This is a genomic window from Haemophilus parainfluenzae T3T1, assembly GCF_000210895.1.
GTDB classification, from domain to species: Bacteria; Pseudomonadota; Gammaproteobacteria; order Enterobacterales; family Pasteurellaceae; genus Haemophilus_D; species Haemophilus_D parainfluenzae_A.
In genome coordinates, this window is sequence record NC_015964.1 from 1 (window position 1) to 57,671 (window position 57,671).

58 protein-coding genes and 3 pseudogenes (1 of these 61 running past the window's edge) are annotated in these 57,671 nt (G+C 39.2%); 22 read left to right on the forward strand and 39 right to left on the reverse strand.

The window, feature by feature from the left end:
- Position 1: 1 nt before the first annotated feature.
- Positions 2–1,021: a type I glyceraldehyde-3-phosphate dehydrogenase gene (gene gap / locus PARA_RS00005; RefSeq protein WP_014063969.1), complete on the forward strand. Its 1,020-nt coding sequence runs from the start codon at positions 2–4 to the stop codon at positions 1,019–1,021.
- A 228-nt stretch (positions 1,022–1,249) separates the two neighbouring features.
- A complete protein-coding gene (locus tag PARA_RS00010) occupies positions 1,250–3,067 on the forward strand; it encodes an AMP-dependent synthetase/ligase (protein ID WP_014063970.1) in 1,818 nt (605 codons plus the stop codon).
- A 47-nt stretch (positions 3,068–3,114) separates the two neighbouring features.
- On the opposite strand, the gene selD is transcribed toward PARA_RS00010, so the two are convergent.
- The 3 genes and pseudogenes from selD to PARA_RS10355 form a co-directional block, all read right to left on the reverse strand.
- On the reverse strand, positions 3,115–4,152 hold the full coding sequence (gene selD / locus PARA_RS00015) for a selenide, water dikinase SelD (protein ID WP_080557626.1): 1,038 nt from the start codon (positions 4,150–4,152) through the stop codon (positions 3,115–3,117).
- Positions 4,153–4,214: 62 nt separating this feature from the next.
- Complete coding sequence (locus PARA_RS00020) at positions 4,215–5,483, reverse strand: HlyC/CorC family transporter (RefSeq protein ID WP_014063972.1); 1,269 nt, start codon at positions 5,481–5,483, stop codon at positions 4,215–4,217.
- Between the two features lie 78 nt (positions 5,484–5,561).
- Positions 5,562–5,648 (reverse strand): annotated as a pseudogene (locus tag PARA_RS10355) (inner membrane protein YpjD); the annotation flags it as partial.
- Here PARA_RS10355 and hisB point away from each other — a divergent pair.
- The 6 genes and pseudogenes from hisB to PARA_RS00050 all read left to right on the forward strand — a co-directional run.
- Positions 5,639–6,343 (forward strand): annotated as a pseudogene (hisB, locus tag PARA_RS00025) (imidazoleglycerol-phosphate dehydratase HisB); the annotation flags it as partial. The pseudogenes PARA_RS10355 and hisB overlap by 10 nt on opposite strands.
- A 69-nt stretch (positions 6,344–6,412) precedes the next feature.
- Positions 6,413–7,534, forward strand: coding sequence for a PIN domain-containing protein (locus tag PARA_RS00030; protein ID WP_014063974.1), 1,122 nt, complete (start codon positions 6,413–6,415; stop codon positions 7,532–7,534).
- 10 nt (positions 7,535–7,544) lie between these two features.
- A complete protein-coding gene (gene hisH / locus PARA_RS00035; RefSeq protein WP_014063975.1) occupies positions 7,545–8,141 on the forward strand; it encodes an imidazole glycerol phosphate synthase subunit HisH in 597 nt (198 codons plus the stop codon).
- A gap of 166 nt (positions 8,142–8,307) precedes the next feature.
- On the forward strand, positions 8,308–9,054 hold the full coding sequence (gene hisA / locus PARA_RS00040; protein ID WP_041918180.1) for a 1-(5-phosphoribosyl)-5-[(5-phosphoribosylamino)methylideneamino]imidazole-4-carboxamide isomerase: 747 nt from the start codon (positions 8,308–8,310) through the stop codon (positions 9,052–9,054).
- A gap of 28 nt (positions 9,055–9,082) precedes the next feature.
- The gene (locus PARA_RS00045) at positions 9,083–9,808 is read left to right on the forward strand and encodes a hypothetical protein (protein ID WP_155106185.1); all 726 of its coding nucleotides are present in this window, start codon (positions 9,083–9,085) and stop codon (positions 9,806–9,808) included.
- A gap of 128 nt (positions 9,809–9,936) precedes the next feature.
- Positions 9,937–10,152: pseudogene (locus tag PARA_RS00050) on the forward strand (HisA/HisF-related TIM barrel protein); the annotation flags it as partial.
- Between the two features lie 139 nt (positions 10,153–10,291).
- Here the strand turns inward: PARA_RS00050 and PARA_RS00055 are convergent.
- Both PARA_RS00055 and PARA_RS00060 read right to left on the reverse strand, forming a co-directional pair.
- Complete coding sequence (locus PARA_RS00055; protein ID WP_014063977.1) at positions 10,292–10,417, reverse strand: helix-turn-helix domain-containing protein; 126 nt, start codon at positions 10,415–10,417, stop codon at positions 10,292–10,294.
- Positions 10,418–10,496: 79 nt separating this feature from the next.
- Positions 10,497–11,282 carry a cytochrome C assembly family protein gene (locus PARA_RS00060; RefSeq protein WP_014063978.1) on the reverse strand — a complete coding sequence of 262 codons (786 nt, stop codon included), beginning with the start codon at positions 11,280–11,282 and terminating at the stop codon, positions 10,497–10,499.
- Between the two features lie 139 nt (positions 11,283–11,421).
- Here PARA_RS00060 and ffh point away from each other — a divergent pair, with 139 nt between their 5' ends.
- The 5 genes from ffh (at position 11,422) to hda (ending at position 18,370) form a co-directional block, all read left to right on the forward strand.
- Positions 11,422–12,813 (forward strand): signal recognition particle protein, encoded by a 1,392-nt coding sequence (gene ffh, locus PARA_RS00065; protein WP_005698426.1) that lies wholly within the window; start codon positions 11,422–11,424, stop codon positions 12,811–12,813.
- A 242-nt stretch (positions 12,814–13,055) separates the two neighbouring features.
- A complete protein-coding gene (locus tag PARA_RS00070; protein ID WP_014063979.1) occupies positions 13,056–15,299 on the forward strand; it encodes a nitric-oxide reductase large subunit in 2,244 nt (747 codons plus the stop codon).
- Between the two features lie 310 nt (positions 15,300–15,609).
- A complete protein-coding gene (gene upp, locus PARA_RS00075; protein WP_014063981.1) occupies positions 15,610–16,236 on the forward strand; it encodes a uracil phosphoribosyltransferase in 627 nt (208 codons plus the stop codon).
- Positions 16,237–16,355: 119 nt separating this feature from the next.
- Positions 16,356–17,603, forward strand: a complete 1,248-nt coding sequence (locus PARA_RS00080) for a nucleobase:cation symporter-2 family protein (RefSeq protein WP_014063982.1) — start codon at positions 16,356–16,358, stop codon at positions 17,601–17,603.
- 71 nt (positions 17,604–17,674) lie between these two features.
- Entirely contained in the window at positions 17,675–18,370 is a 696-nt protein-coding gene (hda, locus tag PARA_RS00085) for a DnaA regulatory inactivator Hda (protein ID WP_014063983.1), read from the forward strand.
- A 56-nt stretch (positions 18,371–18,426) separates the two neighbouring features.
- Here hda and PARA_RS00090 read toward each other — a convergent pair whose 3' ends face one another.
- The 12 genes from PARA_RS00090 to ccmA form a co-directional block, all read right to left on the reverse strand.
- On the reverse strand, positions 18,427–18,729 hold the full coding sequence (locus PARA_RS00090) for a hypothetical protein (protein ID WP_014063984.1): 303 nt from the start codon (positions 18,727–18,729) through the stop codon (positions 18,427–18,429).
- A gap of 4 nt (positions 18,730–18,733) precedes the next feature.
- Positions 18,734–19,315, reverse strand: a complete 582-nt coding sequence (locus PARA_RS00095; RefSeq protein WP_014063985.1) for a hypothetical protein — start codon at positions 19,313–19,315, stop codon at positions 18,734–18,736.
- Between the two features lie 19 nt (positions 19,316–19,334).
- Positions 19,335–19,733 (reverse strand): VOC family protein, encoded by a 399-nt coding sequence (locus PARA_RS00100; protein WP_014063986.1) that lies wholly within the window; start codon positions 19,731–19,733, stop codon positions 19,335–19,337.
- Complete coding sequence (ccmI, locus tag PARA_RS00105) at positions 19,733–20,650, reverse strand: c-type cytochrome biogenesis protein CcmI (protein ID WP_041918182.1); 918 nt, start codon at positions 20,648–20,650, stop codon at positions 19,733–19,735. The genes PARA_RS00100 and ccmI overlap by 1 nt, the downstream gene beginning before the upstream one ends.
- Positions 20,650–21,114 carry a cytochrome c-type biogenesis protein gene (locus PARA_RS00110; RefSeq protein ID WP_041918183.1) on the reverse strand — a complete coding sequence of 155 codons (465 nt, stop codon included), beginning with the start codon at positions 21,112–21,114 and terminating at the stop codon, positions 20,650–20,652. The genes ccmI and PARA_RS00110 overlap by 1 nt, the downstream gene beginning before the upstream one ends.
- Positions 21,114–21,659, reverse strand: coding sequence for a DsbE family thiol:disulfide interchange protein (locus PARA_RS00115; protein ID WP_014063987.1), 546 nt, complete (start codon positions 21,657–21,659; stop codon positions 21,114–21,116). Before PARA_RS00115 ends, PARA_RS00110 begins: the two co-directional genes overlap by 1 nt.
- A 55-nt stretch (positions 21,660–21,714) precedes the next feature.
- Positions 21,715–23,664 (reverse strand): heme lyase CcmF/NrfE family subunit, encoded by a 1,950-nt coding sequence (locus tag PARA_RS00120; protein WP_014063988.1) that lies wholly within the window; start codon positions 23,662–23,664, stop codon positions 21,715–21,717.
- Positions 23,664–24,194 carry a cytochrome c maturation protein CcmE gene (gene ccmE, locus PARA_RS00125; RefSeq protein ID WP_014063989.1) on the reverse strand — a complete coding sequence of 177 codons (531 nt, stop codon included), beginning with the start codon at positions 24,192–24,194 and terminating at the stop codon, positions 23,664–23,666. Before ccmE ends, PARA_RS00120 begins: the two co-directional genes overlap by 1 nt.
- The gene (ccmD, locus tag PARA_RS00130; RefSeq protein ID WP_014063990.1) at positions 24,191–24,394 is read right to left on the reverse strand and encodes a heme exporter protein CcmD; all 204 of its coding nucleotides are present in this window, start codon (positions 24,392–24,394) and stop codon (positions 24,191–24,193) included. Before ccmD ends, ccmE begins: the two co-directional genes overlap by 4 nt.
- A gap of 29 nt (positions 24,395–24,423) precedes the next feature.
- A complete protein-coding gene (locus PARA_RS00135) occupies positions 24,424–25,164 on the reverse strand; it encodes a heme ABC transporter permease (protein WP_014063991.1) in 741 nt (246 codons plus the stop codon).
- A gap of 68 nt (positions 25,165–25,232) precedes the next feature.
- Positions 25,233–25,898: a heme exporter protein CcmB gene (ccmB, locus tag PARA_RS00140; protein ID WP_014063992.1), complete on the reverse strand. Its 666-nt coding sequence runs from the start codon at positions 25,896–25,898 to the stop codon at positions 25,233–25,235.
- A gap of 6 nt (positions 25,899–25,904) precedes the next feature.
- Entirely contained in the window at positions 25,905–26,546 is a 642-nt protein-coding gene (gene ccmA, locus PARA_RS00145) for a cytochrome c biogenesis heme-transporting ATPase CcmA (protein ID WP_014063993.1), read from the reverse strand.
- A 283-nt stretch (positions 26,547–26,829) separates the two neighbouring features.
- On the opposite strand from ccmA, the gene sodA reads away from it, so the two are divergent.
- On the forward strand, positions 26,830–27,477 hold the full coding sequence (gene sodA, locus PARA_RS00150) for a superoxide dismutase [Mn] (RefSeq protein WP_014063994.1): 648 nt from the start codon (positions 26,830–26,832) through the stop codon (positions 27,475–27,477).
- A 54-nt stretch (positions 27,478–27,531) separates the two neighbouring features.
- On the opposite strand, the gene PARA_RS00155 is transcribed toward sodA, so the two are convergent.
- From PARA_RS00155 to PARA_RS00185, 7 genes are all read right to left on the reverse strand, one after another.
- Complete coding sequence (locus tag PARA_RS00155; RefSeq protein WP_014063995.1) at positions 27,532–27,975, reverse strand: methyltransferase family protein; 444 nt, start codon at positions 27,973–27,975, stop codon at positions 27,532–27,534.
- Positions 27,976–28,026: 51 nt separating this feature from the next.
- A complete protein-coding gene (locus tag PARA_RS00160) occupies positions 28,027–28,641 on the reverse strand; it encodes a YfgM family protein (RefSeq protein WP_014063996.1) in 615 nt (204 codons plus the stop codon).
- Positions 28,642–28,659: 18 nt separating this feature from the next.
- Positions 28,660–29,931 (reverse strand): histidine--tRNA ligase, encoded by a 1,272-nt coding sequence (gene hisS / locus PARA_RS00165; RefSeq protein ID WP_014063997.1) that lies wholly within the window; start codon positions 29,929–29,931, stop codon positions 28,660–28,662.
- A gap of 9 nt (positions 29,932–29,940) precedes the next feature.
- Positions 29,941–31,047, reverse strand: a complete 1,107-nt coding sequence (ispG, locus tag PARA_RS00170; protein WP_005695590.1) for a flavodoxin-dependent (E)-4-hydroxy-3-methylbut-2-enyl-diphosphate synthase — start codon at positions 31,045–31,047, stop codon at positions 29,941–29,943.
- Positions 31,048–31,065: 18 nt separating this feature from the next.
- Positions 31,066–32,097, reverse strand: coding sequence for a RodZ domain-containing protein (locus PARA_RS00175; protein WP_014063998.1), 1,032 nt, complete (start codon positions 32,095–32,097; stop codon positions 31,066–31,068).
- 75 nt (positions 32,098–32,172) lie between these two features.
- Positions 32,173–32,715, reverse strand: coding sequence for a type IV pilus biogenesis/stability protein PilW (gene pilW, locus PARA_RS00180; RefSeq protein ID WP_014063999.1), 543 nt, complete (start codon positions 32,713–32,715; stop codon positions 32,173–32,175).
- Positions 32,716–32,784: 69 nt separating this feature from the next.
- Positions 32,785–33,933 carry a bifunctional tRNA (adenosine(37)-C2)-methyltransferase TrmG/ribosomal RNA large subunit methyltransferase RlmN gene (locus tag PARA_RS00185; protein WP_005698372.1) on the reverse strand — a complete coding sequence of 383 codons (1,149 nt, stop codon included), beginning with the start codon at positions 33,931–33,933 and terminating at the stop codon, positions 32,785–32,787.
- A gap of 301 nt (positions 33,934–34,234) precedes the next feature.
- Here PARA_RS00185 and PARA_RS00190 point away from each other — a divergent pair, with 301 nt between their 5' ends.
- The 5 genes from PARA_RS00190 (at position 34,235) to PARA_RS00210 (ending at position 38,723) form a co-directional block, all read left to right on the forward strand.
- Positions 34,235–35,110, forward strand: coding sequence for a D-alanyl-D-alanine carboxypeptidase family protein (locus PARA_RS00190; protein WP_014064000.1), 876 nt, complete (start codon positions 34,235–34,237; stop codon positions 35,108–35,110).
- Positions 35,111–35,264: 154 nt separating this feature from the next.
- The gene (locus PARA_RS00195) at positions 35,265–36,146 is read left to right on the forward strand and encodes a metal ABC transporter substrate-binding protein (protein ID WP_014064001.1); all 882 of its coding nucleotides are present in this window, start codon (positions 35,265–35,267) and stop codon (positions 36,144–36,146) included.
- The gene (locus PARA_RS00200; protein ID WP_014064002.1) at positions 36,146–37,042 is read left to right on the forward strand and encodes a manganese/iron ABC transporter ATP-binding protein; all 897 of its coding nucleotides are present in this window, start codon (positions 36,146–36,148) and stop codon (positions 37,040–37,042) included. The genes PARA_RS00195 and PARA_RS00200 overlap by 1 nt, the downstream gene beginning before the upstream one ends.
- A gap of 3 nt (positions 37,043–37,045) precedes the next feature.
- Positions 37,046–37,897, forward strand: a complete 852-nt coding sequence (locus PARA_RS00205) for a metal ABC transporter permease (RefSeq protein ID WP_014064003.1) — start codon at positions 37,046–37,048, stop codon at positions 37,895–37,897.
- A 1-nt stretch (position 37,898) separates the two neighbouring features.
- Entirely contained in the window at positions 37,899–38,723 is an 825-nt protein-coding gene (locus PARA_RS00210) for a metal ABC transporter permease (RefSeq protein WP_080557649.1), read from the forward strand.
- Between the two features lie 105 nt (positions 38,724–38,828).
- Here PARA_RS00210 and PARA_RS00215 read toward each other — a convergent pair whose 3' ends face one another.
- The 14 genes from PARA_RS00215 to rpmH all read right to left on the reverse strand — a co-directional run bounded on the left by PARA_RS00215 (position 38,829) and on the right by rpmH (position 52,833).
- On the reverse strand, positions 38,829–41,027 hold the full coding sequence (locus PARA_RS00215) for a DUF262 domain-containing protein (RefSeq protein WP_014064005.1): 2,199 nt from the start codon (positions 41,025–41,027) through the stop codon (positions 38,829–38,831).
- A 1-nt stretch (position 41,028) separates the two neighbouring features.
- Positions 41,029–42,750, reverse strand: coding sequence for a DUF262 domain-containing protein (locus tag PARA_RS00220; RefSeq protein WP_014064006.1), 1,722 nt, complete (start codon positions 42,748–42,750; stop codon positions 41,029–41,031).
- A 160-nt stretch (positions 42,751–42,910) separates the two neighbouring features.
- Positions 42,911–44,086, reverse strand: a complete 1,176-nt coding sequence (rlmC, locus tag PARA_RS00225) for a 23S rRNA (uracil(747)-C(5))-methyltransferase RlmC (protein ID WP_014064007.1) — start codon at positions 44,084–44,086, stop codon at positions 42,911–42,913.
- The gene (gene nagZ / locus PARA_RS00230; RefSeq protein WP_014064008.1) at positions 44,083–45,126 is read right to left on the reverse strand and encodes a beta-N-acetylhexosaminidase; all 1,044 of its coding nucleotides are present in this window, start codon (positions 45,124–45,126) and stop codon (positions 44,083–44,085) included. Before nagZ ends, rlmC begins: the two co-directional genes overlap by 4 nt.
- A 3-nt stretch (positions 45,127–45,129) precedes the next feature.
- Positions 45,130–45,477: a hypothetical protein gene (locus tag PARA_RS00235; RefSeq protein ID WP_014064009.1), complete on the reverse strand. Its 348-nt coding sequence runs from the start codon at positions 45,475–45,477 to the stop codon at positions 45,130–45,132.
- Entirely contained in the window at positions 45,477–45,827 is a 351-nt protein-coding gene (hinT, locus tag PARA_RS00240; RefSeq protein ID WP_014064010.1) for a purine nucleoside phosphoramidase, read from the reverse strand. The genes PARA_RS00235 and hinT overlap by 1 nt, the downstream gene beginning before the upstream one ends.
- A gap of 100 nt (positions 45,828–45,927) precedes the next feature.
- A complete protein-coding gene (gene ppiD, locus PARA_RS00245) occupies positions 45,928–47,805 on the reverse strand; it encodes a peptidylprolyl isomerase (RefSeq protein WP_014064011.1) in 1,878 nt (625 codons plus the stop codon).
- A 67-nt stretch (positions 47,806–47,872) separates the two neighbouring features.
- Positions 47,873–48,430 carry a manganese efflux pump MntP family protein gene (locus tag PARA_RS00250; protein ID WP_041918184.1) on the reverse strand — a complete coding sequence of 186 codons (558 nt, stop codon included), beginning with the start codon at positions 48,428–48,430 and terminating at the stop codon, positions 47,873–47,875.
- Between the two features lie 10 nt (positions 48,431–48,440).
- Positions 48,441–49,799 (reverse strand): tRNA uridine-5-carboxymethylaminomethyl(34) synthesis GTPase MnmE, encoded by a 1,359-nt coding sequence (gene mnmE, locus PARA_RS00255; RefSeq protein ID WP_014064013.1) that lies wholly within the window; start codon positions 49,797–49,799, stop codon positions 48,441–48,443.
- Between the two features lie 53 nt (positions 49,800–49,852).
- Positions 49,853–50,431 carry a hypothetical protein gene (locus PARA_RS00260; protein WP_014064014.1) on the reverse strand — a complete coding sequence of 193 codons (579 nt, stop codon included), beginning with the start codon at positions 50,429–50,431 and terminating at the stop codon, positions 49,853–49,855.
- Between the two features lie 40 nt (positions 50,432–50,471).
- Positions 50,472–52,100, reverse strand: a complete 1,629-nt coding sequence (gene yidC, locus PARA_RS00265) for a membrane protein insertase YidC (RefSeq protein WP_014064015.1) — start codon at positions 52,098–52,100, stop codon at positions 50,472–50,474.
- The gene (gene yidD / locus PARA_RS00270; protein WP_005695569.1) at positions 52,100–52,363 is read right to left on the reverse strand and encodes a membrane protein insertion efficiency factor YidD; all 264 of its coding nucleotides are present in this window, start codon (positions 52,361–52,363) and stop codon (positions 52,100–52,102) included. The genes yidC and yidD overlap by 1 nt, the downstream gene beginning before the upstream one ends.
- Entirely contained in the window at positions 52,318–52,686 is a 369-nt protein-coding gene (rnpA, locus tag PARA_RS00275) for a ribonuclease P protein component (protein ID WP_014064016.1), read from the reverse strand. The genes yidD and rnpA overlap by 46 nt, the downstream gene beginning before the upstream one ends.
- 12 nt (positions 52,687–52,698) lie before the next feature.
- Entirely contained in the window at positions 52,699–52,833 is a 135-nt protein-coding gene (gene rpmH / locus PARA_RS00280) for a 50S ribosomal protein L34 (protein ID WP_005539760.1), read from the reverse strand.
- Between the two features lie 317 nt (positions 52,834–53,150).
- Here rpmH and dnaA point away from each other — a divergent pair, with 317 nt between their 5' ends.
- From dnaA to recF, 3 genes are read left to right on the forward strand one after another with little or no spacing between them, the layout of a single operon-like run.
- Positions 53,151–54,518, forward strand: coding sequence for a chromosomal replication initiator protein DnaA (dnaA, locus tag PARA_RS00285; RefSeq protein WP_014064017.1), 1,368 nt, complete (start codon positions 53,151–53,153; stop codon positions 54,516–54,518).
- A 10-nt stretch (positions 54,519–54,528) separates the two neighbouring features.
- Positions 54,529–55,629, forward strand: coding sequence for a DNA polymerase III subunit beta (gene dnaN / locus PARA_RS00290; protein WP_014064018.1), 1,101 nt, complete (start codon positions 54,529–54,531; stop codon positions 55,627–55,629).
- Between the two features lie 5 nt (positions 55,630–55,634).
- Positions 55,635–56,717 carry a DNA replication/repair protein RecF gene (recF, locus tag PARA_RS00295; protein ID WP_014064019.1) on the forward strand — a complete coding sequence of 361 codons (1,083 nt, stop codon included), beginning with the start codon at positions 55,635–55,637 and terminating at the stop codon, positions 56,715–56,717.
- A gap of 63 nt (positions 56,718–56,780) precedes the next feature.
- Here the strand turns inward: recF and nagA are convergent, their stop codons facing one another.
- Positions 56,781–57,671, reverse strand: the 3' portion of a protein-coding gene (nagA, locus tag PARA_RS00300; RefSeq protein ID WP_014064020.1) for an N-acetylglucosamine-6-phosphate deacetylase. It continues 255 nt past the right edge of the window; the window shows 891 of its 1,146 coding nt (coding positions 256–1,146); its start codon lies off the right edge, out of view; its stop codon occupies positions 56,781–56,783.

Sequence of the window (57,671 nt, forward strand, 5' to 3'; positions counted from 1 at the left end):
TATGGCTATTAAAATTGGTATCAACGGTTTCGGCCGTATCGGTCGTATCGTATTCCGTGCAGCACAACATCGCGATGACATCGAAGTTGTAGGTATCAACGACTTAATCGACGTTGAATACATGGCTTACATGTTGAAATACGATTCAACTCACGGTCGTTTTGACGGTACTGTTGAAGTTAAAGACGGTAACTTAGTCGTAAACGGTAAAACTATCCGTGTTACTTCTGAACGTGATCCTGCAAACCTTAACTGGGGTGCGATCGGCGTTGATGTTGCAGTTGAAGCAACAGGTTTATTCTTAACTGATGAAACAGCACGCAAACACATCACTGCTGGTGCGAAAAAAGTCGTATTGACTGGTCCTTCTAAAGATAGCACACCAATGTTCGTACGTGGTGTAAACTTCGGTGCATACGCAGGCCAAGACATCGTGTCTAACGCTTCTTGTACTACAAACTGTTTAGCACCTTTAGCACGTGTTGTTCACGAAACTTTCGGTATCAAAGATGGTTTAATGACTACAGTTCACGCAACCACAGCGACTCAAAAAACTGTTGATGGTCCATCAGCTAAAGACTGGCGTGGTGGTCGTGGTGCGGCACAAAACATCATCCCTTCATCTACCGGTGCAGCGAAAGCTGTGGGTAAAGTATTACCAGCATTAAACGGTAAATTAACTGGTATGGCGTTCCGTGTTCCTACTCCAAACGTATCTGTAGTTGACTTAACTGTAAACTTAGAAAAACCAGCAACTTACGAACAAATCAAACAAGCAATCAAAGATGCAGCTGAAGGTAAAACTTTCAACGGCGAATTAAAAGGCGTTTTAGGTTACACCGAAGATGCAGTAGTTTCTACAGACTTCAATGGTTGTGCTTTAACTTCTGTATTTGATGCTGATGCGGGTATCGCATTAACTGACTCTTTCGTTAAATTAGTATCTTGGTACGATAACGAAACTGGTTACTCAAACAAAGTATTAGACTTAGTTGCACACGTATACAACTACAAAGGCTAATCAAAATAGCTAAAAAATTAACCGCTCTTTTTAGAGCGGTTTTTTTATTTCTAATCAATTTAAATTTTCTCAATACTTTATATATTCTTTATTTCCCATTTCAATATAAAAATAGAAAAATAATATGTCTATTATTTATTCTATATTCACAAAATAATAACATTTTACTAGATTTTAAATTTATTTCGTTTATATTAGCGTACAGTTGTTCGCTCAAATAAGGCTTATATGAATTTAGAACGTCATTTCGTCAATCGAATTCGCCAGCAGGCAAAAACTCGTCAAAATGCAACCGCACTTCGCCATAAAATTAATGGCTTGTGGAAAGATATTTCGTGGAACGCATTTCAACAACAGCTTGATCAACTTTCATTAGCTTTTCTTGCTTGCAATATTCAAGTACAAGATAAAATTGCAATTTTTGCGCACAATATGTCACGTTGGACAATCGCTGATATTGCAGCGCTTCAAGTTCGTGCCATTACTGTTCCAATTTATGCAACCAATACTGCACAACAAGCTGAATTTATTTTAAATCATGCCGATGTCAAAATTCTGTTTGTTGGCGATCAAGAACAATATGAGCAAGCGTTAGAAATTGCACATCAGTGTCCACAATTACAAAAAATTGTGGCCATGAAAGAACAGATTCAACTGACAGAAACTACCCTTTCCTGCTATTGGGACGAGTTAATTCAATTAGGTGCAGCTGAATTTCAGGCTGAATTTGAAACTCGCTTAGCAAATAAAACGATGGATGATTTATTCACGATCATCTACACCTCTGGCACAACAGGTGAACCGAAAGGCGTAATGCTCGATTACAATAACTTGGCTCATCAACTTGAAGCCCATGATATTGCATTAGATGTTAATCAAGATGAGGTTTCACTTTCTTTTTTACCATTTAGCCATATTTTTGAGCGAGCTTGGGTTGCCTATGTGTTACATCGCGGAGCAATCCTTTGTTATCTCGAAGATACCAATCAAGTACGTGAAACATTAACAGAAGTGCGTCCAACCTTTATGTGTGCAGTACCGCGTTTCTATGAAAAAATTTATTCTGCCGTGCTTGATAAAGTACAAAAAGCACCTTTTATTCGTCAGATGATTTTCCATTGGGCGATTGCAGTGGGGCAAAAACGTTTTGAGCTTCTGTCTCAAAATAAAAAAGTCCCGTTCTTCTTGCAAAAACGTTATGCGCTTGCCGATAAACTGGTACTGTCTAAACTGCGTTCATTGTTAGGCGGACGTATCAAAATGATGCCTTGTGGTGGCGCAAAATTAGAACCAACCATTGGGCTTTTCTTCCATAGCATTGGGATTAATATCAAACTCGGTTATGGTATGACAGAAACCACAGCTACCATTTCTTGCTGGGATGACCATCATTTTAATCCTAATTCTATTGGTAAATTGATGCCAAATGCCGAAGTTAAAATTGGTGAAAATAACGAGATTCTGGTGCGTGGCGGCATGGTGATGAAAGGTTACTATAAAAAGCCAGAAGAAACGGCTCAAGCTTTCACCGAAGATGGTTTCTTGAAAACGGGAGATGCAGGTGAATTTGATGCTGAAGGTAATTTATTTATTACCGACCGCATTAAAGAATTGATGAAAACGTCTAACGGCAAATACATTGCGCCACAATATATCGAAGGTAAAATCGGTAAAGATAAATTTATCGAACAAATTGCGATTATTGCCGATGCCAAAAAATATGTTTCAGCCCTAATCGTGCCTTGTTTTGATAGCGTAGAAGAATATGCGAAAAAACTGAATATTAAGTATCAAGATCGCATGGAATTACTCAAACACTCTGAAATTATTAAAATGTTTGAGAAGCGCATTGAAAGCCTCCAAAAAGAATTGGCGCACTTCGAACAAGTGAAGAAATTTACGCTACTCTCTCAAGCATTTAGTGTAAAACTTGGTGAAATCACCCCTACGCTCAAATTACGCCGAAAAGTGATTATGGAGCGCTATCGTCATATTATTGACTCAATGTATTCCAACAACAAAGAAAATAAGGAAAATAAAGAATAAAAAAGGCGGTGAATTTTCACCGCACTTTTTATTTTCACTAAAGCCATTTATTCGACTTCTACTAGTACGCCAGCTTGACGAGGTTTCAATACGCCTACCTCACTAAGCTCAATACCGGCTTTTTTCGCAATCTCTAAAATTTCAGCTTCACTTTCTGGTTTAACCGCAATCAACAAACCACCTGAAGTTTGAGGATCGCAAAGTACCGCCTTTTGATAATCGGTAAGAGGACCGATTTTATGTCCATAGCTTTCAAAGTTACGGTTGGTTCCACCTGGTACACAACCTTCTGCAATGTAATCTTCTACACCATCTAATAATTTGATTTTATCAAAATGCACAACCGCATTAAGATTTGAGCCTTCACAGATTTCAGCCAAGTGCCCTAACAAACCAAAACCCGTTACATCCGTCATAGCTGTTACGCCTGCAACTTCTGCAAATTGACTACCAATCAGATTCATTTGGCACATTGCTGCTGTTGCCAACCCTTGATGTTCAGGTTTTAATTTACCTTTTTTCTCTGCAGTAGTCAGCACGCCAATACCCAATGGTTTCGTCAGATAAAGCTTACAACCCGCTTCTGCCGAGGCATTACGTTTTACACGATCGGTAGCAATAACCCCTGTTACTGCTAAACCAAAAATCGGTTCTGGCGCATCAATCGAGTGTCCACCCGCTAGCGAAATCCCTGCTTGATAACAAGCAAAACGACCACCATCAACTATTTTCTGAGCCACTTCTGGTGGCAATTTATTAATCGGGAAGCCTAGAATGGCAATAGCCATAATTGGCTTACCGCCCATTGCGAAAATATCACTAATGGCATTGGTTGCAGCAATGCGACCAAAATCAAAAGGATCATCCACAATCGGCATGAAGAAATCCGTGGTACTGATAATTGCAGTACCATTACCAAGATCATAAACCGCAGCATCATCCGCTGTTTCGTTACCGACCAATAAATTGGGATCAGCAAATTTTTCGAGTTTAGTCTGTAAAATTGTCCCTAACACCTTAGGCGAAATTTTACAACCTCAACCTGCGCCGTGGCTGTATTGTGTTAAACGAATCTCATCTGTCATATTCAATCCTTTGTAAAAATAACGTACTTCTTAAACAAAAGAGCGGTTAGAAAAAGCCACATTTAAGAGGCCAATTTCTCTACTTTTGCTTGTTTAATCATATTATCGCTGACTTCTAAAATAGTAATTCGTAAGCCATCGATTTCACAAACGGTTCCTTCATCAGGAATATCTTCAAGATGTTCGAGAATCAAACCATTAAAGGTGCGAGCATCTTCTGTATCTAATTCCCAACCAAACATTTTATTCAAATCACGAAGATTTGCCGAGCCTTCAATAATCATCGAACCATCAGATTGCTGAACGACTTCTTGTTCAATAGTCGGTGCAGTAGTGGTTGTAAAATCACCCACAATTTCTTCTAAAATATCTTCAAGCGTGACTAATCCTTTAATGTCACCATATTCGTCCACCACTAAACCAATACGTTCTTTTTTCGTACGGAAATTCGCTAATTGTGTTTTCAGTGGCGTCCCTTCTGGAATAAAGTACACTTCATCGACGGCACGTAATAAGGTTTCTTTAGTAAATTCATTTTTTTCTAATAACAAACGAAACGCTTCACGCACACGCAAAATCCCTAATACTTGCTCATCAAGGCTGCCTTTATACAACACAATTCGATTATGTGGTGCATGATTAAGCTGGCGCATAATGGCTTTCCAATCGTCATCAATATCAATCCCTGCTATTTCATTACGTGGCACCATTATATCGTCGACAGTCACGGTTTCCATATCTAAAATAGAGAGCAACATTTGTGGATGCTGTTCATCCGGTGTCGCTTCGCCCGCTTCTGATACAATACTACGGAGTTCTTCACGACTAATCACTTGCTTTTGCATATCAGGTTTTAAACCCACCATTCGCATTAACGTTTTCGTGAAAATATTCATTAACCAAACTAGCGGATAAAATATTTTTAATAGTAAGACCAAGATATGACTTGAAAATAATCCCACCTTTTCAGGGTGCATTGCCGCGACGGTTTTAGGGAAAATTTCAGAAAAAACAAGCATCACAAAGGTTAATAAACCTGTTGCAATAGCCACACCCGCATCGCCATATAAACGCATACCAATCATGGTTGCAATAGCTGAAGCACTGATGTTAACAAGGTTATTAAAGATCAGAATAAAACTTAATAAGGTATCAGGCTTTTCGAGCAGTTTTTCTGCTTTTTGCGCACCTTTATTACCTTGTTCCGCCATAAAACGAAGGCGATATTTATTGAGAGAGAGTAATCCGGTTTCTGAGCCGGAAAAATAGGCTGATAAAACTAAACAAATAATGAGTGTAATAAATAAAGTACTAAGGGGGATACTGTCCAAGGGTAAATCCTTTTGTTCGTTAATCAACAAAAAGTGCGGTCATTTTCACCGCACTTTTTACCTGTTCTTTGATTTCGATTAAATCAAACGGCTGCCAAAATAGCCAATTGTAAGCAGAATGATACCTGAAATTGCGTAAATAATCATCCTTTTTCCGCGCCACCGACGTGCAGTTAGCAGAAAATCTCGGCATTCGCGCGCTGCAATATCATCCCGAAAAATTAAACTGGAACTTGATCGCAGAAAAACTGCTCGGTGAACCCGTCACCAACATCAGCAACCGCCCTCCACGTTTTGCCGAAGTGGTGCGTAAAACCAAAGAAACCAATATTAAAGTGCAAGTATGGCTGGATGAAACTGGAGTTAACGATATCAAAACCGGCGTTGGTTTCTTCGACCATATGCTTGACCAAATCGCCACTCACGGCGGATTCCGCATGAACGTACAATGCAATGGCGATTTGTGGATCGATGAACATCATACCGTGGAAGATACCGCCCTTGCTTTCGGTCAAGCATTGAAACAAGCCCTTGGCGACAAACGCGGCATTGCCCGCTTCGGTTTTGTGCTCCCGATGGATGAATGCTGCGCTGAATGTGCCTTAGATTTATCCGGCAGACCTTGGATCAAATTCTCTGCCCACTTCAAACGCGATAAAGTCGGCGATTTCAGCACCGAACTCACCGAACATTTTTTCCAATCCTTGGCATTATCGCTGCTCGCCACGCTACACCTCAAAGCCACCGGCGACAACGACCAGCACAAAATTGAAAGCTTGTTTAAGGTATTCGGGCGGACGTTAAGACAGGCGGTGAGGATTGAGGGGGAGGAGTTGCCGAGTAGTAAGGGGGTTTTATAAATATTAAAACTCTATACTTATTTTAGATGTATAATTTTTACTAAAACTAGTATATACGGAGATTATTGTATGCCAAAAGGTTTACCAGAAGCTCAAGATATCAATGATGGAAAGATAAAATTTTTCTCATTAGATACTTCCACAATTCAAAGTGCAGGCTATAAGTTCTTTAATGATAAATTATTGGATTTATATTTACAACTGCCATATCAAATGAAAATAAAGCTCCCTGATATTATATATAAGGAAATAGTTTCTCATAAACAAAAAGAAATTAGAAGTGATTTAACTTCTCTTAATAGCTTAGTCAATAAATTAATTCGTAAAGAAGCATTAATGAGTGCCGAATTTAATATTCCCAATGACGAGATAGAGGCTAGATATATAGATAAAATTAAAAAAGAGATAGATCAATACATATCACAATTTGACGGGGAAGTCTTATTTACTAAAAATTATGATATTTCAGCTCTTTTTGATTCCTATTTTAACTGTACCCCTCCATTTGAAAATAATAACGAAAAAAAACATGAGTTTCCAGATGCTGTTTGCCTTGGGTTAATTGAAAATTATTCTCTAGAAAAAAATCAAATAGGAATAATCATTTCTGGGGATAATGGTTGGAAAAAGTTTGCTGAAAAATCAAAGAATCTATATTGTGCTAGATCTATTGATGAATTCACCTCTTTGTTTTCTGCAAGAAGTGATGAAATAGCTAACAATATATTGAATAAATTTGTTTTAGAAGCTGAAAAAATAAATTCATATATACGGGAAGAAATCATAGATAAAATTGATTATGTAAATTGGATTCCAAATGTTTATTCTGAAAATATGTATTCTTGTGATGCTGAAATTAATTCCTATGATATTCAAAATTTTTCTATTGTAGACTACGATATTTGGAAATCAGAAAGAGAAAGTGCCACTTGGGTTATAAAATTAAATACTATTTTTGAAATTTCATTATTATTAGATGTTGAGTCATTTATTAAAGATTGGGAAGATAAAGAGTTAGTGTCTATGGGATTTACTAATATAGAGGTAGATATTACCCCTGATATTCAATTTCACATCATATGCTCTAATGTTGAAATTGATTCTGAATGTGAGAGTTGGAATATAGAAATAAAACTTATAGATAATTTTTATCATTTAGATGAAATAGGCGTATATCATTCATTAGAATAGGAATAGATAAATGACAAAAATCACCATCATCGACACCGGGTGCGCCAACCTCTCCTCCGTCAAATTTGCATTTGAACGATTAGGGTATAGCGCGGAGATTACCAATGATCTCAATAAAATTAAATCCGCCGATAAATTAATTTTACCCGGTGTAGGAACCGCCAAGGCAGCAATGCTGAATTTGCAACGCTTAGGTTTAGTTGAGGTAATCCAAACTATCACACAGCCTGTGCTAGGCATTTGCTTAGGCATGCAGCTAATGACGGAATTCTCTACCGAAGGCAATGTCTCCACCCTTGGTTTAATGAATGGGCAAACCGAACTGATTCCGGATACCGGCTTACCGTTGCCTCATATGGGCTGGAATCGTGTGCATTTTGATGAAAATTGCCCGCTATTTGATGGCATTGCGCAGGACAGTCATTTCTATTTTGTGCATAGCTATGCGGTATTGCCTAATGAAAATACCATTGCGACCAGCCAATATGGTGTGGATTTTTCCGCCGCCATCGCTAACAAAAATTTCTACGGAGTGCAGTTCCACCCGGAACGCTCAGGCAAAAATGGGGCGATGTTGTTGAGGAATTTTGTGGAGAAGGTGAAATAGACTACAGAGCTAAAATAACGCCCCCCCTCTTTAGAAAAGAGGGGGCAGGGGGAGATTTGATTAGGATGTCTAATCTCTCACAAGGTTGAAAATGACTTCTGCTAAATCTCCCCTCCCCCCTCTTTACTAAAGAGGGGGGAACTGATTACATTACACAGGAAAACCTATGCAAACATCACAAATCATTCCCGCCCTTGACTTAATTGATGGCCAAGTTGTGCGGCTACACCAAGGCGACTACGCCAAACAAACTACTTATTGTGACGCCCCCATCGCACAATTTGCCGATTATGTTCGCCAAGGAGCACAGCAATTACACCTAGTGGATTTAACCGGAGCGAAAAATCCACATGCCCGCCAAACTGCGTTAATTCGCCAAATCATTGCCGCTACGTCTTGCCCTGTGCAAGTCGGTGGCGGGATTCGTGGCGAACAAGATGTTGCCGATTTATTAGCTGCAGGCGCAAACCGCGTGGTGATCGGTTCAACAGCGATTAAAGAACGCGCCACCGTAAAACAATGGTTTGCTCAATATGGCGCGGAGAAATTCGTGTTGGCATTGGACATCAACATCAATGCAAGCGGTCAAAAAATTGTGGCAATCAGCGGCTGGCAAGAAGCTAGTGGCGTATTGTTGGAAGAAGTAATCGAAGGCTATCAAAGTGTCGGCTTACTCCATGTGTTATGCACCGACATTTCGCGTGATGGCACCTTAGCAGGTTCAAACATCGATTTATATCGTGAAATCTGCGCGCAATCTCCCGATATTCAATTCCAATCATCGGGCGGCATTGGTAGCCTGGCAGATATTGAGGCGCTTAAAAATACCGGCGTGGCAGGTGTTATTGTTGGACGCGCCTTGTTGGAAGGCAAATTTAATGTAGCGGAGGCGATCGAATGCTGGTCATTATAAATAAAAATAAGGAAAGACAATGAGATGCATGAAATTTATATTTAAACTTTATTTATTATTTTTCGCTATTAGTACCATTTATGCCATTTTTACTTTAGATGATTTATACCATAAAGTGACAAAATATAAAGATACTGAAGATGTTATTTCACGTATTATTTTGAATGATGACAGTGTTTATTTTATCGGTAAATTAGCAAATTATGAATTTAAGCGAGAAAAAAATACCGGATTTAATGAGCTTCCGTTTACGCTATCCGATCATATTATTTATGTTTATTTTTATGACACAACGATCAGAAAAAACATTAATGATTCCATATCAACCGATTCAACAATCTATTTAATTATTAATCCTAAAAAACTGAATAAGGAACAAATAGCTTTATTGGATGAAAGAATTACTATGGATTCATCACAGAAATTTATGCTTGACGGCGAAATTCTACAGGCGGCCAAACGGCAAGATCCCACTTGGTCGGATCGAGATGAAGCTTACCTAATTAAACACATATACCTTATTGATGGTCGTATATTGCCACCCGATGAGAAACCGATTATCCGAACCTCACTTGAAACACAGCAAACATTGCACTTTAGCGAAGAATATGAAGTGGAGGAATTAAATCAAGATGCGATTGAAGAATTTATCATAAACGCAACAGCACCGCTTTGGGGCACTATAGTGCTTATTACGTCTCCAATATGGCTTCTTACGCTTCCAATATGGCTTAATGGGATACCACACGGGTAGTTTTTAGAGATATTTGTCTCTACAAAACGTCAAAGGGCGTTGATTGGAAAAATTATTAACACGACAAATTGTAAAATTCAGGCGGGTGGCAGTGTTCACTCAGAGCGAGATGTAACAGAGGCAATCGAATGTTGGCAAAACGGATAATTCCTTGTTTGGACGTGCGTGATGGACAGGTGGTGAAAGGTGTGCAGTTTCGTAATCATGAAATCATCGGCGACATTGTGCCATTGGCGCAGCGTTATGCGCAGGAAGGCGCGGACGAGCTGGTGTTCTATGACATTACCGCCTCTTCGGACGGCCGCACCGTGGATAAAAGCTGGGTGGATGTAATTGCAAAATTGCAAGAACGCCATCAGGGAGTTGATCTGCATCCGGAGGGTTCGAATAAATAAACACCTGATCTGCCCCCAAAACCTGGACTATTCACATAAGGGCTGACGACGATATTGTATCGGATTCGGTCCTTTTATGTCACTTTTTTCAAAACGTTTCTAATGTGCCAGAGGGGATATTGTAAAAACGAGCGGCTTCTCGCATGCTCATTTTCCCTTTTAGGATAGGTTGAAGAACCTGTAATTGAAATTCTACTGCATAGTGTTTACCCATAAAAAATCTGCACCTCAATTGTTGGTTGTTCAGTCCAACTTTTGAGGTGCAGATCATTTTACCTGTTCTTTGATTTCGATTAAATCAAACGGCTGCCAAAATAGCCAATTGTGAGCAGAATGATACCTGAAATTGCGTAAATAATCATCCTTTTTCCACGCCAGCCTAGTCGCCAATGACCAAAACAAGCAATACCAAAACTAATCCAAGCAAGGAAAGAGAAAATCGCTTTGTGCAGATTTTCTAGGGTCACCGCTTGTAATACATGATAAGTCCCCGAAATTAAAGTCAGTGTCAGTAATACTTCTCCCATCGCAAATAAACAGAAGAAATGACGTTCTACTGCCATCAATGGCGGAATTGCTGGCGAAAATTGGATTTTACGCTTTTTCAAATTACGGTCTAACCAGACCAATTGGATCACATAAAGCGTTGCAATAAAACATACGGCGTAGGTAAAAAGCGACAAACCAATATGGAACAGCATCAATGTATTTTGATTAAGCATTTGAATAATATGGCTTGATAAGAATGTCGCAAAGATCAAGCTAATGATCGAAAACGCATACACGATTGGTAAAACAAACCACATTGTCGAAACGAGAAACATTGAAAGCGTAGCTAAGACCGCAATAATTACGCTCATTAAGGAAGCGATTTGCATTAGCGTAAAACTTTGCCCTGATGCAAGATCCTCTAGCAGAGGGAACGTGCTAACTGCATGCAGAACAATTGCTGCAAGTGCTGTCAGAAAAAACGGGATTTTACTTTGACTCAACTTCCCTTCTGATGAATTCATCAAAAACGGGGCGATCAACAATAAACTAAGAATGTAAAAAATAATCGAAAAAAGGGCAAACCACATAATGCTTTCTCTTTACTAGGAATTATTCTTATTTTAACGGATCTTTTCTCTAGATCGCCATAATTTTATTTGAAATGATGAAAAACGCCCAAATTTCGGTATAATCACGGCAATTTTTTAAGAAAAAACAGGATTTAAAATGTTTGAGAATTTATCGGATCGTCTTTCCAAAACGCTACGTAACATTAGCGGGAAAGGTCGCTTAACTGAAGATAATATTAAAGAGACGCTACGCGAAGTGCGCATGGCGTTATTAGAAGCTGACGTTGCTTTGCCTGTCGTACGTGAATTTATCGCTAAAGTAAAAGAAAGTGCATTAGGCGAAGAAGTTAATAAAAGCTTAACACCAGGCCAAGAGTTCTTAAAAATCGTTCAACGTGAACTCGAAAAAGCCATGGGTGAAGCTAATGAAAGCTTAAACTTGGCAACGCAACCACCCGCAGTCATTTTAATGGCTGGTTTACAAGGTGCGGGTAAAACCACCAGCGTGGGTAAATTAGCAAAATTCTTACGCGAACGTCATAAAAAGAAAGTACTTGTAGTCTCTGCCGACGTATATCGTCCTGCGGCAATCAAACAGCTTGAGACCTTAGCACAATCTGTTGGCGTGGATTTCTTCCCATCTGATGTCAAACAAAAACCGGTAGAGATTGCAAAAGCGGCACTTGCTGACGCCAAACTCAAATTCTACGATGTGTTAATTGTGGATACGGCAGGTCGCTTACATGTTGATAGCGAGATGATGGATGAAATCAAGCAAGTTCATGCGACATTAAATCCAATTGAAACGCTTTTCACGGTTGATGCGATGACTGGTCAAGACGCGGCAAATACAGCAAAAGCCTTCAATGAAGCCTTGCCACTTACTGGGGTTATCTTAACCAAAGTGGATGGTGATGCGCGTGGTGGTGCGGCCTTATCTATTCGTCAAATCACCGGCAAACCGATTAAATTCCTAGGTGTGGGTGAAAAAACAGAAGCCCTTGAGCCATTCCACCCTGATCGCGTAGCATCGCGTATTTTAGGCATGGGCGATGTACTTTCCCTTATCGAAGATCTTGAACGTTCAGTGGATCGCGAAAAAGCGGAAAAAATGGCACAGAAATTCAAGAAAGGCGATGATTTCACCCTAGACGATTTCCGTGAACAACTCCGTGAAATGAAAAAAATGGGCGGTATGATGTCGATGCTTGAAAAATTACCGGGTGCGAAAAACTTACCGGATCATGTAAAAAATCAAGTAGATGACAAAATGTTTATTAAAATGGAAGCCATCATTAATTCCATGACCTTAAAAGAACGTGCAAATCCAGATATTATCAAAGGATCTCGCCGTCGTCGTATTGCATTAGGTTCTGGTACACAAGTTCAAGATGTGAATAAGTTGCTGAAACAATTTGACGAAATGCAACGTATGATGAAGAAAATGCGCAAAGGCGGAATGGCAAAAATGATGCGCGGCATGCAAGGCTTAATGGGCGGAGGCGGCTTAGGTGGCCTCGGTGGTTTAGGCGGCATGTTTAAACGTTAATCCCCTCTTCAAATAAAGTGCGGTCAAAAATCGATAGGTTTTTGGCCGCATTTTTTATCTTTTTAGTTAGCATTTCCTATTACCTGATTAAATTACTCAGTTTTAGGTAATATTTTCATCAATCGATAGTCGATATAATTGCTCAAGTATTTTACTTAGCGTAAAATCTAGCTCTTGATGGCTATTCTCGGAATAACTAACCATCAAGGCATCGTATTTTCTAATAATCTAGGAGTGATAAAATGGGACAGTATAAAAAGTTCTGGTACCTGTTAGTCGCCGTATTGATTGGAGCCTTCTCCATTCTCGGTTACTATGGGTTCGAAGTTTATCGTGAAGCACCACCGATTCCGCAACAATATGTTTCTGAATCTGGCGAAAAAGTGATTACTCACGATGATATTTTACATGGTCAAACCGCTTGGCAAACCACTGGTGGTATGCAAGTCGGGTCTGTTTGGGGTCATGGTGCATACCAAGCGCCAGACTGGACGGCAGATTGGCTTCACCGTGAATTAACTAACTGGTTGGATATTACCGCGAATCAAGAATTTGGTAAAAATTTCGCTGATTTAAATGATGAACAACAAACGTTATTAAAAGCTCGTCTAACCAAAGAATATCGTGGTAGCAAAGTTGAAAACGGTACCGTTGTGCTTTCAAACACCCGTTTAGCGGCAATGGAAAAAACAGCACAATACTACATCTCTTTATACGGTGACGATCCAGCAACCAAAGTGACTCGTGAACACTTTGCGATGAAGGATAATACTCTTCCTGATTTACAAGCTCGTAAAGACTTAGCTAAATTCTTCTTCTGGACAGCGTGGACTGCATCTGCTGAACGTCCAAATACTCATGCAAGCTACACCAACAACTGGCCACACGAACCGTTAATTAATAACGTACCAACACCAGAAAACGTGGTTTGGTCTATTGCGAGTGTGGTATTCCTTATTGCAGGTATTGGTTTCGTTGTTTGGATTTGGTCATTCAAAAAACGTGAAGATGAACAAGATCCACCTATTCCGGAAGTTGACCCGCTCACAAAATTACAGCTCACCCCTTCTCAACGCGCATTGGGCAAATATCTCTTTACGGTGCTTGCATTATTCTTACTGCAAGTAAACTTAGGGGCGATTGTTGCTCACTATACTGTTGAAGGTCAAGAATTCTATGGTATTGATATTTCTCAATACTTACCTTATTCATTGGTGCGTACATGGCATATTCAAGCGGCATTATTCTGGATTGCAATGGCATTCTTAGCCGGCGGTTTATTCCTGGCTCCGATCATCAATGGCGGTAAAGATCCGAAATTCCAAAAATTGGGTGTGGATGTTTTATTCTGGGCATTAGTGGTATTAGTCGTCGGTTCATTCACTGGTAGCTATTTAGCAATTGCGCATATTCTTCCAGAAGAATGGAGCTTCATGTTCGGTCACCAAGGCTATGAGTTCATTGACTTAGGTCGTTTCTGGCAAGCGGTGAAATTCGCCGGTATCTTATTCTGGTTAGTCTTAATGCTTCGCGGTACAGTGAACGCATTTAAACAACCAGGAGACAAAAACTTATTAGCGTTATTTTTCGCTTCTGTCATTGCAATCGGCTTATTCTATGGCCCTGCATTATTCTACGGCGAGCACACTCACATTTCTGTGATGGAATACTGGCGTTGGTGGGTCGTTCACCTATGGGTAGAAGGCTTCTTCGAAGTATTCTCTGTAGCGGCACTCTCATTCATCTTCGTAAGTTTAGGTTTAGTTTCTCGTCGTACTGCGACTGTAGCAACTATTACTGAAGCGGCATTATTCTTAATCGGTGGTATCCCTGGTACGTTCCACCACCTATACTTCGCAGGTGCAACTACACCGATTATCGCAGTAGGTGCGTCATTCTCTGCACTTGAAGTGGTTCCATTAGTGTTATTAGGTCATGAAGCTTGGGAACACTGGGAAATGCAACAAAAAACACCTTGGATGGAACGCTTAAAATGGCCTCTTTACTGCTTCGTAGCCGTAGCGTTCTGGAATATGTTAGGTGCTGGCGTATTTGGTTTCTTAATCAATCCACCAATTTCGCTTTACTATATCCAAGGCTTGAACACGACTGCTGTTCATGCTCACGCCGCATTATTCGGTGTGTATGGTTTCTTAGCATTAGGCTTCGTATTCTTAATCGCTCGTTATTTACGTCCGGATACACCATTTAACGATAAGTTAATGAAATGGGGCTTCTGGTTATTAAATGGCGGTTTAGTATTAATGATCGTATCAAGCTTATTACCAATCGGTATTATTCAAGGTTATGCAAGTATCTCTGAAGGCTTATGGTATGCTCGTAGTGAAGAATTTATGCAACAACCTCTATTCGATACCTTACGTTGGGTTCGTTTAGGTGGTGATGTAGTATTCATCTTCGGTGCACTAGCCTTCTTCTGGCAAATCTTTACGATGATTTTCTTCAAACCGAAAAAAACAGCTTAACTAGGTTTATTATCATGCAAAAGCGGCTAAGTCATTAGCCGCTTTTTATTTATAAAAAATCCATTATCTTTTTTGACCGCACTTTTATTTTCATTAAATGATTTCCTTTAGCTGGGAAAATAATGTGAATATTTATAAGAGAGTGAATAAGAGAGCCATTGGCTTTATGACCTGTGTTGAGAATGTATTTCATCAAAGTGCGGTTAATTTTTTAATTGTTTTTATACCCAACTGTCATAATAAAAATACTAGGCAATTGAATATTTCTGATATAAAATTCTCCGATTTGTTTTTTAAAGGGAGAAAAAAGATGAAACTCGTTGAAGTAAAACATCCGCTTGTTAAACATAAATTAGGCGTGATGCGCGAAGCTGATATTGATACTAAAAAATTCCGTGAACTTGCAACAGAAGTGGGCAGCTTACTCACCTATGAAGCGACAGCCGATCTCGAAACAGAAAAAGTGATTATCGAAGGTTGGAACGGTCCTGTTGAAATCGACCGTATCAAAGGTAAAAAAGTTACTGTTGTACCAATTTTACGTGCAGGCCTCGGCATGATGGATGGCGTTTTAGAACATGTTCCTAGTGCTCGCATCAGTGTAGTCGGGATTTATCGTAATGAAGAAACTCTTGAACCCGTCCCTTATTTCCAAAAACTAGCCAGTGACTTAGAAGAACGTTTAGCTATCGTTGTGGATCCAATGCTTGCAACGGGTGGTTCAATGATCTCTACAATTGATCTATTAAAAGCAAAAGGTTGCCAACATATCAAAGTATTAGTATTAGTCGCGGCACCAGAAGGGATTAAAGCATTAGAAAAAGCACATCCAGATATCGAACTTTATTGCGCATCGATTGATGATCACTTAAATGAACAAGGCTACATCATTCCAGGCTTGGGGGATGCAGGCGATAAGATTTTTGGGACGAAATAATTCCCTTTTAATAAGACGGCATTTATAGCCGTCTTTTTTCCGTGCGTGAAAACACAAAAGCTAAAAAGCATTAAAACCGACCGCACTTTCAGTTAATTCAAACCGAGAGTTGAAACTAAATGAGTAATCAAACTACAACCGCACCTGTTGAGGTGCAAAGCATGGGCAAACAAGCGTTTGTCGGTTTACAGATGTTATTTGTTGCCTTTGGCGCCTTAGTATTAGTTCCTTTAATCACTGGATTAAATTCTAATACAGCCCTTCTTACCGCAGGTATCGGTACACTACTTTTCCAACTTTGTACGGGTAAACAAGTCCCTATTTTCTTGGCCTCCTCTTTTGCCTTTATTACGCCTATTCAATATGGTGTACAAACTTGGGGCATACCAACCACAATGGGTGGACTTGCTTGTGCAGGCTTCGTCTATTTCGCACTATCAACTTTAGTAAAATTGCGTGGTAGTGCTGCGCTTGAGCGTATCTTCCCGCCTGTTGTTGTCGGTCCCGTAATTATCATTATTGGTATGGGACTTGCTCCTGTTGCTGTGGATATGTCATTAGGTAAAAACAGTGCATATAGCTATGAGCATTCTGTATTGGTTTCGATGATTACCTTAGTCACTACCCTTTCTGTTGCGGTATTTGCTAAAGGTATGATGAAACTGATTCCAATTATGTTTGGTATCGTTGCTGGCTATGTGATTTGTTTATTCCTAGGATTAATTAACTTCCAACCTGTTTTAGATGCAAAATGGTTTGAATTACCTCAGTTAACCAAACCAGAATTTAATTTAGAAGCCATTCTTTATATGCTACCGATTGCTATCGCACCAGCCGTTGAACACGTGGGAGGTATTATGGCAATCAGTTCTGTAACTGGTAAAGATTTCCTTAAGAAACCGGGCTTACACCGCACCTTATTAGGCGATGGTATTGCAACGGCTGCAGCGTCATTAGTAGGTGGTCCACCAAATACCACTTATGCCGAAGTAACGGGGGCTGTAATGCTCACTCGCAACTTTAATCCAAATATTATGACTTGGGCAGCGGTATGGGCAATTGCAATTTCCTTCTGTGGTAAAGTAGGTGCATTCCTTTCTACTATTCCAACTATCGTAATGGGGGGGATTATGATGTTGGTATTCGGTTCAATTGCCGTTGTCGGGATGAGTACCTTAATTAAAGGTAAAGTGGATGTGACTGAACCTCGCAACCTTTGTATCATTTCGGTGGTAATGACTTTCGGGATCGGTAATATGTTTGTCAACGTTGGCGATGCTGTTTCCCTAAAAGGTATCAGTCTTTGTGCTATCGTCGCGATTGTACTGAACTTGATTTTGCCAAAAGCAAAAAATGAAGTAGAATAAAACTTCCCAAATAAAAGGGTTAAATGAAAATTTAGCCCTTTCTTTTTTATTTTAAATTAACTCGTTAATCTGTGAATCAGCAACTTTCTTTACCTATTCATCAAATTGATGATGAAACGCTTGAGAATTTTTATAGTAATAATAATGCATTATTGCTCAATTCTTTACGCCAAAACATGACTGATTTACAGCAACAATTCTTCTACCTTTGGGGAAACCAAAGCGTCGGAAAAACCCATCTTCTACGCGCACTCTGTCATAAATATATTCAGCAACAACGAAGTGCCATTTATGTTCCTTTAAGCAAATCACAATATTTCTCCACGGCTGTTTTTGAAAATTTAGAACAGCAAGAGTTGGTTTGTCTGGATGATTTGCAAGCGGTTATTGGAAATTCAGAATGGGAAATAGCCTTATTTGATCTCTTTAATTGTATTAAAGCCAATGGCAAAACATTACTGGTTGTCAGTGCCGAGCAATCTCCTACTGCTCTGCCCGTTAAATTACCAGATCTGGCTTCTCGCTTAAAATGGGGAGAAAGTTATCAATTGATTCCACTCAGCGATGAACAAAAACTCGCTGTATTAAAACAAAATGCTCATCAACGAGGCATTATGCTTTCAGATGATACTGCCAATTTTATATTTACTCGTCTAGACCGAGATATGGCGACATTAAAAGAGGCGTTAGTTCAACTCGATAAAGCCTCATTGCAAGCTAAACGAAATCTGACCATTCCTTTTGTGAAATCTATTTTAGGCTTATAAACAGATAAAAAAATAACCGCACTTTTTCAAGTACGGTTAATTTTTTAGTCATTTAATTACCAGCAGTGATGGCAATAACCAACACCGACACTCGGCATTATTGCTACAGGAATGCGAGAATAACCTGTATGTTTAGAGCGATGATCACTCGCATTCATTTCATTTGGAACGCTATCTCTTTGTGCAACTTTCGCTTTTTCTCGAGCAGTGACAGTATTACCACTTGTTACTCGAGAATTATAATCCTGCACCGCATTCATATCATACATCGCTGCACCATTACCAATGGTTGAGGCTTGCTGAGGTGCAGTACAAGCTGTTAAAACCGATAATGCTGCAATAGAAATTAATTTTTTCATGCCGTTACCTTTTATCACAAATTACTTTATTCAGTGTTTCTCTACCTTCTTTAATCCGCTCATTCGCTTTTTTTCTGACGTTCGGATCTTCATTTTGCTCAATATATTTTGCTACATTGGCATTTTTGATTGCATAAACAGGGATATACTGTGAATGTTTCGTTTCACCTTTTTTATAAATTGTGGCACCTAAAACACTACCATAATACTCGCTAGCATCATTAGGTTTAATGTAATAATTGCTAGAATTTGTTACATCTACGCCATCATCACTTTTAAAACCAGTACAAATCCCTGCAGGTGAGAGGAAGGTTGTTTTAGATGCAGCTAATTCATTAAATTTATATACTTCAAACTCAACACTATTGGCAAGTTCTGCTATATCTTTAGCAGATTTAGGATCTAAACTTTTTTGTCCTTTTCCATCAATATATTTCACCGTTTCAGAAATATTACTTTCAGAAACATGATTTTCAGGTGTCTTCGCTTTTGTTGCATATACAACACTACTACCTTCGGCTAAAACAACTGATGATGCTAAAACACAAAAAGAGTAAATCCCAATTTTTTTCTTAATATGACTCATAATAATTTGATTTTCTACGTTAATAATTATTTTCGTATAATTCGATGGGTAAATAATCCGGGTCTCGGAAGAAAGTGTACTTCATTCCCGTTAATTCATCAACTCGAATTGCTTCACAATCAATGCTATTTTCCAAAAGATAAGCAACATATTCATCAATATTTTCGACTTTTAATGCTAAATGTCGCAAACCACAAGCCTCTGGAGTGGTTACTCTTAATGGCGGATTTGGAAAAGAAAACAATTCTATTTGACTCCCATCGGGAAAACTTAAATCCAATTTATAGCTATCCCTTTCTGCCCGATAAGTTTCATTTAGCTGTTCAGCGCCTAAAATCTCCATATAAAAATGCTTCGAACGTGCGTAGTTCGAAGCAATAATCGCAATATGGTGAAAACCTAATAATTGGGGTTTCATTATTTCTCCGGTGTGACACTCTTCGCTTTTTCTTCTTCCTGTAAAGCGAGCGCATCACGTGCCGCACGAATACTTTTCTCAAGCATTGGCACGCGAGGATCATCTGGCTCCAATAAACGTAACATCATCGCCCAGGTTACTGCCGCCATTTTATAATCTTCCCCTTCAAAATAACTGAAAGCAAGTAAACTTAAGGCTTCAGGATTCGAATGATCTTGACGAATAACATCACGTAAAAGCTGGTTACCTTTGAGTTTATCTGTTTGATCTTCAGAAGACATTAGCATACGCGCATAGGAAAGCTTATACGTTAAATTATCTGGCTCAAGTTTATTCGCTTGTTGATAACTATCAAAGGCTAATTTTCCATTACCTAAATTCATCCCTACCTGACCTAACAACCACCATTTTTTAGCATCCTTTGGTGTTTTTTGTAAATCCAAACGAAGTGCGGTAGAAAATTGCTGCATTTCTGCATCTGTCATTGGATTTGTGTCTTCTTCTTTGATTCGTTCAAAGAAGTAAGGTAATTTTGCCAATGTTTTTTCCATCATATCTTCGGCTTTCCAAGATCCCAAAGGGAAATAAGCTCCACCAGCAATAATGGCCAAACCTAATAAACCAGAAACAAACCATAACTTACCGTAATTTTTGGCATTATTATCGATGGTTTGTGTTTCTTGTTGAGGAATATCTTCCAATAATGTTTTTTGTAGCTCTTGTTTAAGTTGTTCAACGTTCTCGACTAAGCCTTGCTGATTATCTTGCTCAATCTCTTTTAAGCGAGAAAAGTACAGGGCTTTATTTAATTCATCTCGTTTTTTATCTTCTTTCGCTTTAACAGAACGCAACAAGGGATAAAAACAAATCAATGCCACCACTAACGTGAGCAAAATAATACTTAATGCAAAATTCATTATTTATCCTTTTCTTTGAGTAAAGCCGATAAACGCGCATTCTCTTCGTCATCTAAAATCGCGTCAGAATTGACCGCACTTGGGCTTTTTGATTTACGTTTGAATACAAATAAAATGCCAATCAACACTAATAAAATTGGGGCAATCCATAATACGATTGTTGACGTCGTCATTGGTGGATCATAAGTCACAAAATTGCCATAACGTTGAATCATATAATCGACAACTTCACTTCGTTTTTTGCCTTCTTGCAATAATTCAAACACTTTGCCACGCATATCTACAGCAATGGTTGCATTCGAATCGGCAATATTGTTATTTTGACATTGTGGACAACGTAATTCTTGTGTTAATTGATGATAGTCCTTTTCTTGTTCTGGTGAGGCAAAATTCAATGCATCAATAGAAGCCGTCGCCGAGATACTCACCAAAAGTGCGGTTAAAAAAAGCCATGATTTTTTCATTATGGTTTCTCCGCGAGTTTGTCATAAATCGGTTTTAAGGTCTCAGTCCAAACGCGTTCATTCACATCACCCGCTAAGCGATAATGAATCACACCTTTGCCATCAACGATAAATGTTTCTGGTGCGCCGTAAACACCCAAATCTAATGCAAAAGAACCTTTTTCATCTTTAAGCACAAGACTATAAGGATTGCCTAAATCTTTCAGCCATTTCATTGCTTTTGGTGATTCATCTTTATAGTCTAAACCAATGATTGTCACGCCTTGCTTGGCTAATTGATTCAAATATTGATGCTCTGCGTAACAAGTTGGACACCAAGTCGCCCACACATTTAAGAGAATTGGTTTACCTTGTTGGAAAATTTCATTACCGTAGGTTTTATTTTCCAATAAATCCGTTAATGTTTTCTGTGGTACAGGCTTCCCTACCAGAGCTGACTCTAACGCTTTCGGATCATCACCTTGTGCATTGCGTCCAAGCTGAACTAAAAATGCCACAACGACAGCTAGAAAAATAATAAGTGGGATAAGTAGTTTTTTATTCATAACACGATCAATTTACATCTATTTTTAGGGGGCTTAATCTAGCCCCTCATCACGATTAAGACTGTTTTACCAAACGACTAAAACGATAACGACGGTCAAACATACAGAGCAAGCCACCTATCGCCATAAACAATCCACCAATCCAAATCCAACGGATAAACGGTTTATAGTAGAGGCGAAGCGCCCATGAGTTATCTTCTATTTTTTCACCCAAGGCAACATAAAGATCGCGGGTAAAGCCCCAATCAATTGCCGCTTCAGTCATTGGCATTTTACTGACAGTATAAAAACGTTTTTCAGCAAATAATGTTGCTTCTAGTTTACCGTCTTTTGAAATATCAATTTGTGCTTTGCCGCCCATATAGTTAGGACCATTTGCATCGCTCACACCGGTAAATGTGAAGTCATAGTCAGCGATCTGCACCGTATCACCCACAGCCATTCGCACATCGCGCTCTACACTAAAGTTTTGGCTAAATGCAATTCCCCAAACTGTCATTGCCACACCAAGGTGAGCCAAAATCATCCCCCAATGGGAACGGGAAAGCTTGGTAATACCTTTAAAAAACGATTCGCGGTGTGTTGCACGTTGTTTCATTTCATAAAGGCTTAATAACACAATAATGACGGACATCATGGTGCCAAGCACAACACTGACGGTGAGTTTATTGTGTAAGAAATATGGCAAGGCAAAGCCTGCAATCGCCATTACAATCACACTCACTACAACCGGTGTACGAATTTCAGAGAACTGATCTCGACGCCATTTAACTAATGGCCCAATACCTAGTAATAAGGCAAATGGGGTCATAATAATCAGGAACATTTGATCAAAGAACGGCGCACCGATCGAAATCGAGCCCAAACCTAATTGTTTGTGAACTAATGGCAATAACGTCCCTAAGAACACCACACAAAGTGCGGTCATTAATAGGATGTTATTTAATAATAATAAGGTTTCGCGAGAATAGCGTTCTGCATTATCACGCGAACGAATTTGGTTTCCTTTGTAAGCGTACAAGGTTAAAGAACCACCGATTACCACAACCAAATAAGCAAGAATATATAAACCACGTGTTGGATCTGAAGCAAAGGCGTGTACTGACACTAAGATACCGGAACGAACTAAGAACGTACCCAATAAGCAAAGTGAGAACGCAAGAATTGCCAAAAGCACAGTCCAAGCTTTAAAAGAGCCACGTTTTTCAGTCACCGCTAAAGAGTGGATTAATGCGGTTCCTGCAAGCCAAGGCATTAAAGAAGAGTTTTCTACTGGATCCCAGAACCACCAGCCCCCCCAGCCTAGCTCATAATACGCCCACCACGAACCGAGCACGATCCCGAGTGTTAAAAATACCCAAGCCGCCATCGTCCAAGGGCGTGACCACCTTGCCCAAGCGGAGTCTAATTTCCCTGTCATTAATGATGCAATCGCAAAGGCAAAAGCCACAGAAAAACCAACATATCCCATATAAAGCAATGGCGGGTGGAAAATTAAGCCCACATCTTGCAACATTGGGTTGAGTTCTCTGCCATCTACTGGGAAGTCAGGGAATGTACGGGTAAATGGATTTGAGGTAAACAATACGAAGAGTAAGAAGCCGATGCTAATAATCCCCATAATACCTAACACGCGAGCCACGGCTTCTTGTGGTAAGTGTTTGCTAAATAACGCAACCGCTGCGCCCCAAAGAGTTAATAACCAAATCCAAAGTAACAATGAACCCTCGTGTGAACCCCACACTGCAGATAAACGATAATAAATCGGCAAGCTGCTGTTAGAGTTATTGACTACATATTGCACACTGAAATCATTGACGGCAAACAGATAGAATAATGCCGCAAAAGCAATGGTTAAACTGAAAAATAAACCATAAGTCATTGGACGAGCCAATGACATTAATTGAGGGTGACTTTTTTCTGCGCCCCATAATGGGAAAATCGCTAAAAAGAATGAAACGGCAAGACTTAAAGCAAGCGCATAATTTCCTAGTTCAGCAATCATTATTGACCTTCTTGCGGTTTTTGCTGGGTTTCTTTATAACGACGATCAGCTTCACTCTCGCCTTTTAATTCTGCACCCATTGGCTTATGTACTTTCTGCATTTTTTCGCCTAATTCAGGTGGCACATAATTTTCATCGTGTTTAGCAAGTACTTCTGTCGCCTCTAATAAAGTTGGCTCTTTTAATACACCTTGTGCGACGATACCTTGCCCTTCACGGAAAAGATCAGGAAGAATACCTTCGTATTCTACAGTGATAGACGGACCAATATCATTTAAGTCAAAGCGAACTTTTAAGCTTTTTGGATCACGTTTTACTGTGCCTTCCACAACCATACCACCTACACGGATACGTTGCCCCACTTCAGGTTTTTGATCTGCTTTGCCTTCTTTACCTTCAATCACTTCTGATGGTGTATAAAATAAATCGATATTTTGGCGAAGCGCATAAAGTACTAAACCCGTTGCAATTGAAATACCTAAAATCACAAAGATAATGATAGAGAGTCTTGATTTACGTCTTGGATTCATAGCGTATTTCCTTTATTTACTTGGTTTAAACGTGCTTCACGTTGTTGCTCGCGTAACACTTCTTTTAACACCGCTTTACGCCCCTTGACGCTTTGTATCGCCAAAATGATCATGGCCACTAAGCTGATCCCATAGGAAAGCCACACGTAAAAACCGTAGCCTCCCATATTGATAAAATCACTCCAATTTTGGAAAAACATTTTCCGCTCCCTAAAATAAAAATGAAAAACTATTTTAGCTTACTTGCTAACTCTTTTACCCATGGGCGTTTGCTGTCTTCTTTTAGCAATTCAACGCGATAACGTACGAGCGTAAACCAAATGGATAAAAATAAAAATCCAAAAATACATAAAATCAGTGGAATCAACATCGGTGTTGCAATGGAAGGTTTTTCAAACTTCGTGATACTTGCCCCTTGATGTAAGGTATTCCACCACTCTACGGAAAAGTGAATGATTGGTAAATTCACCACACCAACAATACACAAGATACCCGCTGATTTTGCGCCCACCGCACGATCAGAAAATGCAGAATAAAGGGCTAATACACCAATATATAAGAAGAAAAGAATAAGTTCTGCGGTTAAACGCGCATCCCACACCCACCAGGTTCCCCACATTGGTTTACCCCAAATTGCACCTGTTACCAAGGCAATAAAGGTAAACATTGCACCGATCGGTGCCATGGCTATCATTGAAAGATGAGCGGCTTTAATTTGCCAAACTAATGCAATAATGGCAGCCACTGCCATAGAACCATACACACCCATTGACCAAATCGCTGCCGGCACATGGACATACATAATTCGGAAACTATTGCCTTGCTGATAATCTGCCGGTGCATAAGCTAAGCCCCACACAATGCCAACAGCCAATAATAAAACCGCAATCGCACCAAAAAATGGGCTTAATTTGCCACATAAATGATATTGGGTTTCATGTTTTGCGTAAGGATGTAACCACTTCCACATAAAAGATCCTTAATTCCAAAAAATAAAAAACAGTTAAAAATCTGACCGCACTTTCACCGTAATGATGATTAATTATCTAAACTAATTCTTAGTGCCGCTGCAATAGCGAAAGGCGATAATGTTATCGCGCCAGCCAAAATTGCGCCTAAAATAGCAAGCTGTCCGCCATAAGGGAGATTTAACGCGGCGGCATCTAAAATTGCTGAGGCAAAAATTAAAACCGGGATGAATAATGGTACCACAAGTAAACTCAGCAATACGCCACCTTTACGTAATCCTACCGTCAATGCCACGCCAATCGCACCAATGCAGCTTAAAATCGGTGTTCCCACTAGCAAGGTGACCACTAATGCCCACCAAATATTCACTTCTAATGAAAGCAATAAAGCCGCAATAGGAGAAAGTAGAATTAACGGCAAACCCGTTAACAACCAGTGTGCAACGACTTTTGCGAGTGCCGTTAGCGCTAAAGGTTGAGCCGTAAGCATCAATTGTTCTAAAGAGCCATCAATAAAATCATCTCGGAATAAACGTTCAAAAGATAGCAACGCAGAAAGCAATGCCGCAACCCAAGCAACCCCGGGTGCAATGCGAGAAAGTAGTTTAGGATCTGGCCCAATTACCAATGGAAACAGCGTAATCACGATTAAAAAGAACCAAAGCGGGTTCAGTATTTCCGCTTGTTTACGGGTCGCAATCTTCAGCTCACGCTTTATAATCTGTAAAAATATCATAAAAATCTAAGAGTTATATTTATAATCAGCAAGATTGATTTTTTTCAATAATGTACTCGGCACTTCTTGGTGGCTCGTTAGAATGACCATTCCACCTTTTTTAGCATGATTTTCAAAAAGTGCGGTCAAAACTTCAACCCCTTTTTTGTCTATTGCTGTAAAAGGTTCATCCAAAATCCAAAGTGGCGCTTCAGAGATCCATAATCTCGCCAAGGCAATGCGTTTTTGCTGACCTGCTGAAAGTTGAGCTGCCGGTAAATCTTCGCGACCGAGTAAGCCTACTGTTTCCAACACATCCCATAAAATATCGGTGCCTTGCTGGCTTTGACTAATCTGCTGATAAAATTTTAAATTTTCCCATGCTGTTAATTCAGGTTTCACACCAGAATGATGGCCGAGATAAAGTAGCTGATGATGGTATTCTTCGCGTTGTTTTGTAATCTCGTCTGAATTCCAGCGCACTTTACCTTCTACAGGCTGTGCAAGGCCAGCTAAAATGCGCAATAAACTTGTTTTGCCGATACCATTGTGCCCTTCAATTTGCACGAAATCACCGCTTTGAAATTGCAGTGAAAGATCAGTGAACAATACGCGATCGCCACGTTGACACGCTAATTGTTCTAATTGAAGTTGATGAGCAGGAAACATAGTCTCAGCCTTAAAAATAAAACCTTGTTAAAAATCAGCGGGTATTCTACCACAAGGGGAAATTTTGACGAGATTTTAAGGGCTAAAAGGTATAACTATTTAGGAGTAGATCGGTGTGTTTATTGATTTAAAACAAATTAAGCTTTTCTAGCCTATTCATCGGATAATCAAATAATTAAAAGATTTACTGATCTAAATCAAATTTTCTGCTACCATTTAACTACTTTTTGATGTTGTTTTATCAAAAACATTACCTTAACTTCATTTAAAAAAGGAACATATTATGTCTTATACTCTACCTGAATTAGGTTACGCTTATGATGCGTTAGAACCACATTTTGATGCGCAAACAATGGAAATTCACCACACTAAGCACCACCAAGCTTATGTAAACAATGCAAACGCGGTGTTAGAAACTTTACCTGCTGAATTTTCTGAAATGTGCTCAGGTCAATTAATCAGCCAATTAGACAAAATCCCAGCTGAAAAACGTACTGCATTACGTAACAACGCAGGCGGTCACGCAAACCACAGCTTATTCTGGAAATCATTGAAAAAAGGCACCTCTTTACAGGGTGATTTAAAAGCAGCTATCGAACGTGATTTCGGTTCTGTAGAAAACTTCAAAGCTGAATTTGAAAAAGCAGCAGCGACTCGTTTTGGTTCAGGCTGGGCGTGGTTAGTGATCAACCAAGGTAAATTATCTGTTGTATCAACAGCAAACCAAGATTCTCCATTAATGGGTAAAGAAATCGCAGGTTGTGAAGGTTTCCCACTTTTAGGTTTAGACGTTTGGGAACACGCTTACTACTTGAAATTCCAAAACCGTCGTCCAGACTACATCAAAGAATTCTGGAACGTAGTAAACTGGGATTTCGTTGCTGAGCGTTTTGCTAAAAAATTAGCAGATTGTGGATGTGCAGCTAAATAATAGTTTCTAAAAATATATAAAAAATCGCCTATTTTTAGGCGATTTTTTTATTGGTTAAATCCAGCGTCTCACTTTTTTCTTGTAAGCCAAATAAGGCTCACCAAACTTCTTCTCTAACCAGTATTCTTCAGGTTTAATTTGCCATTGTGTGATGAGATAAACAAAAAGAAAAACACCTAGAAAACTGACCGCACTTTGCAAATAAACTGCCCATGCCACTAGCAAGCCCGCTAAACTTAAATACATTGGGTTACGACTAAAACGATAAATACCATCTGCCACAAACACGTTGCTTTTTTCTAAGTGAATTGGATTGATATTCGCTTTACTTTTATAAAATTGCCAAAGGCTGAAAAAAGCGATGACAGAAGAAACCGATACAATCAAATAAACTGCTAATACATTGATTTTGAACGGATAAGGATTAGGCAAATATGTCATGATAAGTGCACAGCCAATAAAAATGATGGGTGGTGGCACAATAGGTTTCTGAATCATAAGATCAAAAATCCAATAAAAAAGCCCGAGCAATTCGGGCTAATTAAAATATTACAGATTATTTAATTTCATCTGCGCCATTTGTTTTTCTAACGGGTTACCATTTTTCTGAGCATTCTCAAAGCTTGCTTTAGCACCATTCACATCGCCTTTCGCGACTTGAATATCGCCCGCTAAAAGATCTTTACGTGCACTGAAGCCTTGGCTTTTCACTTGATTTAGACTTGCTAATGCTGCATCAAATTGACCTTGTTGGAATTGCACCGCAGACAAACGAAGTGCTGCAAGAGAAGTTAAGATATCATCTTGTGATTGAGCAATCGCTTGTTTTAAGCTATTTTCAGCAGAGGCGTAATCTTGTTTTGCAACAAAACCTTTTGCTTCATCTAATAAGCTAAATACCGCATAGCTGGTTTTATCATGCGCTTTCACAAATTCAGCTACTTTAGCTTGTTGTGCGGCGGCATCTTTGTTTGCAGTATAAACTAACGCATCATATTCAGCAGACGCTTGCATGATTTGATTGGCTTGATAAGACTGCCAATAACGCCAGCCCAACATCCCGCCTACACCAAGAATAAAAGCGGCAATAATGGTTTTGCCATTGTCTTTCCACCATTCTTTTAACTGGTTCAGTTCTTGTTCTTCTTCAATGGTATATGCCATTTTCCTATCCTTCTAAAATTAAAATTGGGCTTTCACGTGTTCAATCAAATTGGCCACATCAATGGTTTGCTGCTCTGCTGCGCCAAGTAAGTGTTTTACCACAACTTGATTATTTTGTACTTCACTTTCGCCAAGCACAAGAGCCAGAGTCGCACCAGACTTATCTGCGCGTTTAAATTGTTTTTTAAAGTTACCACCGCTGCAATGCAACATTGTACTTAAGTGCGGTAATTCTGAGCGAAGTTTTTCCGCTAGTTGGAATGCGGCTAACGTTGTACCTTCACCTTGATAAACAACGTAAATATCTACCGCACTTTTTACCGGAATCGATTTATTCACTTCTTGAACGAGTAACACTAAACGCTCTAAGCCCATTGCGAAACCGACACTGCTGGTTGCGTGACCACCAAGTTGCTCAACTAAGCCGTCATAACGTCCGCCACCACATACAGTACCTTGCGCACCTAATGCTGATGTCACCCATTCAAATACGGTTTTATTATAATAGTCTAAACCACGTACCAATTTTGGATTAATTTCATATTGAATACCCACCGCATCTAATAGACCGCATAACTGCGCAAAATGCTCGCGACTTTCATCATCTAAATAATCCAATAATTTTGGCGCGCCGTCCAATACATCTTGTAATGCTTGATTTTTAGTATCCAAAATACGTAATGGATTTTTTACAAGACGTTCTTTCTCTTCTTCGCTCATTAAATCTTGGTGATTTTCTAAGAAAGCCACTAATGCAGAACGATAGTTTGCACGTGCTTCTAATGAACCAATCGAATTTAATTGAAGAGAAACATGTTGATCAATACCTAATGCTTTCCACAAACGAGCCGTTAAAATAATTAGCTCCGCATCAATTTCAGGGGTTGCGATACCGAATACTTCTACACCTGCTTGATGAAATTGACGGTAACGACCTTTTTGTGGACGTTCATGACGGAACATCGGTCCCATGTACCATAAACGTTGTTCATTGTTGTAAATCCAACCATGCTCAATCGCAGCACGCACACATCCTGCCGTACCTTCTGGACGAAGCGTTAATTGCTCATCATTATCCCAAAATGTGTACATTTCTTTTGAGACAACATCTGTGACTTCACCAATTGCACGAGCAAATAATGGCGTACTTTCCACGATTGGCATACGCACTTCTGAATAGCCGTAGCTGCTTAAAATTTGGCGAACCTGTCCTTCAATCCATTGCCAAAGTGGAGATTCAGTTGGGGAACAGTCATTCATCCCACGAATTGCTTGAATATTTTTTGCCACGAGTTTTCCTTAAATAATTCGATTTTTTGGATCTTGTTGTGCAACTTTGGCACGAATTTTTGCTTCTAATTGGTCAATAATCGCGTCGTTATCAAAACGTTCTTTTTGACGCTCACCATCTAAATAATAACCACTTTTCTTATTACCACCGGTAACGCCAAGGTCAGACACCAATGCTTCACCAGGGCCATTTACCACACAACCAATAATAGATACATCCATTGGGGTAATAATATCTTCTAAACGTTGTTCTAATGCATTCACCGTGCCGATCACATCAAACTCTTGACGAGAGCAAGTTGGACAAGCAATAAAGTTAATCCCGCGAGAACGAATACGTAATGATTTTAAAATATCAAAACCAACTTTGATTTCTTCTACAGGATCGGCGGCTAAAGAGACACGCAAGGTATCACCAATGCCTTCTGCTAACAACATCCCTAAACCAATTGCTGACTTCACAGAGCCCGCACGTGCGCCACCTGCTTCCGTAATACCTAAATGCAACGGCTGTTTAATGGCTTTTGCCAGTAAACGGTAAGATTCCACCGCCAGGAAGACATCGGATGCTTTTACGCTCACTTTGAATTGATCGAAGTTTAAACGATCCAAGATCTCAACGTGGCGTAACGCTGATTCTAACAAGGCTTCTGGTGTTGGCTCGCCAAATTTCTCTTGAATATCTTTTTCTAATGAGCCAGCATTGACACCAATACGGATCGGGATATTTTTATCACGCGCGCAATCTACCACTGCACGAATACGATCTTCACGACCGATATTGCCTGGATTAATACGTAAGCAATCCACCCCATATTCAGCCACTTTTAACGCAATACGATAGTCAAAATGAATATCCGCCACCAATGGCACATTTACTTGCTGTTTAATGATTTTAAACGCTTCGGCGGCATCCATGGTAGGTACAGAAACACGCACGATATCTGCGCCGACGCGTTCCAACGATTTAATCTGTGCAACGGTCGCTTCAACATCCGTTGTGCGAGTATTTGTCATGGATTGTACGGCAATCGGTGCATCACCACCGATTGGTACATTGCCCACATAAATTTTTGTCGATTCACGACGTTTGATAGTAGGTTTTACTGCTGACATTCTTTCGTAAATTATTCGTTAAGGTTTTGGTAATTTAAATTTAGCCACACGGCCATCAACGGTAAGCGGATACGCTTCGCCTTTATAAGTAATACGAACGTTACCCGGCGCACCGATAATCAACGCATAGTCATTACCATTAAAGGTTAAGACTTCGCCTTGTTTATATTCTTTTTGTGCTAATACTTTACGGTTTTGGTCTTTCACACTAATCCAGCTTGAATTTTTGGTAATCTCAATAACAAGATCACCCTTCGCTGTTGTTGGTGCTTCAGAAATAGCAGGGTTTTCAACCGCACTTTGTGCATCTGGCACGGTTGGCTCTGTTGTGGGTTCTGTGTTAGGTAAGGTTTGTTCCACAACAGGGGCTTGAACTTGTTCAACGATAGGGGCTGAAGTTGCGCCAGTTGAAACTTCTGCGTTTACTGGTTGAGATTTATTTTCTTGAGTATTTGAAACAGCGGGTTCAGCAGCGGCATTATTTGTTGTTTCCGCTACTGGCGTAGTTCCATTGTTTGACACCGCAGGCTGACTATTTACTGTTACTGGAATTTCATTTGAATGAGTAACCGGCACCTCTGCTGTTTTTTCTTTTTCAACGTAGGTTTGCACTAAATTATCACGTTCTTCGTTTGATTTTTGATAATTCTGCCACCACCATAAGCCTGTCATCCCAACAGCTGCGAGTAAAATAATGGTTGTAAGTGTGCCGACCCAGCGACTATGAGAAGAGTATTGGTTTACTGAACGCGTCGCGCGTGCATTTTTACCTAAATCGTTTTTGTATGCTTCACCAAAGGTTAAATGCGCCCATTCGCTCTCAGGAATACGTAAAAATTTTGTATAACTACGCACATATCCTTTCATAAAAGTTGATGGCACATTTTTTTGGACAAATTCATTATTTTCTAATTTTTCCAAAATACTTGGGCGCAAAGAAATTGCCTTTGCCGCATCTTCCAGAGAAAGATTTAACGCTTCGCGAGTTTGACGAAGTCTATCCCCAAAAGAGAGGTCTGTTTTTTCAGTTTGTTCGACGATTGTATTCATAGGTATAAAAATAGAGAAATAGAAATAAAAAACTAAATACCAAATTTTAAAGTCGAAAGGGGCTTTTGGCAATGATTATTTGAGCGTGCGGAGCTTTTCCGCTCTAGAAGGATCAACTTGGCGCAATTTCTCCAACGCTTGTTGATAAACATCGGTTTGTTTTCCGACAAAAGCACAAAGTGCCATGTTTTCGTAGGTATCGGCTTGATGATAATAATTCGGCGCAGCGAGTGCCGCATTAAATTGCGAATAAGCTTGTTCAAACTCACCTTGCCCACATAAAAAAGCACCGAAGTTGTTGTACACGTCGCCTTGCTTATCGTCTAACTTAATCGCCTGTAAATAAGCTTGCTTCGCTTTTTCTGTATCGCCTTGTAATTGATAAAAATGCGCAAGTGCCGAGTGCACAAGATAATACCGCTCATCATGCTCAAAGGCTTTATCTAAATTAAGTTTTGCTTGAACAAAATCCTCTTGTTGCAAATAGCCTAAAGCCAATTCAACGCGCGCTTTGGCTGCTTGTTGTTTATTAAAATCGACTGAAGACTGAGAAATGCAAGCAGAAAAAACAAAAGGAAAAATGACCGCACTTAGAATGTTAATTGGGATTAATTTCATCTTATCACTCCTCTCTCTTATCACTCTTATCCGGGCAGTTTTCCCTTTACAAGTATTGCTATATTTAGCTTAGTTAACAGCTTTCACGTCAATACCTTCACCAAACTTACGCTTCATTGCTGTACGTTTGGTTCGGTCGATGACATCCCCCGCCAACTGACCACAAGCAGCATCAATATCATCACCTCGGGTTTTGCGTACAATCACTGTAAAACCGTATTCCATTAATGTTTTTTGGAAACGATCAACACGACTATTTGAGCTTTTACCATAAGGCGCTTCTGGGAACGGGTTCCATGGGATCAAGTTAATTTTACACGGGGTATTTTTTAATACTTGAGCTAATTGATGCGCATGCTCTGTGCCATCATTCACGTGATCTAATAACACATATTCAATTGTCACTTTACCATGGTTAGCATTCGATACTTCTAAGTATCTGTGTACCGAATCCATCAACATTTTGATGTTATATTTTTTATTGATCGGCATAATTTCATCACGCAATTCATCGTTCGGTGCGTGAAGTGAAATAGCTAATGCCACATCAATCTTATCGCGCAACATATCGAGCGCTGGCACAACACCTGAAGTGGATAAAGTCACGCGTCGTTTAGATAATCCATACGCGAAATCATCCAGCATAATTTCCATCGCGGGTACAACATTGGCTACATTCAGCAATGGTTCACCCATACCCATCATCACCACATTGGTTATCGGACGAACACCTGTGACACCAAAATTACCGATAATTTTTGATGCACGCCAAACCTGACCGATAATTTCAGATACCGTTAAATTACGGTTAAAGCCTTGCTGTGCTGTTGAACAGAAGGTACAAGCTAACGCACAGCCTACTTGAGAAGAAACACAAAGTGTCGCGCGATCTGCTTCTGGAATATAGACCGTTTCAACTTGTTGTTCACCAACCTGCATCGCCCATTTAATCGTGCCATCCGCAGAGCGTTGTTCAACCGCCACTTCTGGTGCTTTAATTTCCGCGACCGCTTTTAATTTTTCTCGTAATTTTTTATTAATATTGGTCATATTGTCGAAGTTATCTTCGCCAAAATGATAAATCCATTTCACTAATTGATCCGCACGAAATGGTTTCTCGCCTAATTCAGCAAAAAACTCACGCATCTGCTGACGCGTTAAATCCATTAAGTTAATCTTTTTTGTATTCGTTTCGGATAAAAGGGGTTGTTCTAACATAAAGCCTCGTTATTACACATTACGGCGATGATGTTACTCAGAATTGAGCAACAAAAAGTTCGCATATTAAAAATGAGCCGAGATTTTACAGATTTACTGACGGATAAGCTAGCAGATTTGAAAAACAAAGAAAATTTTGACCGCACTTCTTTGCGATCGCTATCGCAAAAATCAAAAAACAAAAGAAAAAAGTGCGGTTAAAAAACTTTAAATTTTTTCTCTTTCACACATCCCAAACCCTTACAAAAACTGATAGAATACAAGCTTTGTTTTATTCTCTAAGTTGGCTATATTAAAAGATATGTTAAAAAAAGTTCTTTCTGTATTGTGTTTAGTGCCAGCAATGGCAACGGCACAATCTTATGTCGTGTATGATTTCACCCATGATCGCGTGCTCGAAAGTAGCTCACCGAATCATGTTCAACCTATCGCATCCGTCACTAAGTTAATGACTGCAAATGTGTTTCTTGAAAATAATCGAAACACAAATTGTACTGCATCGATTACTGACGACGATTACGATTACATCAAAGGCACACATACAAAATTACCAAAATACACGCCAATTTCTTGTAATGAATTATTAAAAGCGATGCTCGTTCATTCTGACAACTATGCTGCTCATGCCCTTTCTCGCTCTGCGGGCATGAGTCGTTTGCAATTTATCCAAAAAATGAATGAAAAAGCACGAGAACTAGGCATGCGTTCTACCCGCTTTTCAGATAGTTCAGGTTTATCTGACAGCAACATTTCAAGTGTGATGGATCTGGTTAAATTGGCTAAATACTCTCTTAACAAAGCACAAATCAAAAACCTCTCGAATATGCCAAGCGCTTTCATTCAAGCTGGCGGACGTAGCGTTTTTGTTAAAAACACCAATAAATTAGTGCGTGAAGAAGTGTTTGATGCAGCAATTAATAAAACCGGTTATATTCGCGAATCTGGCTATAATTTAGTCTTTGTGAATAAAAATCCATGTAATCGCGCTACCATTGGGGTGATCAGTTTAAATAACCATTCATCTGCGTTTCGTACTAACTTTACTAAAGGAAAATTGGAACAATACGGTTGTATCGCAGGGCGTAGCATGCACAACTTTACCGTTGATGAAGCCCAATATGAAGAAGGCTATGATGAAGCGGGTATGGATCGCCTAATCCAACAAGTTGGTGGTTAATCATTTCAAAAAGAGCGGTCAATTTTGCACAAAATTTTCCGCTTTTTAATTTTAACCACCTATCGATTTGATAATTATTTTCATTTGAAAACCTTATAAAAAATGATATTATTCTACAGAATGCCAATCAATCATTATTTTTTAAGGAGATCTCATGAAGCATTTATTTAAAAGCCTATCTGTTATCGCTCTAGGTTTAGCTACTTTACAAGCCGAAGCAAAATTTAAAGTGGTGACCACATTTACTGTTATTCAGGATATCGCACAAAATGTTGCGGGCGATGCTGCGACGGTGGAATCCATCACTAAACCCGGTGCAGAAATTCACGAGTATGAACCTACCCCTAAAGATATTGTAAAAGCCCAATCTGCCGATTTAATTTTATGGAACGGATTAAATTTAGAGCGTTGGTTTGAGCGTTTCTTCCAAAATATCAAAGACAAACCAGCCGTTGTGGTAACCGAAGGCATTACGCCACTGTCTATTTATGAAGGCCCTTATAAAGATGCACCTAACCCACATGCTTGGATGTCGCCATCTAATGCGTTGATTTATGTCGAAAATATTAAAAATGCATTAGTTAAATACGATCCGCAAAATGCTGATACTTATCAAAAAAATGCGGCAGCATATGCAGAAAAAATCAAACAGCTCGATAAACCTTTACGTGAAAAACTCTCACAGATTCCTGCCAACCAACGTTGGTTAGTCACCAGTGAAGGTGCCTTTAGTTATTTAGCGAAAGATTACGATCTCAAAGAAGGCTATTTATGGCCAATTAACGCTGAACAACAAGGTACGCCTCAACAAGTGCGTAAACTTATCGATTTAGTGAAAAAAAATCATATTCCAGTGGTATTTAGTGAAAGTACCGTGTCAGCAAAACCTGCTCAACAGGTAGCGAAAGAAAGTGATGCTAAGTACGGCGGCGTACTTTATGTCGATTCTCTTTCTGCCGCTGACGGCCCTGTACCGACTTATGTCGATTTGCTCAATGTCACTGTATCCACCATCGTGAAAGGATTTGAAAAATAATGACTGCACTTTCCGCTTCGATTTCCGTTAATGATGTAACCGTTCGTTACAACAACGGGCACACTGCAATTTATGATGTTACCTTTGCATTACAAGGGGGAACAATCTGTGCCCTTGTCGGCGTAAATGGAAGCGGAAAATCAACGCTATTCAAAAGCATCATGGGCTTAATTAAACCACAGCAAGGCAATATTGCGCTTTGTGGTTTGCCAATTAATCGAGCATTGAAACAAAATTTGGTTGCTTATGTACCGCAAGCGGAAGAAGTCGATTGGCAATTTCCAGTCTCCGTTTATGATGTTGTCATGATGGGACGCTACGGCTATATGAATTTCCTACGCATTCCAAAGGCTGAAGACAAACAAAAAGTGCTCGAAGCGATGCAACGAGTAAACATCGAGCATTTAGCTGAACGGCAAATCGGCGAGCTTTCTGGTGGACAGAAAAAACGCGTATTTTTGGCTCGAGCATTAGCCCAACAAAGTAAGATTATCTTACTCGATGAGCCTTTTACAGGTGTGGATGTTAAAACTGAAAATGCTATTGTGGAACTCCTTCGCCAATTACGTGCTGAAGGCCATTTAATTTTAGTTTCTACCCACAACTTGGGTTCTGTACCAGACTTCTGTGACCAAGTGGTGATGATTAACCGTACTGTGATTGCTGCCGGTAAAACAGAAGATACATTCAATCAGCATAATTTGGAAAAAGTCTTTGGTGGTGTATTACGACACGTCAAATTATTAGGTGAAGATCTGCATAATGATGAAGATAAACGTGCTGTCACCGTGCTTACGGATGATGAACGTCCCGTTGTCTTCTATGGTGAAACCAAAAATGATCCGCCCGCAACGGCTGTAAAATCCTGTCGTCTGCCTCCGTCTGACAAGGAATAAGTCATGCTTGAATATTTACTGGAACCTTTCTCCTATGAATATATGCAAAAAGCCATGTGGATAAGTGCCGCAGTTGGTGGTATTTGTGCCTTTCTTTCTGCCTATTTAATGTTGAAAGGTTGGTCATTAATTGGAGACGCGCTCTCTCATTCCGTGGTTCCGGGTGTGGCGATAGCTTATGCCTTTTCACTCCCCTATGCTTTAGGTGCTTTTTTTGCCGGCATTTTGGCCGCACTTTCCATTTTATGGATCAAATCCATTTCTAAACTCAAAGAAGATGCCGTTATCGGCTTTATTTTCAGTACCTTTTTTGCCTTAGGTTTACTGATTATTTCCTTGAATCCAACCTCGATAAATGTGCAAAACATCATTCTCGGTAATATCCTCGGGATTGCCGATGAAGATATTTATCAAGTAGCCATCATTATGTTGATTTGCTTGGTCTTATTGCTTATTTTTTGGAAGGATCTGTTACTGATTTTCTTTGATGAAACGCAAGCGATTACAGTAGGTCTTTCGCCACTGTTTTACAAAGTCCTCTTTTTTACACTCTTGAGTGCTTGTGTCGTTGCCGCATTACAAACTGTCGGGGCGATTTTAGTGATAGCTATGGTAATCACACCAGGCGCCACCGCCTATTTACTCACAGATAAATTCAAAACTCTTATCAAAGTTGCGGTAGCATTAGGCGCAATCACTGGTTTTGTCGGTGTCTATTTAAGCTATTATCTCGATGGAGCCACAGGTGGTGTCATCGTGACATTGCAAACCTTGTTATTTTTATTAGCTTTTCTATTTTCGCCAAAATACGGATTAATGAGTCAAAAACGACGTAAGGCGGTGGCCCATGAGTGAAATATTTGCGATTTTCCTTGAGCCATTTCAGTTTGACTTTATGCAAAATGCGTTACTCACCGCATTAGTGGTTGCTGTGATCTGTGCACTACTCTCTTGCTATTTGGTATTGAAAGGATGGTCATTGATGGGCGATGCTATTTCCCATGCCGTCCTGCCTGGTATTGTATTAGCTTTTCTAGCCGGTATTCCATTGGTGATTGGAGCCTTTGTCTCAGGTATTGCCTGTGCCTTAGGAGTGGGTTATTTAAAAGAAAACAGTCGTATTAAAGAAGATACCGCGATGGGGATTGTATTTTCGGGAATGTTTGCCATTGGTTTGGTGCTGTTCACTAAAATCCAAACCTCACAACATCTCACACACATCTTATTCGGTAACGTATTAGGTGTAAGCCGACAAGAGCTGATTCAAACGGCTATCATCGCCTTGATTATTTTTATTTTGCTTGGATTAAAGCGTCGTGATTTTCTACTTTATTGCTTTGATCCGAGCCATGCCCGTGTTGCAGGTCTTTCGCCTAAATTATTGCATTATGGCTTACTCACATTACTCGCCCTCACCATTGTGAGTTCAATGCAAGTCGTTGGGGTGATTTTGGTTGTAGCCATGCTAATTGCACCAGGCATCACTGCGCTAACACTGACCAATCGCTTCGATAAGATGCTTGTTATCGCGATTATCAGCGCTGTAACTGCAAGTCTATTAGGCGTGCTACTTAGTTATCATTTTGATGCATCTACTGGTGCATGCATTATTTTGTTACAGGCTGTATTTTTCTTAATTGCGCTAATTTATAGCAAATTAAAAGTGCGATTAAATTTTTAAATAAAAAAGCTAACAGAGATGTTAGCTTTTTTATTAGGGATTGAGCTCCAGCAATGTTAGTGCTTCATAATGCTCGAGACTCAACTGCGACTATCAGTAGTAAGACTAAAAATGTTTTTTGATATAATTCTTCAAGAAACCGATTCTGTCTTTAGTATCAATATCACCGCTATTCGGAATGATGATAATATCAATAATTGAGCCATCTTTGTTTTTTCTTCTTAAATACGAATTTTTTTCGCAGGTTATATACTCATCACCAAAAATCAATCTATCCCCGTAATGTTCTTTTGATAAATGTGAATCAGAAGCTGCTTTCAAACTTGGGTAATATGAAGACTCAGATAACCTCGTTTCTGTCTGCATAACCCTAAACATATGAGGATTTGCTTCAGGATCATCATTCCACATCTTTCCATATGAGTCGGGACGATATTCAGCGTACTTAATATAATAATATTCAAATGGATATTTCTTTTCTCTTTTACATTTGACCAAATAAGCCTTTGCAATATCTTCAAGAATCTCATCCGTGAATTCTTCATATTTATCTAATAAGGAAATAAGAATGTCACTTGTCTTCTCAAAGCCTGAATTAGCACTTCTATGAAATAAGTTTTCCCAAGCAGAGCTATTACTTTTTGTGCCATACTGGTAACGACGCTTATTTCCTTCCATTTGCCCATAATTACCAATCTCCATCATGGCGCCTATTGCCATCATCGCGCAATCTACTTTTCCCTTATCACATTTAAATAATGATTCAAATCTCTCAGTATAATGAAGGTTCTTTATACCAACGATACTAATCTGCCCCTTAAGTAAGTCATGATCTTCCAATTCGAACATTACACCAGCCATACCAGGGTTAGATTTTAGATAGTCAATCTTCCCTTTTTCTTCCACAATCTGATGTGCATTGAAGCTAGGCCCAATATCAATATCATCATTAGTAACACCAGTCAGAATAATCGCTTCTGTTTGCTTTAAAATAGCTGGCATTCTGTTTCTATCTTGTCGATCAGAGATCTCATCTCTAGAATTTTGAATCAGGTTATTTACGATACGAATTCTTCTTTTAAAATCAGATTCCGTTACCTTATCAAGATTCTGCAAGTATGTTGTAATTGCATATAAAAGCACAAATCGATTCAATGGAAATTTGGCACGGTCAGGGTATGTATGTAAGCAATCTTTAAAGATATTTAAGTCACTACCAGACTTAACTAAAATCTTTCCATCCTCATGAGTATTAGCCATAAAGGAGGATAAGAAGTCTTTCGGATCTCTATAATCTCGAATATTCAACCAACAATCAAAAAAACGCTCTAGCGTTTTAATATTCTCTTCTGCATCCTGACTTTTTGATGAAGAGTATAGATCCAAAAGTTCAAATACATCTTTTCCTCTATTACCTGCAGAGATCTCCTTTCGATAATAAATAACATCACAGATAAATTTAAAGTATCGTAAAAATTCGTCATCGATAATGTTATCGTCTAGAGAACTCGTATTACTATTTCGGTACTTCCACAGAAGATCTGTCCAATCAATATCAATTTTGCGCATAATTTTGTCAGCTAATTCATCATCAATATTGCGGATTTCTCGTTCAAGCTCTGCTTTAAAATGTTCGAATAAAGTTAAAGGCTTACCACGAGAATTCATTTTAATATACAGTTCATCTGTTAATCCCATATCTTTAATTGGCAAAAAATAAAATGTAATGCAACCTTCTTTGAGCTTAGTCCACAAATCTGTCACAGACTTAAACCGATTATGAATTGCGTCTAGCATTCGCAGCATGGAGCTAATAGTAGGATCGTTTTTCCAATCCAGAGGGAACCAGGCTTGGTCTATAATTTCTTCAGAAAGGCTATCTTTTTTAAATTCAGGGTTATAATTTACTAATTCATGACAAAAATTGCGTGCACTATACCTGGTCTCGTAGCTGAACTTCTCCAAAAAGTCATAATCATCCTTCACGATATTCTCTTTTTTAGCTGCATACCAATGAAGGAGGAATAATGTAGTAAGACGTTGTTGTCCATCTAGCGGTGTCATGTTACCTTCTTTATCAATATCCCCATAAACAAAGTCTAACGTGATAGGATTCTCCGTCACAGCCTTATATAAAGCCTCAATAAACCGTTCTCTTACACGTGCCACATCAGGGTTATCGCGTCCTTGCGCATAATCCCTCTGGATAATTGGAATAATGATCTTTTGAACCTGTATTGAACCCGCCCCATCTTCAAATTTAGTATCAAAAATATCCATAAAGGAGTGAAGTGTTGTAGCCATATTATTTTGTCCCCTTTTCTAAAAGGATTTTTTCTTCGAGATACGTTCCCAATACAATATTCATTTCGTTAACATACGCATCCCGATCATCTTTACCCCAGAAATGAAGTTGGTTTTCAGCAGATAGTGTATAATATTTCAGAAATACCATTCTTGTACAAAACGGGATAAACGCCCCCTCTTTATCCATCTTGATAATCTCGTTTCTCTTAACATCAAAAGTTGAATTACTTAACGCAGCATTGGCTTCAAAACTTAACAACGCTAAATTTGCAATAGAGTGCAAGTATTCTGAATGTCCCTCTTCAGAGAGCAAACCTACAACCTCTTGTTGGATACTATCGAAATCCTGACGACTAAGCCTATCATTATTAATCGCATCATCTATTTCCTTAATCAATTTATTGATGTCATAACTTGAAGATTTTGCAGATTCTACTGACGGTTTATGAAGGCGAAGCCACTCTTTCCACATTTTCTGAGTACTTAAGCCTTCCGACTGTTGGGCGTGTATATGTTCAAGACTCCATATAACTTTTCCATTCTCACCATTTTTATATTTATCAAATGGAAACCTCTGTGAATGCTCACCACTCTTACGGACTGACTCAACATTAAATAAGAGGAGTAGTTTTTTAATTTTTTTCTGATCCTCTGTATTTTCATAACTCAGATCTGCATAGTTCTTCCCAATTTTTATGCTATTTTTAATATCGTCATCAAGGTCTTTATTAAAAGTAGACTTGGTTTTATATTTGGAACGGTCAAAAATATCTCGCAAAGTTTTTGAACCAGAAGCGATAAGATATCCAATCTTGTGATAAAACTCGTGATTACTATGCCACTCCTTCAGTGTTAAAAATGTCTGCTGAATTTCATACCAGATGTTGTCAAGTTTACCGTTCTGATACGTTTCATCAAATTTGAAAAAGGTATAATACTGATCCCTATTGTCAGCAGGCTTTTGAGAGATAAGATCTAGAACCAGATCAGCTCGAGTCTGATACTCCGTACTTTTATTCGTCAGGAAGAACCACAATGAATCGTTGTGCAGCTCCTTCTCCATATGGTCCCATTGGAAAGATATTTCTTCCTGTTTTTTCTGTTCCATATTGGTGTCAGTTCGTCCTTTGCTAAGGAACATTGCTTTTACTAATTCTGCATTTGTGAGAGGAATCTTACCAATATTCAAACGAGTGAATAAACCAATCGCATCTTCAGTCTCGCCTACTTCATACCAAATAATTTTTACGATTTTCTTGAAGTAGTCATTCATATCAGTAAGCCTTGATTTTATATCTTCCTTAGAAAACCACGCCTTAATACTTTCATAGGCTGTACAAAAGAACCAGAAGTCAATATTCTCCTCTTTACGGGATTCATCGATTGATTTTAAGAAGTCTTCAGACTTCTCTCTGGTTTCATAAGATAGAGTAAATATTGGTCCATTAATAGATTTGCTATGTTCACTCATAAAGCGATAGATAAGGTAGATGGTAGTTAAGCGCTGCTGACCATCTATTAATTCATATTTATCCCCATCTTTTCTTACTACAACTGGCTGAAGACAATAATTTCTCTTACCTTCGGTGGAATAAATATCATCAAGTAACCGTTCGACCTCAGCCTTTCCCCAACGATATCCTCGCTGATATGACGGAACATAAAAACGCCCCTTTATATCTCCAACTAGCTTTGTTCCTAATGTAATTTGGCTATTCATATAATTACGGGTTCCTTCTATATTTTTCAGAAAAACTTATCCAATATTATTAAACTAAAATATGACAATTTTACTGAAAACATATTAAATTTCATACTATTAAATAACTATCTAGAAATAAAACTATTTAGTGATAGGCAAAAATTTGTGGATAACTTTATTAAGTATTGATGTGTGTTAATAGTAGCAACACCTCGTAGTGAGCTGTATGCGGGAACATATCAAATAATTGAATTTGAGTAAGTTTATAATTGGTTAGATGCTGCAAATCTTTTCCCATGGAAACAGCATTGCAGCTGGAATAAAGAATAAAGTGCGGTTGCATTTCATTGAGAAATTCAGCGAGTTCCTTTCCGATACCTCGACGAGGCGGGTTGACGATCACCAAATCCGGTTTATTTTCATCTTGTGCTAAAGCAAAATTAGCGGCATCCAAAGATTGGAATTTAACGTTGTTTAGCCCTAACACCTGAGCAGATTGAGTCGCCGCTTGAATAGCAGATGGAGAAATTTCAATCCCGATCAATTCCACTTCTTGTTGATGTTTATCCTGTAAAGCTTTAGCACAATGAAGTCCAAAACCACCTACTCCACAAAAGAGATCCCAAAGTTTAGTAATCGGCAAATCTTGCACCCAATCTTGCGCCGTTGCATATAATCCTTGTGCTACTAGTGGGTTCGTTTGAAAGAAACCTTGAGGGCGAATAAAGAGCGGAATACCATTAAAACTTTCCAATAAAGTATGTTGGTTCGTCAAAAAGATTTCTTTCTCACCTTCTAAGATCGCTGCATGTTGGGGTTGGATATTCACACTCACCACTTCAAGTTGTGGTAATTTTTCCAATAGCCCTGCAAATTCACGTTGAATTAACGGCAATTTAGTTTCTGAACGTAATACAAAACGCAACATCAATTTTTTTGTATGTTGGCTTTCTGTGAGCAGAATATATTTGAGCTCACCTTTTTGTTTAGCCACGTTATAAGGGACTAAACCAGCGCGTCCAATGAAATCTTTTAGAATCGGAAAGAGTTCAGCAAAGCGTTGCGGATAAAGTGGGCAATCACATAAATCCACCGCACTTTGTGGATCATTCGGGTCTTGTAAAATACCTAGAATGGGACGTTCCACCGCGCCACTTACAACCATTTTCGCTTTATTACGAAAAGCTGATTCGGAGGAATAAAAAGGCGGATGCCAAATTAAATCATCACAATCTAATTTGGCAAGTTGTTTTTTAAGATGCTCTTCTTTCTTGGCGAGTTGCTGCTCATAAGGCATTTCAAGCCATTGACAAGAATGGCAATCGCCTTTTTGATAATGATGGCAATCAATCATTTAGAAGCAAGCCACTCTTGTTGAAGTGCGGTCAGTTTTTGATGATTTTCAATCCAACGTGAAGTTTTGGTGAGTTCTGACCAATCAAAGGATTTTTGTTTAAAGAGCGATTTCAAGCGAGTTTGGCGTGCTGCAAAATGCTCTGTGGTTTCCTCTAACTTAAGATTATCAAGCACTTGAATGACACCTTCTCGTTCATTGCAAAGCAATAATAAGTCACAACCAGCATTCAAGGCTTTCTCACTACGAGCCACAAAATCACCCATAAAACCTGCGCCCTTCATGCCTAAATCATCAGAGAAAATCGCCCCTTGGAAGCCCAGCTGTTTACGCAAAATTTCTTTCAGCCAATAACTCGAACCACTTGCTGGCTGGCTATCACATTGCGTATAAATCACGTGAGCCGGCATAATCGCATCAAGCTTACTCTGGTGAATTAATTGCTGGAATGGCAAAATATCATGATTAAAAATCACTTCTTTTGCACGCTCATCATAAGGGGTTTCAAGATGAGAATCGGCTAAAACATGACCGTGTCCTGGAAAATGTTTTCCTGTTGTTGCCATGCCTGCTTGGTGCATACCATCAATAAAAGCGGCTGCCAAATTGACCGCACTTTTTACATCACAGCCAAAACTACGATCGCCAATCGCACGACATTCATGCCCCAAATCCAACACCGGAGCAAAACTCAAATCAATATCTAGCGCCACCATTTCAGCCGCCATTTGCCAACCCGCTTCTTTTGCTATTTGTTGTTGCTGAGTTGAATCCTTAACTAATGCCGCAAAAGCTTGCATCGCGGGGAGCTGAGTGAAACCTTCGCGGAAACGTTGCACACGACCACCTTCTTGATCGACCGTGATCAATAAAGGCTTTTTCACTCGTTGACGAATAGATTTAATTAACGCTTGAACTTGCTGACGATCATAAAAATTGCGGGTAAATAAAATCATACCGGCAACTAAAGGATGTTCCAGTAAGTCAACTTCTTCTTGTTTGAGCTCATGACCTTCAAGGTCAATTAATAATGTGGACATAAACTATTGTAAGTAAAGACGATAATTGCTACTTTCTGTGCTTGGTTTTGGTAGTTCAAACACTTTCTTTTCTTGTGGTTGCAATAAAATATTGCCTGATTGGCTTTCTTGCTGATTCGCCCAAACTTGCGTTACACCTTGTGTGTTATACCAATAAAGATGGTAAAGCACATTGAGTTGTTGTGTAGTTTTATTTTTTAAGGCTGCGGTATTATCAGACAAATCAACATCTAAAGCCGGTGCTAAATTTGCCGCCATATTTAAAATTGGCTTATTGGTTCCCACAATATTTGGTGCAGATGAACAAGCCGTTAAAAATAATACCGTTGCTGTAATTAGGATCTTTTTCATTATTTCGCCAACATTCTACCTAAAGGTTCACCACCAACAAGATGCATATGAATATGGAATACTTCTTGTCCACCGTGTTTATTACAATTCACGATTAAGCGATAACCGTCTTCGGCAATGCCTTCTTCTTTAGCAATTTTAGCCGCGACAGTAAATAAACGACCCAAGATAACTTCATCTTGTTCTGTCACATCATTCACCGTTGGAATCACTTTATTAGGAATAATCAAAATATGGGTTTTCGCTTGCGGTGAAATATCACGGAATGCGGTTACTAATTCATCTTGATAAACAATATTGGCAGGAATTTCTTTACGAATAATTTTGCTGAAAATGGTTTCTTGAGCCATAGTCTTCTCCTTATTTTATATAAAAAAGTGCGGTCAAAATTTACCGCACTTTGCTTTTATTTTCCATCAGAAATTGATGATAAATGACATTTCAATCGGATTAGTGAGCCGCACCTTCTTCTGAATCATCTTGATTAATAAAGCTGGTATTAATCTCGATTTGCGCTTTTTCACGCAATGCTTGCATTAACTGTCCTTGCAATTCGCCTTGACGCGCACGAACAAGTTGAGTGCTAAATTTCGCTAATTCTTGTTCACTTAAAGTAGGCTCTTCTACACGTTCAAGAGCAACCACAACCACATCACCTTTGCTGTTACGAGCAACTTGATAAGCCGCTTTACCATCTTGTGGTTTGGCAATGGCAAATACACCTTCATAAAGCACTGGATCTTTATTATCCATTAATGTAAAGGTTTGTGGCTCCCCAAAACTAATACCTGCTGGTAATTTAGTTGGATCGGCAGATAGCGCTTTAACGGCTTGCTCTGCTTTTTCAGTCAATACTTTATCGGCTTTTTCACGTTTTAAGAATTGCTCAATCGTTGATTTCGCTTCATCAAGGCTTTGTAAACCTTCAGCTTTATGATCCACGACACGTACCACAACAAATTCATTTTCACCAACCGTTAATGGCTCAGAATTTGCGCCACCGTTTGCAATATCTGATTCAAAAATGGCAGAAGTCACATTTGGGAAATTTAACGCCGCAGGGACATTATTTTTACCGAAATAATCTGTTTCTTCTACTTTCACGCCTGCAGCTTCAGCTACCGCAGCTAAAGAATCACTGCTTTCTGCTGCTTTTGCACGAACCGCTTTTTCTACCGCTTGGAAACGACTTCCTGCTAAGTTTTTACGTACGCTATCCGCGATTTGCTCTTTCACTTCGTCTAACGTACGTTCTTTACGATCTTGCACTAAAATAATATGGTAAGCCCCATCCACATTAACTGGTGTGCTATATTGACCAACATTTAATAATAATGCGGCATCTTCAAAGTTTTTCGGTAATTCGTTGTCTTTTACCCAACCTAATTCACCACCTTGTGCACCAGAAAGTTTATCCACAGATTTCGCTTTTGCTAACTCAGCAAAATCAGCGCCTTTTTGCAGTTCTTGATAAACCGCATCCGCTTCTTTCTCAGTCGCTAATTGGATGTGTGCTAATTTTTGGCTAATGAATTGCGCTTTATTTTCTTGATAATATTGCGCAATTTGTGTTTCAGTGACAGGTTGTAACTTACCTAATTCATTTGCTGAGACGCGAATATATTGGACTTTCGCCTGTTCAGGTTGAACAAGTGATTTCGCATTCGCATCGTAATACGCTTTAATTTCTTCTTCTGTTACTTTTTGTTTTGCCACTTCATCGGCTAATGGAAGTGTTGCAAGACGAGCGATACGTTTTTGGAAAAAGGTTTGTGCACTATCTTTTACTTGAGCTGGCACAACAAATTCACTGTCAGCCAGACCGTTTTGCATTTGTTCAAGTGTTAATGCATTACGTAAAATAGCCGCATAGGTATCGGATGTTAAACCATTTTGAGTCAATAATTGTTGATAACGGGCATTATCAAATTTACCGTTAGATTGTAAGTTAGGATCGCTTACAATCGCACGTTTGATCATGTCGTCACTTACACCTAATTTTAATTCTTTGGCATATTGACGGATTAATTCTTGATCCACTAAACGTTGAATTAAATTTTGACGAAGTGCGGTCACAAATTCCACAGAGTCAGTTTTCGCTAAGAAACTCTCGCCTTCTTGTTGTGCTCGCGCTTCAAACTCTTGGTTATAACGATTTAAGAAATCTTGTTGAGAGATCGTTTCGCCATTCACTTTTGCAGCAAAACTCTCGTTGCCACCATACAAATAGCCAGACATCCCACCAATTAAAAATGAAACTGGAAGTAAAGCAAAGATCGCTTTCCCGATAAAGCTATGGGCGACGCCATGCATTTTTTCAATTAACATTCAATTATTACCCTTTTAAAAAAGACAAAGTTCGTAAGATTATAATCTAAAAGGCGAAAATTCGCACTTAAAAAACACCGTGTTCGTGCAGGATTTTCACGGCTATGACTAATAACACTAAACCGCCAAAAATTTCTGCTTTGCTTTTGAATTTTTTCCCTAAAAAATGACCGCTCTTTACACCAATAAAAGAGATGACAAAGGTTGTTAAACCTATGATGAAGACGGCCAATAAAATGTCCACGGAAAGAAAAGCAAAAGAGACACCGACGGCTAACGCATCAATACTCGTTGCTACACCAAGTGTTAGCAAATGTTTTAAACTAATCAATGAGGGAGCGGGTTCATCATCCGAGCTAAGTCCTTCTCGAATCATATTCACACCGATGAGCGCAAGCAAAACAAAGGCAATCCAATGATCCCAATTTTGAATCATCTGACTAAATTGCAGCCCGACAACATAGCCGATTGCCGGCATGATGCCTTGGAATAACCCAAAGCAGCATGCAATAGCTAATGCTTGTTTCCATCGAAAAGCGCGCATTGCTAAGCCTTTTGAGATGGAAACTGCAAAGGCATCCATCGAAAGACCAAGAGCAATGACCCACAACATATGAAAAGTCATAAACTAAAGTTTATTTTCCAATACAGAAAGAACTGAAAATATTGCCGAGTAAATCATCCGAAGTAAATTGCCCCGTAATTTCACTCAGGTTAGCTTGAACTAAACGAAGTTCTTCCGCCAATAATTCACCAGCATGAAACTCGGTTAATTGGACTAACCCAATTTGCAAATGTTCGGCCGCTTTTTCTAAGGCATCAAGATGACGACGGCGCGCTAAGAAACCGCCCTCCATCCCGGTTTGGAAGCCCATTGCCTGTTTTAAATGCTCTCGCAACAAATCTACACCTTGATGTGTTTGGGCTGATAAGTGAATGGTCGTTGTTCCATTTTCTTCTTTTAGTCCAACCGCCTCGCCACTTAAATCTACTTTATTGCGAACGATAGTCACCGGCATATTATTCGGTAATTTTGACAAAAATTCTGATCGCACTTTTTCAATATTTTGGCTATCCGGATCGCTACTGTCTAACATCAAAATAATGCGATCGGCTTGCTCAATCTCCGTCCACGCACGCGAGATCCCGATACGCTCAACTTCATCTGTCGCTTCACGAAGTCCTGCAGTATCAATAATATGTAAAGGCATGCCATCAATATGAATATGCTCACGCAACACATCGCGCGTTGTTCCCGCAATATCAGTCACAATAGCTGCTTCTCTGCCCGCTAAAGCATTCAGTAAACTGGATTTACCTGCATTTGGGCGACCGGCAATCACCACTTTCATTCCTTCACGTAAAATCGAGCCTTGTTTTGCTTCGCTACGGACTAAATCAAGTTGATTGATAATTTCTCGTAATTTTGCTTCGATTTTACCGTCTGCCAAAAAGTCAATTTCTTCATCGGGAAAATCAATCGATGCTTCCACATAAGTACGAAGATAAATCACGGAATCCACTAACTGATTCACTTTATTAGAAAATTCACCTTGTAATGATTTTAATGCTGAACGAGCAGCTTGCTCCGAAGTGGCATCAATTAAATCCGCAATCGCTTCTGCTTGAGCTAAATCTAATTTATCGTTTAAAAAAGCTTGTTCAGAAAATTCACCTGGACGCGCAAGACGAACACCATCAAGTTGTAAGATTCGTTTTAGTAACAAATCTAATACCACTTGTCCGCCATGACCTTGCAATTCCAATACATCTTCACCAGTAAAGGAATTCGGTGATTTAAAATAAAGCGCAATGCCTTGATCTAATACGGTGCCGTCAGCATCTTTAAAAGGTAAATAATCTGCCATTCTTGGTTTAGGACATTTACCTAGTACCGCTTGTGCCACTTCAACCGCTCTCGGGCCAGATACACGCAAAATACCAATACCGCCACGTCCTGGCGCTGTCGCTTGTGCGACGATTGTTTCTTTCATAAAAACTCACTAAAAATTGACCGCTCTAATATTGCGGTTATCTTGAGGAAAAATTAATTGGAAAGAGCATTAAGTTTCATTACTTCAGATGCATCAATATAGGAGAGCGAGCTCGTTCTTTTTTTATAAATTTGGAGTATTTGCCCATTCTCTACCGAATTATAAACCTTTTTAGAAGTGAATCGTTCATTTCCATATTGATTGGATGAAATATAAATACTATATACCGATTTGTTTTTACGCTTATAAGTAACCTCGGCTATATAGTTTTCTTCTTGTCCCCAAATGGAAACATAGAAAGTTAAGAAAGTGTTTGAAAGTAAGAAAAAGCAACAAAAAAAACCACTACACATAATAATATACCCCAATACTTTCATGAGTATGTGATAAAAAATATTTTCTTTGGGTTTCTTTTTATCGGAAGCTCTTTTAGGTTTTGCCTTCCTTTGTAAAAGGACATTTTCCACTTCCCAATAAATCACGACAAAAAAAAGAAGAATGCTTAATACAAGGGAAACATAAACATCAAGACGTGCACCAGGAAGTAGGGTCTTATCCGAAAACGTAGGATATATAATTAACCCAATTAAAATAAATAACGAAATGACTTTTAGTCTTGTATTGAACATCATAAATATATGTAAAAACCGCACCCAAAGGTGCGGTTAGTGATTATTTTTTACGGGTATGTAACCCTTTTTTCTCTAAACCACGGTAGATCATTTGTTGTTGTACGATAGTGATTAAGTTAGACACTAACCAGTACAGTACGAGACCTGCCGGGAACCAGAGGAAGAAGAACATGAAGATCAACGGCATGAAGTTCATCACTTTTTGTTGCATTGGATCTGCAACTGGAGTCGGTGACATTTTTTGTAACAAGAACATTGACCCGCCCATTAAGATTGGGAGAATGTAGTAAGGGTCTTGTGCCGATAAATCTTGAATCCAACCAAAGAATGGAGCATGGCGAAGTTCAACCGCTTCCATAAACGTCCAGTATAATGCGATGAAAATTGGCATTTGAAGGATTAATGGTAAGCAACCGCCAAGTGGATTCACTTTTTCTTCTTTGTAAAGTTTCATCATTTCTTGGCTCATACGTTGGCGATCATCACCAAAACGTTCGCGCATTTCTTGCATTTTTGGTTGCAACATACGCATTTTCGCCATAGAAGTGTATTGTGCTTTTGTGAGCGGATATAAAATCGCTTTCACCACTAAGGTTACGCAAATAATTGCCACACCCCAGTTAGATACAATACTTTGAATGAACGTCAATAACCAGAATAATGGTTTCGCGATAAACCATGCCCAACCGTAATCGACGGTTAAGTCTAAATGGTTAGCCACTTCAGCCATTTTGTTTTGTAATTTTGGACCTGTCCATAATGAGCTGGTAATTGTTTCTGTTGCACCCGCTGGAACAGATACTACTGGACCACGATAACCAATAGACGCAACGTTATTTTTGCTGTCTGTAATACTATAAAGTTGGTTATTTACATCTTGATTTGGGATCCAAGCTGATACGAAATAGTGTTGTAAAACAGCAACCCAACCTGCTTTGGTATCGATAGAAAGATTTTTATCTTTCATATCGCTGAAGCTGTATTTTTTGTAATTGGTTTCTGAAGAAGAGTACGCACCACCGGTATAAGTAGGCATTGCCACGTTACCGCTGCTTTCAACTAATGTGTGTTTTAATTGGCCGTAAGGTTCAACTTCAATTGCGCTACCACTTTGGTTCACAATTTCAAAGTTAACACCTACATCGTAACTATCACGTTTTAACACAAAGATTTTACGATAAGTCACACCATCTTTTTCAAATGTTAATGGCACAGAAAGTTCATTTTGACCTTCTGCTAATTTGAAATTATCACCACTAACTTGATACTGCGCGCGACCTGCTTTTGTATCGATCCCGTTTTTACCGATCAAGCCGCTTTGTGCAATGTAAACATGCTCGTTTGTATCTTTTAACAAGACGAAAGGTTCTTTTGAACCTAATTCTGCATCATATTTTAATAATTCTGAACTGATTACATCACCACCTAATGTATCCACTTTCAAACGGAATACATCATTTTCTAATGTAATAATGTGACCTTTGGTTTGTGAGTCTGCCACTACTTCGGCAGATGAAGAAGAACTTGCCGGTACATCAGAAGAGGCGGTTGTTGTTTGTTCCGTGGTCTGTTGTTGAACCGGTGGATTTTTATCAAGTTGCCATTGCTGATAAACAAGGAAAGAAATAAAGAGTAGTGCAAGCACTAATAGGCTACGTCTTGAGTCCATTATTTTTTCTCATCGTTATTATTAATCTTTTTCGGCGGAACAGGATCGAATCCACCGGCGCTTAAGGGGTGACATTTTAATACACGTTTTAGCGTAAGCCAACTACCTTTTAACAATCCATGTGTTTTTAACGCCTCAATACCATAGCAAGAACAGGTTGGCACAAAACGACAACGCGGCCCGATTAAAGGGCTAATCGCTACTTGATAAAACTTAATTAAAGCGATGAGGATTTTTGTGCCAAACGAATGTGACGTGCCCATAATTTATCCAAAGTTTGTAAAAACGTTTGATTATCAAGCTGACCAATGCCACGTTTCGCCACAAAGACAAAGTCACAAGAGGGCAAATTATGTTGGGATAAACGAAAACTTTCACGAACTAAACGTTTAATACGATTACGATCGTGCGCTCGTTTAAGATGTTTTTTAGCCACAGTTAAACCTAAGCGTGGATGCTCAAGATTATTTTTGCGTGCGAGAATGGTAATTTCAGGGGTGCTTGCTCGAAACGGTTGTTCGAAGACATTTTTGAATTGAGTGGGAGTTAACAATCGTAACTCCCGAGAGAAGTTTAGCTTAATCACTAAAAGAGGTGATTATGCAGATAAACTCTTACGACCTTTAGCACGACGACGAGCTAAAACTTGACGGCCGTTTTTAGTTGCCATACGAGCACGGAAACCGTGAGTACGGCTACGTTTTAATACAGAAGGTTGAAATGTACGTTTCATTGTAATCTACCTAAATCAAAATGGTTTACTGTTTTGATATTCAAAACACAACAAGGGTTATAAAAAATAGACCGCAATTTTAATCATAAATTGGGCTTTCGTCAAATAAGAAAAGAGAAAATTCCGAAATAATCTTCCGTTTCTTCTAAAATCGTGGGGATTATACGGATTTTGGGCAAAATCTCAAGCAACCTTTTTGTCTTTTTTTGATGACCAACAGAAGATCTTTTGCCTAAATTATTGTAAAATTCTCTCCGATTTTTAACCGCACTTTTGCGGCTTTTATTTATACGCATATAACATAAGGATAATTTATCGTGAGCCTTTCCAACCTATGGCAAGATTGCTTATCACAACTACAAGATCAGGTTTCTCCGATGGATCTCAGTACTTGGTTACGCCCACTACAAGCGGATGTCATCTCGCAAGATCAAGTGGTGTTATATGCGTCAAATATGTTTGTGAAAAGCTGGGTGGAAAATCATTACTTGGCTCAAATTCATCAAATTTGCCAAGCCCTTTCTAAAAATCCGAATTTACAAATTATCGTAAAAGAAGGGGTAAAACCGGCTCCAAAAACAATTGAACCAGACCCGAGTCAAACAGCTAATCATCAAGAAAGTGCGGTGAGTTTTCAGCAAGAATCTGATGCGCCGACTAAATTTGAATCACACCTAAATCGTAAACATTTATTTGAAAACTTTGTTGAAGGTAAATCAAACCAACTCGCCCGTGCTGTCGGTCAAAAACTCGCTCTCGCACCTGGTGAACCAACCGCAAACCCATTCTTTTTATATGGGGGTACAGGTTTAGGTAAAACTCACTTATTACACGCAATCGGTAATGGCATTTTAGCGAATAAACCGAATGCTCGCGTCCTTTATATCCATGCCAATAACTTTATGCAACACATGGTAAAAGCAATGCGTGATAATAAAATGGATCAATTCAAAAAATTCTATCGTTCCCTTGATGCATTATTAGTGGATGATATTCAATTCTTCGCAGAAAAAGAAAAAACACAAGAAGAATTCTTCCATATTTTCAATAATTTATTTGAAACTGGCCGTCAAATTATTTTGACCTCTGACCGCTATCCAAAAGAAATTGAAAAAATTGAAGAACGCCTAAAATCTCGCTTCGGTTGGGGTTTAACGACTGCGATTGAACCACCTGATTTAGAAACTCGTGTTGCGATTTTGCTGAAAAAAGCGGAAGAACATCATATGGAGCTGCCAGAAGAAGTGGCATTCTTTATTGCCCAACGCTTACGCACCAATGTTCGTGAATTAGAAGGTGCCTTAAACCGTGTGAAAGCGATGCAAGACTTCAAAGGTGGTCACATTGATATTGATTTTGTCCGTGACACATTAAAAGATATTCTTGCCTTACAAGAGCGTTTGGTAACCATTGAAAATATTCAAAAAGTCGTGGCAGAATACTATCGAATTAAAGTGGCGGATTTAAAATCAAAAAGCAGAGCAAGATCCGTCACTCGCCCACGCCAAGTTGCGATGGCGTTAGCAAAAGAATTAACCAATAAAAGCTTACCGGAAATTGGTCGTGCCTTTGAACGCGACCATACGACAGTTTTAAATGCTTGTCGTGAAGTGCCTAAATTCCGTGAAAAAGACAGCAGTATTCAAGAAGACTGGGCGAATTTAATTCGCACATTATCTGCATAAGGAGCCAATGATGCAATTCAGCATTTCAAGAGAAAATCTACTAAAACCCTTACAGCAAGTTTGTGGCGTATTGAGCAATCGTCCGAATATTCCTGTATTAAATAACGTGTTATTACAAATTGAAGATAACCGTTTAACGATTACAGGTACAGACCTTGAAGTTGAGCTTTCTAGCTATACTCAACTTTCTTCTTCAACCGCTGATGGCGCTTTCACTATTCCGGCTAAAAAATTCTTAGATATTTGCCGTACATTATCAGATGAATTTGAAATTACAGTCACCTTTGAAGAAGATCGCGCTATTGTAGAATCAGGTCGCAGTAAATTTAATCTCACTACTCTGCCCGCTGAAGAATATCCAAATCTAACGGATTGGCAATCTGAAGTGGATTTTGCCTTACCGCAAAGCACCTTGCGTCGCTTAATTGAAGCAACCCAATTTTCAATGGCAAACCAGGATGCTCGCTATTTCTTAAACGGCATGAAATTTGAAACGGAAGGTAATTTATTACGTACGGTTGCAACTGACGGTCACCGTCTTGCGGTTTGTACGATCGAATTAGACCAAGATCTGCAAACTCATTCAGTTATTCTGCCACGCAAAGGTGTATTAGAACTGAATCGCTTATTAGAAAGCAGTGACGAACTTGCTCGTTTGCAAATCGGCACGAATAATCTTCGTATTCACTTAAACCACATTGTGTTTACCTCAAAACTTATTGATGGTCGCTTCCCTGATTACCGTCGTGTATTACCACGTAATGCAACTCGTATCGTAGAAGGTAACTGGGAAACCTTAAAACAAGCTTTTGTACGCGCTTCTATCCTTTCAAATGAACGTGTACGTAGCGTGCGTTTAAACTTAAGTGAAAACCAACTTAAAATTACCGCATCTAACCCTGAACACGAAGTGGCAGAAGAAATCGTGGATGTGAATTACCAAGGCGAAGAAATGGAAGTGGGCTTTAATGTGACTTACATTTTAGACGTATTGAATGCCTTAAAATGCCAACAAGTACGTATTCGCCTCACTGATGCATCATCAAGCTGCTTAATTGAAAACAGCGAAGATGCAAGCGCAGAATACGTCATTATGCCAATGCGCCTCTAGAAATAATGGCCATTTCCCGCTTAATTGTTGAAAAATTTAGAAATTTAAATGCCGTGGATCTTGAATTTGATCACGGCTTTAACTTTTTAGTCGGCAATAACGGCAGCGGAAAAACGAGCTTATTAGAAGCAATTTTTTATCTCGGGCATGGACGCTCTTTCAAAAGTGCTGTCGCAAATCGCATCATTTCTTACGACGAACCTCATTTCACGCTTTTTGGCCAAATTCAAGAAAGCCAGCATCAATGGTCTGTTGGCTTACAAAAACTTCGTCAAGGTAATACCATTGCGAAAATAAATGGTGAAGACGGTAATAAAATTGCCGATCTCGCTCACCTTTTACCGATGCAATTAATTACGCCAGAAGGACTTACCCTATTAAATGGCGGACCTAGTTTTCGACGTGCATTTTTAGATTGGGGCTTATTCCACCACCATAACAGTTTTCATTCCTCTTGGGTCGCATTAAACCGCTTATTAAAGCAACGGAATGCTGCTCTTAGTCAAAACCAGCCTTATTCAGCAATTAAAATTTGGGACATTGAATTAGCTAAATTAGCCCACCAAGTGAGTGATTGGCGGGCTGAATACGCTGAAGCCTTACGTCCAGAAATTGAAAAAACCTGCCAGTTATTTTTACCTGAATTAGAGATTACTGTGAGCTTTCATCAAGGCTGGGAGAAAGAGACAGAGTATGGTGAATTACTGGCGCAAAACTTTGAGCGAGATAAAGCCATTGGTTATACGGTTTCAGGCCCACAAAAAGCGGACTTCCGCTTTAAAGCAAATGGATTACCGGTTGAAGATGTGCTCTCTCGTGGGCAATTGAAATTATTGATGTGTGCACTACGTTTAGCGCAAGGTGAGCATTTAATGATTCAAAAACAACGTCATTGTATCTTTCTAATTGATGACTTTGCCTCCGAGTTGGACCAACATAAACGTGCCCTTCTCGCTGAACGCTTGCAACAAAGTGGTTCTCAAGTTTTTGTTACTGCAATCACTCAAGGCCAACTCAAAGAAATGCAGGTTGGTAAAGGGAAATTATTCCAAGTGGATACCGGTAAGATTACCGAATTGCAACCATAAAAAATAATCCGATCTGTTTAAGGATCGGATTACGTTTAAAACAATGCTATTTTTGACCGCACTTTAGTTTGGTTTCCATTCACCATTCAATACGGTACCTATCACATCATAATCTTTTGTGAATACCGCTAAGTTTGCGACTTTACCGGCTTCAACAGAACCTAAACGATCATCTACGCCAATCGCTCTTGCTGGGTAAAGGTTACTCATACGAATCGCTTCTGCTAATGGAATTTCTACATACTCTACTGCATTCTTAATAGATTCCATCATGGTAATCGATGCACCTGCAATCGTACCATTTGCATCGTAGCAACGGCCGTCTTTCACATAAATTGGTTTTCCTACAAAAGTGAAGGTTTCCAATTCAGGTGGCGCACCTGCAGCAGCAATAGAATCGGTCACAATGCAAAGTTTGTCACCTTTCGCTTTTTTATCTAAACGAACGTTACCAAAATTCACATGCACGCCATCTACAATAATACCCGTGTAAACATCGGAGTCTAACACGGCGCCAACTACTCCCATCGCACGTCCTGAGCTGATCGGCGACATCGCATTGTGTAAGTGAGTCGCGAAGGTTGCCCCTTTATGAAAGGCGGCTTTCGCCACTTCATAAGTCGCATTAGAATGACCAATAGACACAATAATGCCTGCTTTCACAAAATCAGGAATATATTGTACCGTTGGGTTTTCCGCGGCAATGGTCAGCTTAGTAATCACATCTGCATTATCACATAAAAAATCTTTCATCTCTGGCGTCGCTTCACGGATATATTCCGGGCGATGCACGCCTTTTTTCTCAAGACTTAAATAAGGTCCTTCAATGTGTAAGCCAAGCGCTTGATTTTTATGCTTATTCAAATACTCACGCATGATATTTACTGCATATTTAATATCTTCATCCGGTGCAGTAATAAATGTTGGTAAGAAACTGGTACAGCCTGATTTTAA

Excerpts from the sequence above, each read along its gene's own strand:
- nagZ (WP_014064008.1), bottom strand. The coding sequence starts at position 45,126 with ATGTCCACATTATTAATTGACCTTGAAGGTCATGAGCTCAAACAAGAA.
- pilW (WP_014063999.1), bottom strand. The coding sequence starts at position 32,715 with ATGAAATTAATCCCAATTAACATTCTAAGTGCGGTCATTTTTCCTTTT.
- PARA_RS00115 (WP_014063987.1), bottom strand. The coding sequence starts at position 21,659 with ATGAATAAAAAACTACTTATCCCACTTATTATTTTTCTAGCTGTCGTT.
- ffh (WP_005698426.1), top strand. The coding sequence starts at position 11,422 with ATGTTTGAGAATTTATCGGATCGTCTTTCCAAAACGCTACGTAACATT.
- PARA_RS00090 (WP_014063984.1), bottom strand. The coding sequence starts at position 18,729 with ATGAAAAAATTAATTTCTATTGCAGCATTATCGGTTTTAACAGCTTGT.
- upp (WP_014063981.1), top strand. The coding sequence starts at position 15,610 with ATGAAACTCGTTGAAGTAAAACATCCGCTTGTTAAACATAAATTAGGC.
- PARA_RS00215 (WP_014064005.1), bottom strand. The coding sequence starts at position 41,027 with ATGGCTACAACACTTCACTCCTTTATGGATATTTTTGATACTAAATTT.
- sodA (WP_014063994.1), top strand. The coding sequence starts at position 26,830 with ATGTCTTATACTCTACCTGAATTAGGTTACGCTTATGATGCGTTAGAA.
- PARA_RS00200 (WP_014064002.1), top strand. The coding sequence starts at position 36,146 with ATGACTGCACTTTCCGCTTCGATTTCCGTTAATGATGTAACCGTTCGT.
- PARA_RS00030 (WP_014063974.1), top strand. The coding sequence starts at position 6,413 with ATGCCAAAAGGTTTACCAGAAGCTCAAGATATCAATGATGGAAAGATA.
- PARA_RS00195 (WP_014064001.1), top strand. The coding sequence starts at position 35,265 with ATGAAGCATTTATTTAAAAGCCTATCTGTTATCGCTCTAGGTTTAGCT.
- ccmB (WP_014063992.1), bottom strand. The coding sequence starts at position 25,898 with ATGATATTTTTACAGATTATAAAGCGTGAGCTGAAGATTGCGACCCGT.
- rlmC (WP_014064007.1), bottom strand. The coding sequence starts at position 44,086 with ATGATTGATTGCCATCATTATCAAAAAGGCGATTGCCATTCTTGTCAA.
- PARA_RS00250 (WP_041918184.1), bottom strand. The coding sequence starts at position 48,430 with ATGACTTTTCATATGTTGTGGGTCATTGCTCTTGGTCTTTCGATGGAT.
- rpmH (WP_005539760.1), bottom strand. The coding sequence starts at position 52,833 with ATGAAACGTACATTTCAACCTTCTGTATTAAAACGTAGCCGTACTCAC.
- PARA_RS00095 (WP_014063985.1), bottom strand. The coding sequence starts at position 19,315 with ATGAGTCATATTAAGAAAAAAATTGGGATTTACTCTTTTTGTGTTTTA.
- hisH (WP_014063975.1), top strand. The coding sequence starts at position 7,545 with ATGACAAAAATCACCATCATCGACACCGGGTGCGCCAACCTCTCCTCC.
- PARA_RS00060 (WP_014063978.1), bottom strand. The coding sequence starts at position 11,282 with ATGTGGTTTGCCCTTTTTTCGATTATTTTTTACATTCTTAGTTTATTG.
- PARA_RS00160 (WP_014063996.1), bottom strand. The coding sequence starts at position 28,641 with ATGGCATATACCATTGAAGAAGAACAAGAACTGAACCAGTTAAAAGAA.
- ispG (WP_005695590.1), bottom strand. The coding sequence starts at position 31,047 with ATGTCAGCAGTAAAACCTACTATCAAACGTCGTGAATCGACAAAAATT.
- PARA_RS00135 (WP_014063991.1), bottom strand. The coding sequence starts at position 25,164 with ATGTGGAAGTGGTTACATCCTTACGCAAAACATGAAACCCAATATCAT.
- PARA_RS00070 (WP_014063979.1), top strand. The coding sequence starts at position 13,056 with ATGGGACAGTATAAAAAGTTCTGGTACCTGTTAGTCGCCGTATTGATT.
- PARA_RS00155 (WP_014063995.1), bottom strand. The coding sequence starts at position 27,975 with ATGATTCAGAAACCTATTGTGCCACCACCCATCATTTTTATTGGCTGT.
- gap (WP_014063969.1), top strand. The coding sequence starts at position 2 with ATGGCTATTAAAATTGGTATCAACGGTTTCGGCCGTATCGGTCGTATC.
- PARA_RS00010 (WP_014063970.1), top strand. The coding sequence starts at position 1,250 with ATGAATTTAGAACGTCATTTCGTCAATCGAATTCGCCAGCAGGCAAAA.
- PARA_RS00080 (WP_014063982.1), top strand. The coding sequence starts at position 16,356 with ATGAGTAATCAAACTACAACCGCACCTGTTGAGGTGCAAAGCATGGGC.
- PARA_RS00235 (WP_014064009.1), bottom strand. The coding sequence starts at position 45,477 with ATGAAAAAGATCCTAATTACAGCAACGGTATTATTTTTAACGGCTTGT.
- PARA_RS00100 (WP_014063986.1), bottom strand. The coding sequence starts at position 19,733 with ATGAAACCCCAATTATTAGGTTTTCACCATATTGCGATTATTGCTTCG.
- ccmE (WP_014063989.1), bottom strand. The coding sequence starts at position 24,194 with ATGAATCCAAGACGTAAATCAAGACTCTCTATCATTATCTTTGTGATT.
- yidC (WP_014064015.1), bottom strand. The coding sequence starts at position 52,100 with ATGGACTCAAGACGTAGCCTATTAGTGCTTGCACTACTCTTTATTTCT.
- PARA_RS00120 (WP_014063988.1), bottom strand. The coding sequence starts at position 23,664 with ATGATTGCTGAACTAGGAAATTATGCGCTTGCTTTAAGTCTTGCCGTT.
- hisA (WP_041918180.1), top strand. The coding sequence starts at position 8,308 with ATGCAAACATCACAAATCATTCCCGCCCTTGACTTAATTGATGGCCAA.
- PARA_RS00175 (WP_014063998.1), bottom strand. The coding sequence starts at position 32,097 with ATGAATACAATCGTCGAACAAACTGAAAAAACAGACCTCTCTTTTGGG.
- PARA_RS00220 (WP_014064006.1), bottom strand. The coding sequence starts at position 42,750 with ATGAATAGCCAAATTACATTAGGAACAAAGCTAGTTGGAGATATAAAG.
- hinT (WP_014064010.1), bottom strand. The coding sequence starts at position 45,827 with ATGGCTCAAGAAACCATTTTCAGCAAAATTATTCGTAAAGAAATTCCT.
- ppiD (WP_014064011.1), bottom strand. The coding sequence starts at position 47,805 with ATGTTAATTGAAAAAATGCATGGCGTCGCCCATAGCTTTATCGGGAAA.
- ccmI (WP_041918182.1), bottom strand. The coding sequence starts at position 20,650 with ATGAATTTTGCATTAAGTATTATTTTGCTCACGTTAGTGGTGGCATTG.
- ccmD (WP_014063990.1), bottom strand. The coding sequence starts at position 24,394 with ATGTTTTTCCAAAATTGGAGTGATTTTATCAATATGGGAGGCTACGGT.
- dnaN (WP_014064018.1), top strand. The coding sequence starts at position 54,529 with ATGCAATTCAGCATTTCAAGAGAAAATCTACTAAAACCCTTACAGCAA.
- PARA_RS00190 (WP_014064000.1), top strand. The coding sequence starts at position 34,235 with ATGTTAAAAAAAGTTCTTTCTGTATTGTGTTTAGTGCCAGCAATGGCA.
- recF (WP_014064019.1), top strand. The coding sequence starts at position 55,635 with ATGGCCATTTCCCGCTTAATTGTTGAAAAATTTAGAAATTTAAATGCC.
- yidD (WP_005695569.1), bottom strand. The coding sequence starts at position 52,363 with ATGGGCACGTCACATTCGTTTGGCACAAAAATCCTCATCGCTTTAATT.
- PARA_RS00205 (WP_014064003.1), top strand. The coding sequence starts at position 37,046 with ATGCTTGAATATTTACTGGAACCTTTCTCCTATGAATATATGCAAAAA.
- PARA_RS00110 (WP_041918183.1), bottom strand. The coding sequence starts at position 21,114 with ATGAAAAAATCATGGCTTTTTTTAACCGCACTTTTGGTGAGTATCTCG.
- PARA_RS00260 (WP_014064014.1), bottom strand. The coding sequence starts at position 50,431 with ATGATGTTCAATACAAGACTAAAAGTCATTTCGTTATTTATTTTAATT.
- PARA_RS00055 (WP_014063977.1), bottom strand. The coding sequence starts at position 10,417 with ATGGGTAAACACTATGCAGTAGAATTTCAATTACAGGTTCTTCAACCT.
- mnmE (WP_014064013.1), bottom strand. The coding sequence starts at position 49,799 with ATGAAAGAAACAATCGTCGCACAAGCGACAGCGCCAGGACGTGGCGGT.
- PARA_RS00185 (WP_005698372.1), bottom strand. The coding sequence starts at position 33,933 with ATGTTAGAACAACCCCTTTTATCCGAAACGAATACAAAAAAGATTAAC.
- PARA_RS00045 (WP_155106185.1), top strand. The coding sequence starts at position 9,083 with ATGAAATTTATATTTAAACTTTATTTATTATTTTTCGCTATTAGTACC.
- ccmA (WP_014063993.1), bottom strand. The coding sequence starts at position 26,546 with ATGTTTCCTGCTCATCAACTTCAATTAGAACAATTAGCGTGTCAACGT.